The sequence below is a fragment of the Sporomusaceae bacterium genome (genome assembly GCA_031460455.1).
In the GTDB taxonomy this organism is placed as follows: domain Bacteria; phylum Bacillota; class Negativicutes; order Sporomusales; family UBA7701; genus Anaeroselena.
In genome coordinates this window covers 57672-115342 of the sequence record JAVKTQ010000011.1, presented here as the reverse complement: position 1 = coordinate 115342, position 57671 = coordinate 57672, and the positions used below count along the sequence as shown (strand labels likewise).

Here is a 57671-nt window from a genome sequence, read left to right as displayed (position 1 = left end):
GTGATTAATATTACGGTCTTAGCCGTCTTTTTAGTTGTGGCCGAGATGGTGCGGGGCGGGCAGATCGCCGGCGTCTATCTTGGGGCGCTTACCCTGCTTGTCCACGGGGCGGCCGAGGCGGTGCTGCCGCTGACTGCGTCTTTTCGTTACTGGGGCGAAAGCCGGACGGCGGCCGAACGCATTTTTTCCGTGCTTGCGTCCGGACCGGTTGTTGAGAAGCAGGCCAGTGAAGAGCCACCTGTGGCGTATGACCTGGAACTGCGCGACGTCCGTTTCCGTTATCGATCAGACGGCCCTTGGGCGCTCGACAGCCTTTCCCTTTCGTTGCCGGCAGGCAGCCACGTGGCGGTTGTAGGGGTCAGCGGAGCAGGTAAAAGTACGCTGGCTCGTCTGTTGCTGCGCTTTGACGAGCCTGAGAGCGGCAGCATTCTCCTAGGAGGGCGGGAAATATGCGAATATGGGGTGGCGGCCGTGCGGGCAGCGACTGGGGTTATTGAGCAACATAACCATCTTTTCAACGCCAGCGTCGCCGATAATATCCGCCTAGCCGATCCGGCAGCCGGTGAAAAGGAAGTTGCCGCCGCCGCCAGATATGCCGGACTGGGGGCTATTATTGACCAGTGGCCGCAAGGACTGGCGACGCTTGTAGGGGAGAACGGCCACTGCCTGTCAGGCGGTGAGCGTCAGCGAGTGGCGATGGCCCGTGTGTTGCTCAAAAAACCGGCGATCGTCATCCTTGACGAACCGACCGCAGGCCTCGACCCGGCAAACGAACAAGCGCTGATGACCACGCTCCTGGCCAGCATGGCCGGGCGCACAACCATCCTGATAACTCATCGGATGTCAGGACTTGCTGCCGTGGATACAGTCGTCGTTCTCGACCAGGGGCGGGTGGCCGAACAAGGGCATTTCGACGCACTGATGGCCAGAAGAGGCCTGTTTTACGAAATGTGGCGAATGGAACAAGACGTATTCTAAGACGATAAAGGGCGAAGACGTTTAAGTCTTCGCCCTTTTCGTGTCTTCACTTGTCGAAAGCGAGCAGGATGACCGGATTGCCGAATTTTTTCGCCAGCTCGCCCTCGTAGTCTTTGATGGCGGCGAGCTGATCCGACGACAGTTTGGCCAGCGGTGCGTTGAGGTCCATTATTTTCGATATCCCCTTTCCACAAGCTTTTTTGTTCATAACATCTCCCAACAAAGGCGGTCTATACGCAGTTTTGGGAGGGTGTATTTACTAAACGCAAAAAAAAAAAACCGGAACCTTGCGGTTCCGGTTTTTTCTACAGGCGGTTGCTGGCATTGAGGACATTCTTGATTTTATGCTTGACCATATTTTTGATCGCTTCGCGGGCGGGGCGCAGGTAGTCGCGGGGGTCGAACTTGTCGGGATTCACGGCGAGAGCTTCGCGGATGCTCGCGGTCATCGCCAAGCGGAGGTCTGTGTCAATATTGATCTTGCAGACGCCCATGGTGCCGGCCTTTTTGAGCATCTCCTCGGGCACGCCTTGCGCGTCTTTGATCTGTCCGCCGTAAGTGTTGCACTTGGCGACAAATTCGGGCAGGACGGTTGATGCGCCATGGAGGACGATGGGGAAGCCGGGTAAGAGCGCGGCTATTCTGGCGAGACGGTCAAAATCAAGCTGCGGTTCACCTTTGAATTTATAGGCTCCGTGGCTGGTGCCGATTGCGATAGCCAGCGAATCGACCCCGGTGCGGCGGACGAAGTCGGCGGCCTGATCGGGGTCGGTATAGGTGGCATCCTTGGCGCTGACGTTGACGGCATCCTCTACCCCGGCGAGGCGGCCGAGTTCGCCTTCGACGGTGACGCCGCGGGCGTGGGCATATTCGACCACCCTCTTAGTCAGGGTGATATTTTCTTCATAAGGATGCTTGGAGCCGTCGATCATCACGGACGTGAACCCGCCGTCGACGCAGGCTTTGCAGATCTCAAAATCTTCGCCGTGGTCAAGATGCAGGCAGATCGGCAGCCCGGTGTCTTCGACAGCCGCTTCGACTAACTTCATGAGGTAAATATGTTTGGCGTATTTGCGAGCGCCTGCCGATACCTGCAGGATCAGCGGGGCCTGTTCTTCTTTGGCGGCGTCGACGATACCCTGGATAATTTCCATGTTATTGACGTTGAACGCGCCCACGGCGTATTTACCATAGGCTTTTTTGAACATTTCCGCTGACGATACCAACGGCATAGAGATCCCTCCTAGCTTATTGTCCGCGTTAATTATACCACATTTTCCAAATCAGCGAAAAATAGCGCTACAAGATTCCGATCAATATATTCACAAATCAGCGGTCTCGCCGGAGACCGGTCTTGACTGCAGCTCAGCCAACAGATGGTCCATATCCGGAGGCAGGGGGCTGGAGAGCGATACCCGTTGACCGCCGACCGGGTGGGGGAAGGCCAACGCGGCGGCGTGAAGGGCCGGCCGGCCGATAAGGGCGGTGGAACCTCCATAGAGATCGTCGCCGATAATCGGGTGCCCAATGTGGGCAAGGTGGACACGAATCTGGTGCGTCCGGCCCGTAAGCAGGCGCAGGCGGACTAGGCTGTGCGGACCGGCCGCAGCAACGGTTTCGTAGGCGGTGGAGGCAGCTTTTCCGTCGGGGCAGACGGTGCGCTGGATGATGCTGCCGGCAAGGCGGCCTATAGGGGCATCGATTACAGCGGTCGGAGGGTGGGGGTGGCCGGAGACGAGGGCAAGGTAGGTGCGCTCGAGGGGCTTGCCGCCGTCGGCGAAGAGGAGGTGCTGAATATAAGGGTTCTTGGCGATAAGGATCAGTCCGGATGTGTTGCGGTCCAGGCGGTGTGCCGGATGAAAGGCGCCGGCCTCGCCGCGGGTGCGCAGGTGATGGACGACGGCGTTGGCCAGAGTAGGTTCCGGCGGGCCGCTTGCCGGATGAACAAGCAGGCCGGCGGGCTTGTCCGCCACCAGCAGGTGATCGTCTTCGTAGCAGACGGTGAGGGCCAGAGGAATGGGTTCGATATGGCTCTCGTCAGGCCAGGTTATTGTGAGGACATCGCCCGGTGATACGACCGTCTGCCAGGTAACGGGTATGCCGTTAAGGCGGATGGCGTCCGGGCAGCGTTTCAGCTTGCGGCGGAGGGTGAGGGAGAAATTCAGCCTCCGAAGGAGTTTGTTCAGGAACGTGGGCTGTTCGTCGCCGGAGAGAATGAAGGAGAACATGGCTTCAGTCCTTTACAGGTGCTTGTATTAGTATTTCGATTTCCGGCGCCCCGATTCCTGGCGATGACAGCATGCCGGCCAGGGGCTGTGGGAAATGCCGGGACGGGCAAAAAAAAACCTGCCCTCGCAGGCAGTTTTACAGTATATCCTGGATCAGCGCGATTAGCTCGGCCATATGTTCCCGTTCGGCGGTCATGGATTCTTTGAGGTAATCGCCCATCGGATGCCCCCGCCACCCATAAACGTCGGCAAAGCGACGGTGTCGGCGACCCAAGGCTGAAAGAAGGGGCAGAAGAGGCAAACGGCTGCCGCAGTATTCCTGGCCGGTCTCAGTACTGTCGCTGTCACGCAGACTCATGCCGTGTTTGCTTAGGACGGCCGCCATGAGATCGTCATGGAGGGTGATCATATGGAGGACGTCGAGGTAGCCGTTCCAGTGGTCAACGGCCATGTCGTCCAGGGTATCCCGGGCGGTGCCGCTGGCATGGTCGGCGGCTTCCAGGGCGGTGCGCAGCAGATCAAGCTGCTCGCAGGCTTCAAGGTGCAGGCGCCGCAGATGCTCAGCGTCCACCGTCATCGGCCTGCGATCGCGGTTCTTTTTCACGGCAAACCCTCCTAACAGGGTGGTTGATATATCTTATGCCGCCGCGAAATGGATGTGAAGACAGCGCCCGGACCGCCGGTTATTTAAATGGGGCGATAAACCGGATCATTTTGATGGGAATATGCATTGACAGGCAACGATGGCGGACATTTACGTTGACGATGACGAAGTCGCAGCCTACGTAGCAGAGAGTGCCGCAGAAAGATTCCTTGCCGCAGATACGGGCGTCGACGGAGAAGATTACTTCGTCGCCAATCAGGCAAAGGATGCGGTCTTTGAGGCTTTCGCGATGGAAGTCGTACATCTTGTACGGCATGGGCTCGTCGCAGCAGACGTCTTTCATCATGTAGTCGTCGCAGCCGGGCTCCATGTTGTCATCGCCTTGATACCAGTGCGGGTATTTGCAGTCCATAGGCCTTAGTATCCTCCTTTATTATTTTATGGAGAGATGGTATAATTTTTTTGCTGTCTACCTGCTACATCATATGAGAATCTGAAACATAATGTTACTTTTGTCAACATCCGGGAGGTGGGGGTTTGCTGCGTTTTTTAATGCATACCGAGAAAGGTGTCCTCATTATATTGACGCTGACTGCCGTAATGTGGGGTGGTAATGCGGTGACCGCCAAGTACGTCGTGGGCGAACTGCCGCCGGTTACCACCGCTTTTTTTCGTTTTGCCTGGGTCAGCGCCATATTGCTTGCGCTCGTCTGGCGTATGGAAGGGTCGAAGTGTCTGCCTGAACGGCGGCAGTTGCCGGGGATTCTGGCAATGGCTGCGACCGGCATTTTCGGACACAATTTTCTGGTTTACAGCGGGGTCAAATTGTCCACCGCAACCAATATGAGCCTGTTTGCCGCCGTAAACCCGGTTATCACCGCCTGCTTGGCCGCCATATTCCTGCATGAGCGCCTGGCGAGACGGCAGATGCTCGGGGTAGCGCTATCCTTGGCCGGGGTGGTGACAGTTATCACCCGCGGCGACTTAAGTGTGCTCACGGGTCTGAGATTCAACATCGGCGACATATTGCTGGCGGCCGCACCGGTAGCGTGGGCGGTTTATTCCGTCGTCGGCCGCCGCGTGATGAGAGGAATGTCGGCGCTGGCGGCGACGGCGTGGGCAAGTGTGGCCGGGTCGGCATTATTACTGGTCGCCGCCTTGTGGGAAGGGTTTGACGGCAGTATCGTCCTCAGCCCGCTGGGGTGGGCGAGTATGGCGTATATGATTATCGGCAGCGGGGTCATCGCTTTCTACTGGTGGAACCAGGGAGTGACGGTAATCGGTCCCAGCCGGGCGGCCGTCTTTATGAACTTAATCCCCGTGTCCGGCATGTTTTTGGCGGCGGTATTGCTGAATGAAGCCGTATCTGCCGAGCAGTTGATTGGTGCAGTCATGATAATCGGCGGCGTCTGGCTGACGACGCAAAAGACCTGACACCATCCTTTGCGAGCAGGATAAAGTGTCTTCCATCCCGAATAATCACAACACATGTTATTTAGGGAGGACATCATGTCTCCTTCGATTGTGACTTTTTGGGGCGCACTACTCGGCTGGTTACTCATGCCGCGAATTAGAAAAAACCGGAGTATTCGCGCTTTAAGGCCTGTCTGGGCTTACACCTGCGCAATACTTATCGCCTCGGCGGTTATGTACTTTTTCGAATATCATCGCGAGGCATGGCTGTTTGTTCTCGGGATGGTCGTTCAACTCATGGTATTCACATCAGTGGCCTGGATAAGGCGTACGGCGGCCAAAGCCAGCCGCAAATAGCCGACGCGCGGAGGTTAGCATGGAGATTGGTCAAAATGTTAATGTTGTACTGTACGGCTTCCTGGTATGGCTGATAATTGCCCCGCGCCTGAGTGCCGAACGGTACGGAGACGGGTTCCTCGCCTATATGGCAGCCTTGCTGCTCAGCCTGATCGCCAGTTCCGAAATAATGATGGTAAAGCCGGTGGCCTTCTTTTTTACTGTCGGTGGCGTCTTTGCCTTTTGCTATGTGCTGGCCCGCTCGATGGTAATGGTCAAAATAAGAAAATGAAACCGGCCGGCGTAACTGCGGCCGGTTTCACTCATTAAAAATAAAAAATTACTAATAAATAATAATTCTCAAGAAGGAATTTTTGAAACAACGGAGTAATACTATTACTATAAATAGAAAAAATTCGAGGAGGATCCGAAAATGAAAATTGCCGATGTCGTACAAAGCGCAGACTGGAAAACGGAGAAGCACGTCCCGGTAATCGAGGCTCCGGATAGTGCGCAAGCGGGCGGAAAATTCACTGTCCAGGTGTCGGTAGGCAAAGAAATAGCCCATCCCAACACGACCGAGCACCATATTCGCTGGATCAAGCTCTACTTCAAGCCCGAAGGCGGAAAATTCGCCTATGATCTCGGTGGCTACGAGTTTTCCGCCCACGGAGAATCGGTGGAGGGGGCCAACAAAGGTCCCGCCTTTAGCGAGCCCCAAGTGACCGCGGCGATAAAGCTGAGCGCCTCAGGAACCCTTATCGCCGAGAGTTACTGCAATATCCACGGTTTATGGGAAAGCTCAAAAGAGATTAAGATTACTGCTTGAAGTAGATAACCCAAGGTTGGCTAGAAAGCCCTAGATGCACGTCCTGACTACCCTGGCTTTATCAGCGTTCTATGCTGTAGGCGATAATCGCACGTGCAGTGTACGGGGCGTCCTTCAGAGCGCGCTGCGACGACGGCCCTTGGATGGGCCTAGTGCCGGACGCGCCATGGATGGCGCTAGCGTCCGGCCGCGTACTCGTCCGTACGCTAGCAAGCGCTCTAAGGAACAACGCCGCAGATGGGGCTTTATCGCCAACCTGGACCCGGCTAAGGCCGGGTTTCCCTTTTACCTGGCGCATCCATAGCCGCAATATTCTGAATGTGCATTCCCAGGAGGAAATTGTACGCGCTTGGAGAATAATAACTCCTATTGTGCAGCAGAAGGAAGGTAATGGATATGGCGCTAGTTGTAAAAAAGTTCGGCGGCAGCTCAGTTGCGACAACGGAGAAGCTTATGGCGGTAGTCCGGCGCGTCCTCGCCGATAAAAAGCCGGATGACAGGGTGGTCGTAGTAGTATCGGCCATGGGTGACACCACCGACGACCTGATCCAGATGGCCAAAGCGGTGAACGATAAACCCTATGGCCGGGAAATGGACATGCTGCTGGCGACGGGTGAGCAGGTTTCCATCGCTCTCCTGGCGATGGCGTTTGCCTCGCAGGGACAGCCGGCGGTATCGCTCACCGGTTTTCAGGCCGGGATCGCCACCACCGACGCCTATAACAAAGGGAAAATCAAGACCGTTAAGCCGGACAGGGTATTGGCGGAACTCGCGGCGGGGAAAATTGTCATAGTGGCCGGGTTCCAGGGAATAACGGCCGGCGGCGACATCACCACATTAGGGCGCGGCGGCTCAGACACCACCGCAGTGGCGCTGGCCGGCGCCATGCAGGCCGACATCTGCGAAATATATACCGATGTTGACGGCGTGTACTCCGCCGACCCCAGGGTAGTTAAGACAGCCCGGCGGATGAAAGAGATAACTTATAACGAAATGCTGGAGATGGCCAGGCTGGGAGCGGTGGTCATGCAACCGCGCTCGGTCGAGATGGGCAAGCACTACGGAGTACCCATCCATGTCCGCTCGACCTTCAGCCGCGAGCCTGGGACAATTATCAGGGAGGTATACACTGTGGAAGAAAAAGAGTTTATCATCAGAGGCGTAACCCACGACTCCAATGTGGCCAAGGTAGCCATTCTGGGAGTGCCGGATCGTCCGGGCATCGCCTACAAGGTTTTCTCCGCCCTGGCTCAGGCCAATATCGACGTTGACATGATCGTCCAGAGCATCCGCAACGCCGACAAAAATATCAACGACATCGTCTTCACCATAGCTCAGCCGGACCTGCCGATCGCCAGACAGATAATCGATGAGGTTGGTAAAACGATCGGCGTTCTCGGCGTGGTCGTGGACGAAAATGTAGCCAAGGTGTCGGTGGTGGGAGCGGGCATGTACGGCAGCCCGGGTATCGCCGCCGCGATGTTCGGCGCCCTGGCAGACGCCGGCGTCAACATCGAGGTTATCAGCACATCGGAAATCAGCATATCCTGTCTTATCCAGGGCGACAAGGTCAAAGAAGCCGTCGCCGCCATCCATGCCCGTTTTTTCAAGGAAGAGGATAACGGCAAGTAACTCTGCGGATTCTTAAGACAGCGCCGCGACGGCGCTGTCTTTTTTATGCCACAATTCTAACATTATGTAACATGAATAATTTGGATACATTTCCATGTAATTAATTTCAAGCGGGATGACTACATAGACGTGAAGGAATTATGTAAATTAAATAGAATTATGCTTAATATAAAAGGCTTATAATCGCAACCGACGCGAAAAGAGTTAGCGGGGTGACTACTCGGAACCGCGGCGGAAATGCGTTATAGGATAACCGGCGGCAACCCGGAGACGCCTGACTGTGAGGAAACGTGGATACTCACGCTGAGGGCTCTTCAGGAAAGCGGCGGGTTATAGGTAACCATCAACAAACAACACCCGCAAAAAAACTGAGGAGGCAAAAAACCGTGAAAAAGAGACTTCTTTCGGCTGCAATCATGGCTGCTCTTACCATTTCGACCGCTACCGCTTTTGCCGCTCCCGTGATTACCGGCGACGCTCAGACCATGATCCAGACCACCAAAGGCAGCGGCGATTACTCTGACGCCCGTATCCGCCTGAACTTCGATTTCGACATGGGTGAAGGCATGTACGCTCACGCCCGCCTCATGGGTATCGACCAGCAAATGCAGGGCACCGGCCTCAACTATGCCGAAGCCGGCACCGGCTCCAAGGGTTCGGAAGTCAACATGGAGCAAATGTATATCGGCTCGAAGTTCGGCCAAGTTGACGCCAAATTTGGCCGCCAACCGGTTTCCGTAGGTCAAAACATGCTGGCCGACGTTAACGGTATCCAGGGTATCTCGCTGGCCGGCAAAGCCGGTGACTTCAACCTCTACGGTTTCGGCGGCCGCTCCGTGAAAGACGACGTTCTCGCCGCCAGCATCGACACCAAGGTGCAGGCAATCGATATGGGCGCCGGCTACCTGAAGCGCGAAGACAACAAATACTGGTCCGTAAACGCCGGCGGCAAGGTTGCCGAAAACGTGGGCCTGACCGGTATCTATATGAAGAACAACACCGCCAAAGCTGACGGTTACATGATTAAAGCCACCGTTGGCCAAGCCGCCAACAAGGGCGACTTCAGCTACGCAGTATCCTTCCGCGACATCGAGAACAACGCTGTTGACGGTGACTGGGTGACCAACGGCGCGCTCGCCGACTCCAAGGGCGTTCGTCTCGAAGCCAAATACAAGCCTACCAACAACGCCACCCTGTGGGTATACCAGGACATCACCAAGAAATCCAGCGATGCTTCCATCAAACCGAACCAGTTCCGTGCCGAACTCGACTTCAACTTCTAAATCGGTCTTCAAAAGCGGCCCTTTACGGGGCCGCTTCTTTTTGTCCAGTTTTTTCAATGTATGTGAAGGCTCATTTTAGCCATTCTATAAATGGGTACCCCAAAAATCGCAAAGGGAGGTTTTGCTTAATGTCGAGGAGTCGGAAACCTGTCAACCCCCAGGCGCAGAAAGCTCTCGACCAGCTGAAGGTGGAAACCGCTGCCGAACTCGGCTTGCAGAATTACCAGAACACTTACAAGGGTGCCCTGACCTCGGCGGATAACGGCCGCGTCGGTGGCAACATGGTCCGCAAGATGATCGAGTCCCAGGAAAACAAACTGGGCGGCGGCCAAGGCGGCAGCCAACAGGGCAAATCCGGACAGACGCTCACCAGCAAGAACAACATTGGCAACTGACGACCGAAAGGCAGGCCGCAAGGCCTGCTTTCCTTTTGGGGAAGATGGCACTTTTCACGTATGTTTACGTCGGGAGACAGGAAAATAGCGCCAAATAAAGAATCAAACATTATCCATATCTTCAGGAGGGATAAAATGCCGAAAAAGTGGTTAAGCGAAAGTGAGGCGTTCGCGTACCTCGCCGCGAGGACAGAGGGAAGGCTGGCGACGTGCGGCGCCGACGGACAGCCCTATATAACCCCTCTCAATTATATTTTCCATCGCGGCAGCATTTATTTTCACTGCGCCCCCAAAGGGCACAAGCTTGACAACATTGCCGCCAACAACCGCGTTTGCTTTGAAGTCAGCCAGTCCGACAAACTGGTATTTTCCGAAAAGGCCTGTGGCTGCTCGACCCGCTATACCTCAGTTGTCGTATTCGGGAAAGCCCGCATCGTCAACGACGAAGAAGAGATGATCGACGTTCTGAATACGCTGACCGCGCGTTTTGCCGCCGGACGGCCGTTCGCGGCCGTGGACGCCACGATGCTCAAGGGCTGTGTTGCCGTGGCCATCAGCGTGGACAAAATCACCGGCAAGATGAACGTAGATCCGGGTGCCGCGACCTGACGCTGACAAGGTAATAGGAAAATATTTTCAGGTTAGACTAACGATATTGAGGCAAAAGGGGTGGCACCGATTGGCAACGGCACTCATAAAAAATCTTGGCCGCCATGTAGGCGAAACGGTGACTGTCCAGGGCTGGCTGTATAATCTTCGGTCCTCGGGCAAAATCGCTTTTTTGATCGTCCGTGACGGTACCGGCCTTGTGCAGGGGGTAATGGTTAAGAAAGAGGTCGGAGACGACCTATTTGCGCTTGCCGCCACACTTACTCAGGAGAGCGCGCTGAAAGTAAGCGGCGTCGTCAGGGAGGAGCCCCGAGCCGTCGGCGGCTACGAGCTTACCCTCACCGGGCTCGAGATCGTCAGCATCGCCGAGGAATACCCGATAACCCACAAGGAACACGGGGTCGAATTCCTCGCCGAACGTCGCCATCTGTGGCTCAGAACCCCGAAACAGACAGCCGTTATTCGCATCCGCTCCGAAATCGAACAGGCTTTTCGCGATTTCTTTTATCAGCGTGATTTCGTGCTGGCCGACGCGCCGGTGATAACGCCGGCCGCCTGCGAAGGCACCACAACGCTGTTTGAGATCGACTATCACGGCGAAAAAGCCTTCTTGTCCCAGAGCGGTCAGCTTTATAACGAAGCTACCGCAGCCGCCCTCGGGCGCGTATATTGTTTCGGGCCGACTTTCCGGGCCGAAAAATCGAAAACCCGCCGCCACCTGATGGAGTTCTGGATGATCGAGGCCGAAATGGCCTACTTCGACATCGACGACAACATGAAGCTTCAGGAGGAAATGGTCTTCTACGTCGTGCAGAGGGTACTGGAACGCTGCCGGCAGGAACTCAAGACGCTGGAGCGGGACGTTGCCAAGCTGGAGGCCATCAAACTGCCCTTCCCCCGCATAAGCTATACGGAAGCGGTAGAACTGCTGAAAAAGGCGGGTGAGGAATTCGTCTGGGGCGACGATTTCGGCGCTCCTCACGAAACGATCATCGGCAGCAACTTCGACGCTCCCGTATTCGTCCACCGCTATCCCACCGCGATCAAGGCGTTTTACATGAAACCCGACCCCAACGACCCCAAAGTGGTATTGGGAGCTGATCTCATCGCCCCGGAAGGGTACGGCGAAATGATCGGCGGCGGACAGAGGATCGACGACCTCGCTCTGCTTGAACAGCGTCTGGATGAACACAAGCTGCCGCGCGAGGCGTTCGAATGGTACCTAGACCTTCGCCGCTACGGAGCCGTCCCCCATTCAGGGTTTGGCTTGGGCATCGAACGGACGGTGGCCTGGATCTGCGGACTCGACCACATCAGGGAAACAATCCCCTTCCCGCGGATGCTCCATAAGATGTACCCCTGATGTATACTGGATTTTTCTTGACCGATGGCAGGAATAATCGCTAACGTGCCAAACGTTAAGATAATATTGGCAAAAAACATACTGTGACTGATTGAGGAGGAAAATAATATGCCTTACGGTATCGCTGCATCCCACATGGCCGGCAAAGCGGCCACCGACAAAATCTTCGGCGCGGCGGCCGCCGCCAACGCCGCCAAAGCCAAAATCGGCAAAGAGAACGTAGTTGACGCTACAATCGGGGTATTGCTCGACAACAGCGAAAAACTCGTCATCCTGCCCACCGTTGAAAAAGTTTACAAAAGCCTGCCGATGACGGAGCTTGTCCCCTACGCTCCCATCGCCGGTATCCCCGATTTCCTCGACAAGGTCCAGGTGGCCGCATTCGGCGACAATCGCCCCGAAGCTTACACCAAGGCCGTCTCCACTTCCGGCGGCTCGGGCGCCATCCACCACACCATCTGGAACTACTCCGAGGTTGGCGACACCGTTCTCACCACCGACTGGTACTGGGACCCATACAGCGTTCTGTCCGACGCGCTGATGCGCAAACTTGACACCTTCTCCCTGTTCGACGCCGGCAACAAATTCAACGTCAAATCATTCGAAAGCAAAGTTACCGAACTGCTGGCCAAACAGAACAACATCGTCATCCTGCTCAACACCCCGGCCCACAACCCGGTAGGCTACAGCCTCGACAGCGCCGAGTGGGACCAGGTGCTGGCCGTTCTCAAGAACGCCAAGAAAGACAAGAAAATCACCCTATTCGTCGACGCTGCCTATATCGATTTCGCCGGCGAGAAGAACGCGAGCAGGGCCTTTATGAAGAAATTCGGCGGCCTGCCGGAAAATATTCTCGTAATTATCGGTTACAGCATGTCCAAAGGCTACACCGTCTACGGAATGCGGACAGGGGCAATGATCGGCATATCCGCCAGCCAGGACGTCATCAACGAATTTGCCAATGTCAACCAGTACCTCAGCCGGGCCACCTGGTCGAACATCAACCGCGGCGGTCAGCACCTTCTCAGCGCCATCTACAAGGACGACACCCTCCAAGCGGAACTGGAAAAAGAGCGGGCCGCCTATTACCAGATGATCGCCGAGCGGGCAAACCTCTTCACCGCCGAAGCCAAAGAAGCCAAACTCAACATGCTCCCGTACATCGCCGGCTTCTTTCTGTCCATCCCGGCCCAAAACCCGGACGCAGTCTGCACCAGGCTGCACGCCGACAACATCTTCGCCGTACCGCTCGCTAAAGGCGTGCGCATAGCCGTTTGCGCCCTCCCGTCCGGCAAAATCAAGGGTATGCCGACCAAGATCGCGCGGGCCATGCTCGAGGCGGACAAATAAAAACACCCAGGAAGCCGGACGGGCAGTCCGGCTTCCTTTTTTTCCCGCATGAGAGAAGAGGCTGCTTTGGCAATACTATCGCCAAAGGAGGCTGATGATATCCGTGGGACAGTATCACGAAAACTGGATCGACGACACCCCCCTGGAATTTCCGCGGACCGGTTTCTGGATCGTCCACCTTTTCGGTGCGGTGATGCTCTTCATCCTCGGTATGCGCTTCGCCGTCCACCGCGCGCCGCTGTCGATCATGGCCTACCGCTTTATGCGCATGCTCAGGCAACGTTAACAGGGCGGGATGAGGAGGAGTGAACAAGAGTTCACTCCTCCTCACGTAAGGCCGAAAAAAGGAGATTATGCTGCCGTTATCTGGCGTTTTTGGCACTAATCCTATATACTATTTTACAAGGAAAGTATTTATCGGCAGCCGCTTGTGCGCCCAGCCAAGATCCCCGGCGAATAAATAGCGGCAGGATGTATAGAATGGTTATTAGGTTGCAGTTGCAGAATACCGGGCGGTCGGCGAGCGCCTCGTAAAGGCGCGGCCCCGCCTGATCGGAGGGGGACTCATTGGTTACAGTCCAAATTGGCGATACCAGCCGCGAGTACGATGCAGGCATGACGTTGCTGGACGTCAGCCGGGACGTGGCTCACCTTTTTACCTCGCCCATCGTCGCGGCGAATATCGACAACGACGTCAAGGATTTGCAGACCGCCGTCAGGGACGGCGGTCGGGTATCTTTCCTCGACCTAACCAGCGAGGAGGGGATGCGCGTATACCGCCGCAGCCTGTCCTTCGTCCTCGTCGTAGCGGCCCGCGACCTTTTCCCCGCCGCCGAAGTTACCGTTGAACACTCGCTCGGCAAAGGGCTTTACTGCGAACTCCATCTCGACCGCGAATTGACCGCGGAAGATATCGGCCGCCTCCAGGAGCGCATGCGCCGGATCGTCGACGAGAACCGGCCGTTTGTCCGCCAAAGCATGCTGCGCGCCGACGCCATTGCCCTCTTCAAGGCGTCGGGCCAAACCGACAAAGTCAAACTGCTCAGCCAACTGCAACGCGAACTTGTGAGCGTGTACTACTGCGGCGACGAGTATGATTATTTTTACGGGACGATGGTGCCGGGCACCGGTTATCTGAAGATATTCGAGCTGAGATACCATCCGCCCGGTTTTATCCTGCGCTTCCCGGAGAAGGACGCCCCCGCGGTCCTGCCGCCGTACGTCGGGCAGCCTAAACTGTTCAAAGTGTTCCAGGAAGCCGAGCAATGGGGAAAAATCCTCCGCTGCCCATATGTGGCCAATCTCAACGAATACGTCGAACAGGGCCAGGCAGCCGAGATCATCCGCATCGCCGAAGCCCTGCACGAAAAGAAACTCGCCCAAATCGCCGACTACATCAGCTCACACACCAGCGATGTGCGGGTTATCCTGGTCGCCGGGCCTTCCTCGTCCGGCAAAACCACCTTCGCCCAGCGCCTCAACGTGCAGCTGAGGGTCAACGGCGTCAGGCCCGTGCCCATCTCCCTCGACGACTACTTCGTCGACCGCGACCATACGCCCCGGGACGAGAAGGGCGACTACGACTTTGAAGCCATTGAAGCCATTGACCTGGAGCTCTTTAACGAGCATCTTGTAAGGCTCCTGCGGGGCGAACTGGTCAAAATGCCCACTTACAACTTCATGTCCGGCCAGCGGGAGTACCGCGGCCGCCGCATCCAGCTCGAACCCGACCAGCCCCTCATCATCGAGGGCATTCACGGCCTCAATGAGCGCCTGACCCGCGCGGTGCCGCGGGAAAACAAAATAAAAATTTATATCAGTGCCCTCACCCAGCTTTCGATCGACAACCATAACCGCATCCCCACAACCGACACGCGGCTCATCCGCCGGATCGTGCGCGACAGTCAGTTCCGCGCTCACGACGCGCTCAAGACACTGGAAGTATGGCCCTCGGTAAGGCGGGGCGAAGAGCGCAACATATTCCCCTTTCAAGAAGATGCCGACATCATGTTCAACTCGGCCCTGATCTACGAGTTGGGGGTACTGCGCAACTGTGCCGAAGGACTGCTGCAGCAGATCGGCCCCGAAAGCCCGATGTATTCGGAAGCCAAACGGCTCCTGAACTTCCTGCGTTACTTCACCCCCCTGTCGGAAGAAGACATCCCGGCCAATTCGATACTTAGGGAATTCGTCGGCAAAAGCTGCTTCTACAACCCATAACAAAACCCCCTGGCGCCACGGCCAGGGGGTTTTGCTTGTTACTTACTTGCGGTTGGCTTCGAAGAACTTCAGCGCCACGTCCGGGAAGACGGCGTACGACAGCACATCTTCAATCGAGGCATTGGGGTAGCCCTTTTCGGCCAGGGCCTGCTTGAGGCCTTCAAGCTGCGGCGGGATGTCGTCAGCCGGGCGGTGGGTGATGATCTCCTCATTTTGGAGGATGATATCGGCCACCTCCTTGGAGATCGGCGCCGGGGTGCGGCCGTACTTGCCGCGGGCCAGGTCCTTGACCTCGCGGGGCACGTTCTTGTATTTGCCCATGATGACGTTGAAGGCTGCCATCGAGCCGACGATCTGGCTGGTGGGGGTAACGAGGGGCGGGTAGCCGAGATCGGCGCGCACTTTGGGCATCTCCTCGATCAGCTCGGGATACTTGTCGGCCATGCCCATTTCCTTCAACTGGTTGAGCAGGTTCGACATCATGCCGCCGGGGATCTGGAAGGACAGCACCTTTGTGTCGATATCGATGGCGGTGTTGAGCTTGAAAGTCTCGGCCAACTGCTTCTTAACGCCGCGGAAATGGTCGGCGATGGGGTACATGGCTTCCTTCTTGAGGCCGGTGTCGCGTTCGTGACCCTCGAAAGCGGCCACGATCGCCTCGGTGGCCGGCTGGGCAGTGCCGAGAGCAAAGGGGGACAGCGAGCAGTCGACGATGTCGACGCCGGCTTCGGCGGCCTTGAGGTAGGCCATCGATGCCATACCGCTCGTGTAGTGGCTGTGCAGGTGGATGGGGATGCTGATCTGGGCTTTGAGGGCCTTGATCAGTTCGAAGGTAGTGTAAGGCGCCAGCAGGCCGGCCATATCCTTGATACAGATGGAGTCGGCGCCGAGGTCGACAAGGTCTTTGGCCACTTTAACGAAATTGTTGTTGTCGTGGAAGGGGCTTATCGTGTACACGAAGGCCCCTTGGACGTGAGCTCCGGACTGTTTGGCGGCCCGCATCGCCGCTTCCAGATTGCGGACATCGTTAAGCGCGTCGAATATGCGCATGACACCCACGCCGTTGTCGACGGCCCGCTTGACGAATTCCGTTACGACATCGTCGGCGTAGTGGTTGTAGCCGAGAACATTCTGGCCCCTGAGCAGCATCTGCAGGGGAGTCTTCTTCAGGTATTTTTTGATGGTGCGCAGGCGCTCCCAGGGATCCTCGTTTAGGAAACGCAGGCAACTGTCGAACGTTGCGCCGCCCCATGACTCCAGCGAGAAATAGCCAATCTCGTCCAGCTGCTCCAGCGCCGGAATCATATCCGACGTGCGCATGCGGGTGGCGGCCAGCGACTGGTGGCCGTCACGCAAGACTGTTTCGCAGATCTTTAAAGGATTCTTATTAGCCAAAATACTGCCTCCCTTGAAAAAAAGTCCGCAATAAACTAATTCTACCCTATTATTTGCCAGCGTGCAATCGACCGGGCATGTATACATTAAGTGCGGTCGAGCTTGCGCGCCAGCAGAGTAGCGATGGGCCCCTCCCCGGTTAACGAGGGAGTAGCGGTCTCGTGGCTCAACCGCGCGAGGAGGGAATACACCTGGGGATTCTCCGGGGGGATATGGCTGACCGAGGTCTCAGAATAGGCGTTGACATGGCGGGCGCCCTCCTCAGGCGGCAGAATGCGCCCCGGTCCGCCGACACAGCCGCCCTTGCAGGCCATGCCTTCGACAAAGTTAGCCGCGAAATCGCCCCCCTTCAACTCCTCAAGCATTTTTTGGCAGTCGGGGATGCCGTCGACCTGGCGGGCTACGAATTTTTCCGCCCGCCTGGGGATGAGCTTGGCGAGGGTGGCGGCCACGGCAGCGCTTACGCCGCCGGTGCGGCCATAAACCCGGCCGCCCCACGACGCCTGGGCATTCTCTTCGTCAGGCTGGTCGGCGGGGTCGATGCCTGTGGCCTCAAAGATAGCGGTAAGCTCCTGGAAGGTGAGGACGAAGTCGACGGCCCCGCTGAGACCAGGGAGGGCGGCTTCCGATTTCTTGGCGACGCAGGGACCGATAAAGACAACATTGGCGTCTGGCTCGAACGCTTTGATGACCCGCGCTGAGGCCACCATCGGCGAAACGGACGGGGAAATGTGGGCCAGGAGCTCGGGGAACCGGTTTTCGATGAGCTTTATCCACACGGGGCAGCAGCAACTGGTGATGAGAAAGTCCTGTTCCGTCTGCACATGCTCGTCATACTCGAAGCATTCCTTCATCGTGATGAGGTCGGCATAGAGAGCGGTCTCCACCATCTCGGCAAAGCCGATCTTCAGCAGAGCCGACCGCAGCTTGCCGGCGGTGACTGCCGGGCCGAACTGGCCGGCAAAGGCGGGGGCGACCGAAGCGTATACCGGCCTGTCGTTCTGCCGGAGGAGATTGATGAGGGGAACGAAATTGGACTTCTCGGCCAGCGCGCCGAAAGAGCACGCTTCCACGCAATGGCCCTCGCCGAGGCACCGCTCGTGGTCGATCCGCACCCGGTCAAAATCGTCGCGGCTGATGGCGCCTACCGGGCAGACGCGCTGGCAGTTCCGGTCTTCAGCGGCGCAGCTCTGGCAGGCGCCGGGGTTGGCGATGACAAACGGCTCGCTGGCCATGCCCATCAGGGCTTCGGCGTCATGGTCGCCGATGACGGTATCGCTGTCGTGGGGGTCGAGGCCCATGGCGATGCGGATCTGGTTGGCAACCTGGCGGCGGGTGATCCGATCGGAGAACTCGGCGTGAACCATGCGGCAGATATCCTCGCGCCGCTCGAAAAGCTTGCCTTCCCAGGCAGCCTTGGCAACCTGGTAGAGGATGCGGGGTCTGATATTGAGGGCGGTGGAGCTTGTAGGCATTTTAATCACCTCGGCATAAGCGATTTGTAGTATTATTAGTTTATTTATGCCAAGCTTACTCTTTTTCCTGTTTTTTTCCGTGGCTCCGTAGCGGCAATATAAGAGAGGCTCGATTAGTGAAAGCGTGTTGATACCGTTGATATCAACACGCTTTTCCCGTAGCCGTATCAGCTTTCTTTCCTCATGACGCCAAGGATACAAACCTGGAAGGCTGCTGGCCAAACCGAAACGGTTACGGGTCAAGCGAATTGAATAATGTATACGTGTATACAAAAATTATGCCACAGATTCAAATGGAAAGTCAACGAAAATATTCCAAAATTCAGAATACGACACAGATCATCACCTGCCGGCCGGCAAAAAAACAACCGCGGCTTTTATGCGCGGTTGCAGCGTTATTACGGGGCGGCTAGCCGTTGACGAGATGGCAAGCCACGAAATGGTCGCCGCGGGCGAGTAAAGGCGGGACATCGCGCCGGCAGCGGTCGAAGACCCAGGGGCAGCGGGTATGGAATTTGCATCCGGGCGGTGGATTGAGGGGACTGGGGACATCGCCGCCGAGGATGACGCGGCAACGTTTTTTTTCCACCAGCGGGTCGGGGATTGGTATGGCCGACAGGAGCGCCTGGGTATATGGATGCTGCGGGTTGGTATAAAGCTCGTCGACCGGAGCGATCTCCGCCAGCGTGCCGAGGTACATGACGGCTACGCGCCTGCTTATGTGCCTTATCATCGAAAGGTCGTGGGCGACGAAAAGGTAAGTGAGACCGTACTGGGCCTGCAGATCCTGCAGCAGGTTGACAACCTGAGCCTGGATCGACACGTCGAGGGCGGAGATGGGCTCGTCGCAGACAAGAAACTCCGGCCCGGCGGCAAGCGCCCGCGCGATGCCCACCCGTTGGCGCTGACCGCCGCTGAATTCGTGCGGAAAACGGTTGGCATGTTCGGGGCTGAGGCCGACCTGACCGAGCAGGTGCATAATACGCTCCCGGCGTTCGGCGCCGGCGGCAAGGCCGTGGATATCAAGCGGCTCGCCGACGATGTCGCCGACCGTCATGCGGGGGTTAAGCGAGGCGTAGGGATCCTGGAAGATCATCTGGATGCGGCGGCGATATTGGGCGCCTTCCGGGCCTGCCAGGGCGGCGTGAACATCCTGTCCGCGGAAGAGGACCTCGCCGGCGCTGGGAGTATAGAGGCCCACAAGGGTGCGGGCGACAGTCGACTTGCCGCAGCCGGTTTCGCCCACAAGGCCGAGTGTTTCTCCGGCGGCGACAGAGAAGCTGACATCTTCGACTGCCTTGACAGTCGCGCGGGGTTTGCCCAACAGGGTGCGGGCGGTGACAAAAAATTTGCTGAGGTTTTTTACTTCGATCGATGGGGCGCTCATGCGGGCAGAACCTCCTTTACCGCCCTGGCGGGCAGTGTCCGGGGGCATTCGGAGTGGTTGAGCCAGCAGCGGCTAAGGTGATCTGGCCCGGCCGCGATGAGGGGCGGCGCTTCTTCGCAGACCTTCATGGCGAAGCGGCAGCGGGGCGCGAAGGCGCAGCCAGCCGGCGGAGCCAGCAGGTCGGGCGGCTGGCCGTCGATCGACGTGAGGCGCGAGCGGGCGGCGTCAAGCCGGGGCACCGAGTCGAGCAGACCGAGGGTATAAGGGTGGCGGGGCTGGGCGTAGAGCGCGGCGACCGGGGCGGACTCCACGATCTGGCCGGCGTACATGACGAGGACCCGTTCGCAAAGGCCGGCGACCACGCCGAGGTCGTGGGAGATGAGGATGATGGCTGTGCCCAGCTCGCTGTTGAGCTTTTTCATCAGATCGATTATCTGGGCCTGGATGGTGACGTCAAGAGCGGTGGTCGGTTCATCGGCGATCAGGATGCGGGGATTCATGGCCAGAGCCATCGCGATCATGACCCGCTGGCGCATGCCGCCGCTGAGGTGGTGCGGGTACTGGCCCAGCCGCACCTCCGGGGCGGGGATGCCCACCAGCCGGAGCATGGCCACGGATCGCTCGGCGGCCTCTGCGCCGCTCAGCCGCTGATGGGTTGTGAAGCACTCGGCAAGCTGGTTGCCAACGGTCAGCACCGGATTGAGCGAAGTCATCGGATCCTGGAAAATCATGCTGATGGCGTTGCCTCTCAGCTTGCAGAGCGCCTTCTCGTCCATTTCGGCAATGTCTTCGCCGGCAAACAGGATGCGGCCGGCGGTAATCTCCCCTGGCGGCGTCGGGATGAGTCCCAGCAGCGAATTGGCGGTGACGCTCTTGCCGCAGCCCGACTCGCCCACGATGCCGATAATCTCCCCTGCGGACAGGGTGAAGCTGATGTCGCGGACGGCCTGGACGGTGCCGGCGTAAGTATGGAATTTGACGGTCAGGTTTTCAACGCTGAGGAGCGGCTGCATCTTGGCACCTCCGGCATTATTTGCGCATCCGCGGGTCGAGGGCGTCGCGCAGCCCGTCGCCGAGGAAGTTGAAAGCCAGCATGGTCACGCTGATGGCCAGCGCCGGGTAAAGAAGCTGGAAAGGATAGGAGCGCAGGCCGGCGAGGCTTTCCGACGCCAGCACGCCCCAACTGGCCATGGGGGCGGAAACGCCGAGGCCGATGAAACTGAGAAAGGCTTCGGTAAAAATTGCCTCCGGGATGGAGAGGGTAAGGGTGACGATAATCGGCCCCATGCTGTTGGGGACAAGGTGGCGGAGGATTATCCGCCGCGACCCGGCCCCTACCAGGCGGGCGGCCAGCACGTATTCCTGTTCTTTTATCGCCAGCACCTGGCCGCGGACGATGCGGGCCATGCCCAGCCAGTAGACCAGGCCGAGGGCGATGAAGATGTTGGTCAGACCGGGTTTGAGGACGACCATCAGCAAGATAACGAACAGCAGCAGCGGGATGCCGTACAGGATATCGACAAGGCGCATCATCACACTGTCCACCCGGCCGCCGAAGTAGCCGGATACGCCGCCGTAGACGACGCCGATCGTCAGATTGATAAGGCTGGCGACGATGCCGATGGACAGCGAGATGCGGGCGCCGTAAAGCACGCGGGTGAAAAGATCGCGACCGAGGTTGTCGGTGCCGAACCAGTGCTGCGCGGAGGGAGGCTGATTGGCGTCGGCCAGCACCTGATCGGAATAGGAGTAGGGTGAAAAGAGGGGGCCAACGGCGGCCATCAGAGCGATGAACACGATAACGGCAAGGCCGGCCATGGCCAGCTTATTTTTCTGGAGGCGGCGCCAGGCGTCCTGCCAGTAGGTGGTATTCGGACGGGTGGGATCGGCTATGGCCGCGGCGGTGTTCACGGGGGTAAAGTCGGGCGCGGTTGGCACGGCTATTCCCCCTTTCCGCCGCCGAGCTTGATGCGGGGGTCAAGCCAGGCGTAGGCTATGTCCACGAGAAAGTTGAGAATAACGAGCAAGGTGCTGTAAAAAATGGTGATACCGAGAATCACGGTGTAATCGCGGTTATAGATGCTGGTAACGAAATGGCGGCCGAGCCCCGGAATGGCAAAGATCGATTCGATAACGAAGCTGCCGGTCAGAATGGCGGCTATCAGCGGACCGAGATAAGTGACGACCGGGATGAGGGCGTTTTTCAGGGCGTGGCGCCAGACGACGACGAACGAAGTCAGGCCTTTGGCGCGGGCGGTGCGGATAAAATCGAGGCCCAGCACCTCCAGCATGCTCGACCGGGTGAGGCGGGCGATAAAAGCCATCGGGAAAGCGGCCAGGGCCAGCGCCGGCAGGACGACATACTCCGGGCCGCCCCACATGGCGGCGGGGAAGAGTTCGAGCTTAAGGGCGAAGACGTAGATGAAGAGTGTGGCGAGGATAAAGCCGGGCACCGAGATGCCGATGGTGGCGGCGAACATGCACAGGTAATCCGGCCAGCGATTCTGGCGGAGCGCGGCCATTGCCCCCATCGGGATGCCGCAGGCCAGCGCGATAGCCACGGCGGTCAGGCCCAGCTCTGCCGAAACCGGGAAGCTTTCGGCGATTATATCGTTTACGGTCCGGGCTTCATATTTGAAGGAGGGCCCCAGGTCGCCGCGCGCGACATTGGCGAGATAGTCGGTGTACTGTTTGAAGAGGGGATCGTTGAGATGATAGCGCTCATTGAGGTTTTTAAGCACCGCTTCCGGCAGGTTTTTCTCGGCGGTGAAGGGGCCGCCGGGGATGGCATGCATCAACAAGAAGGTGGCGGTGGTGATTATGAACAGCACTAGCAGCATCGACACGAAGCGGCTGACGGTATACTGCAGCAAAGCGGCTGACCTCCTCTTGCAGTTATCTATTACCTTGTTCTCTGTCAGCGCCGATTATCCTCGTGACTGGGCGACATGTATTTTATGTCATACCGCCGGGTCACGAGGGAAAAAAGATGCCACGCCTTTACCGGCGTGGCATCAGTCGGGTCATTTTTATTCCACATAAGCTTCCTTGAAGAAATAGAGGCCGGTGATTGAGCGGACGTACCCTTTGACGTTCGGTTTGACGAGGACGGCGTTGGTGTAGTAGTAAACGGGAGCGATAACGGCTTCATCCATGAAGATTTTCTCCGCCTCATGCATGAGCCGCATCCGAAGCCCCTGGTCGTTCGTCTCCTTGGCCCGCTTGATCAGGTCGTCGAATGCGGGATTTTTGTACTGCGAATCGTTGGTCCCGCTGTCGGAAACAAACATGTCGAGGAAGGTCATCGGGTCGAGATAATCTCCCGTCCAGCCGTGGCGGGCCACTTGATAGTCGCCCTTGGCGCGGGCGTTGATGAACACCTTCCACTCCTGGTTGGCCAGTTGCACGTTGACGCCCAGATTCTTGCGCCACATCTCCTGGACCGACTCCGCAATCGCTTTGTGGCCTTCGCTGGTGTTATAGATGAGCGTCACGGGCGGCAGTCCCTTGCCGTCGGGATAGCCCGCCTCGGCAAGCAGTCGTTTGGCGGCGGCAACATCGTTGTCGGCGAAGAAATCGCCGCCCGCCTTCCGGAAATCGGTCCCCGGCGCGGCGTCGGCCAGGCCGGGCGGGACCCAGGCGAGGGCCGGCTTCTGTCCGCCGCGGGTGACATTCTGAACGATCGCCCCGCGGTCGATAGCAAGGGCGAAAGCCTTGCGGACCTTGACGTTGTCGAACGGCGGCTTTGTGACGTTGAAGCTGAAGAAATAGGTGGCTAGCAGCGGTTCGAACCTGAGCTTGCCCTCCTTGAGCAGACGGGGGATATCGCTGGCAGGCACGTTGCCGCCCAGATCGATCTGGTTGTTTTCAAACATATTCAATTCGGTTGTGGCGCTGTCGGTAAGGACGAACTCCATTTTCGCCATCTTGACCTTGGCCGCGTCCCAATAGTGTTCGTTCTTGGCGAACTCGATCTTGCTGTTGTGAACCCAGCCGGTTACCTTGAATGGGCCGTTGCCGATCAGCGTCTTGGGGTCGCTGGCCCACTTGTCGTTGGCGGCGGCGGTCTTACTGTGAACCGGGTAATAGGTATGGAAGGCGGTAAGGGTCAGGAAGTAGGGGGTGGGCTTCTCCAGCGTAACCCTGAGGGTGCGGTCGTCGAGCGCCTTAACGCCGACGCTGACCGCCTCGGCTTGCCCCTTGTTGTATTTTTCGCCGTTCCTGAGGTAATAGAGCTGATAGGCGTACTTGGCGCCGAAGGAGGGAGCGAGAGTCGATTTCCAGGCATATTCGAAGTCGTGGGCGGTCACAGGGTCGCCGTTCGACCATTTGGCGTTGGTGCGCAGAATGAAGGTATAGGTGAGACCGTCGGGGGACACATCCCACTTCTCGGCCACGGCCGCCGCGGGCGCGTCCTTGGCGTTAAGCACCGTCAGCCCCTCGAAAATTTGCGCCTCGATGATCGCCTCCGGCGAGCCTGTAGACTTGCGGGGATCGATGGTCTCCGGCTCGGTGCCAGCCGAGTAGCGCAGATATTTGCCGCCAGGCTTGGTCGCTGTGGCGCAGCCGGCGACTGCCGCCGCGGCCAGGGCAAGGATTAGTGTCAGGATCATTATCTTGTTGCGCAACTTGATTCCCCCTACCCGGACTTTTCCTCTAGTATTCTCTGGCTGTCGGTTTTTCCCTCCTTGGAAAATACGGCCGCCCCGCGCAAAGGTCGCAGGCTGTAACCCTGCGACCCCAACAACCTTGCGCCTGTATCACACCAGAGGCGTGCTAACCACTTTGTTCCTGCCGCCCTGCTTCGCCTGATAAAGGGCGCTGTCGGCGACGGCGATGAAGCCTGCGGCGTCGGGCGGCGCAGCGTTCACGGCAGGATCGTAGGTCGCCACCCCCAGGCTGGCGGTTATGCGGGCGGTGAAAGTGCCGGCATTGTCGGGGAAGGCGCCTGTCTCAACTGTCCGCCTGATCTTCTCGGCCAGGGCGGTGGCCTCGGTGGCGCAGCATTCCGGCAGGATGACGGAAAATTCCTCGCCGCCGTAACGGGCCGGAAAATCGATCGTCCTGGTATTCTGGCGAAGGATGTCGCCCAACTGGGCCAGCAGCTTGTCGCCGGTAGGGTGGCCGTAAGTGTCGTTGTAGGTCTTGAACTTGTCGAGGTCAAGCATAATGAGGCTCAGAGGCCGTTTCAGGGTGGAGGCCCGCCGCAGTTCGGCGTCCAGGAACATATCGAAGTTACGGCGGTTGGCCAGACCGGTAAGACCGTCAGACAGGGCCATAGCCTTCACCTGGTTATACAGGCTGGCCTTCTCCAGTCCGAGGGCAATTTGTTGCGCCATCAGGGTGGCGAAGGGGCTGCGTTCGAATCTCTCCGTATTGACGCGCCGCCGCCAGCCGAGCAGTATGAGGCCGAGCAGCCGGTTGTTTACCGGCAGGGGCATCACCATGACCGGCCCCGTAGCGTTATCACCGCACAACCCTTTTAGCGGCGGCGAATCTCCCGAGGGCAACATTACCGGGGTCATGGTGGCGACGAGCGTCGCCAGTTCAGGATAAGCGCCCAGATCGATATCTGCCGGCCGGAAGCTCAGCCCCGCGGCTGCTTTAAAGACCAGCGTTTCATTTGTTTGGCCGCCGGCGAGAAAAGCAAGCGCGAAATCGGCGTCGAGAGCCTGGGCGGCGAAGGGCAGGCACTGCTCGAGAATAGTATCCGGATCTACCGTCGTCGCGGACGCCTGCGCAATCCTGTACAGGTATTGTTCCTCATCGAGACGGGTTTTGGTTTGTTCGTGGAGAGTAGCGCCGGCCACCGCCGCGCCGGCGTGATAGCCGAGCGCCTTGAGCAGAAGCACGTCGCGCGGGGTAAAAGCGCCTTTTTCGCTTGAGTAGGCCTCGACAACGCCGATTATCTCGTGATCGTTGACCAGCGGGGCGGCGATGACGGACCGGATGCTGGTAAACACCAACTGCGGCCGGAAAAGCTCGGGCTGGAGCAACAAATCGTCGACGGTGAGGGCGGTCTGCGTTTCGCACACCTGCGCGGCCACACTGTTCTTGAGCGGCAGATAATCCGGCGGCGTGTTCATGCCGTAAGTTGCCGCCACCTTCAGGATCGAGCGGTCCTCGTTGAAGAGGGCGATGGTGCACTGCCGGGCCCGCAACATGCCTGCGACCATATCGGCGATAGCATCGAGAGTCTCGCGCAAATTGAGCTGTGAAGAAATTATCATCCCCACGTTGGCGAGGATATCTTCGAACATATTGCGCTGTTCCTCCGACTCCCGGAACAGCCGGGCGTTGTTCTCCGCCAGCCGTTCCATATCCTCCTTCAACGTCATGGCGTCCGCGAACGGCTGGCGGATAAGGACGACGTGCAAGGTTCGCAGGATGTAGAGATTGGCGAGAGCGGCAAAAAGATGCGCGGCGATATTGAGGCTTTCCGGGGAATGGCCGGCCACCGCGAAGCTCAGATCGGCCAGCGCCCCGAACAGCACTGCGGTATGCGGCAGAACGCCCACATTATTAGTCGGCCTGCTGAGAAGAATAATAAATGTCGCCATGTTCGCTGCGCCGGAGACGTAGGGGCTATAAACCGCCACCGGGTGGTCGGGGCTGTCGATATTGTAGAGGTAGGGCCAGAAGTCGGGGGCGATAAAAATGTCGGCCACTAGGCCGCCGACGGCCACCAGAGTGCCGCACAGGAGAGACCCTCCGGAAGCAAGCTGGCAGGTGATACCGTTGCGGTCGGGCAAAGTGACGGCGGCCAACAGGCCGAAAGACCACACAAGTCTTGAAAACAGCCAGGCTGTCACCCATACGTGGGTAGAATCCACGCCCACAAGCGGCAACCTCGGGTACGCGATCAGGTGGACAAGGGTGAGGATGACCGAACTGAGGACCACCAGACTCACGACGGCCACGCCGATACGAATTGGGCCGTTGCTGTACCAGGCGATGAAAAAAACGACACAGCCGAAGGCGATGCTGCTCACTTCAAGAACGGTGTGCAGCCCGATTACCCGCGGAGCTTCCAGCGTGAGCGACGTCAGTCCCCCGAAGATCAGAAAACCGAACAGTCCTGCGGCGATAAACAAGATGGCCCGTCTGGCGCCGACGGGGCTGGAAGTTTGCATGGCCAATACGATACCCTCCTTTGAAGAAAAAGTTTACGATAATCTCCTTCTGTTATTATGATATGCGGCCAATGATCTCTGGGTTTGGCGGAGGGGGCTCTGAAGTGGAGAAAGTTTGCCCGGTATGTAACGGCCTCACGGAGGTAGCGGCGAGGTGTCCGCGTTGCGGCCGGTCGCTGGCCGACGGCGGGGCGCTGGAAAATTATTTCGGGCCGTACAGTCCCTACATGGATGCGACATCCCTGCAGCAAGGCGCACCGGATACCCAATGCGTGCACCTGATCTACTGTCCGGGATGCGGATACGACGTCCGGACGGCGTGGGAACTGGTGACAGTATGAGCGGATTTTCCCGGCCGGACGTTTTGCGCGACTGATGGATAAAGTCGCTGTCGGCGTCGAAAACTATCAAAAAAGAAAGAGGTGATTTTGTGTCAACAGTCAATCCTCTCGTCAAATGCAGCGTTGATCAGTGCACGCACTGGATGCCGGGCGATCAGTGCATGGCGGCGAAAATCGCCATATACAACGATGAAAGGGGCGGAGCCTCGCGCTCGTCGGCCGAAACCCAGTGCAAATCCTTCCATGCCGGCAAGGGAGTCGGCGACTATGTCGGGGCGCTCCACAACGCCAACGTGGGCGGCACGGTAAAGGCCGCCTTCGTCGAGGGCACGCAGATCACGCCATCGGTAGAATGCTACGTGGACAGCTGCCAACACTGGGATAAGGGCAACTACTGCCACGCGTCCACCATTGAGGTCAATGGCCCGCATGCGGCGAAAACGGTCGACACCGACTGCGAGACATTCAAACCGCGGTGAAAAAGAGCCGGGACATCAGTCCCGGCTCTTTTTAGCCGATTTTCCCACAGTATGTCTTAACTCTGCCGCGACCGCTGGCGATGGCGAAGGTCGGCGGCCACTCTTTCGCGTTTTCGCCCCGGCGGGCATATGATAGAGAAGGGGGGGCGGCTGTGCTCAGTGCTTGTGATGGCAGCCGCAGTCACAGCCCTCAGAGTGGGGGGGCTTGACCGCGTCGTCGAGTGCGGCCTTGACCTGGCCCTTGACGTGATCGATGTAAAGGCGGCGGAGCTTGGCCTGCTCCTCCTTTTCGGGTTCGGTCAGAGTCCCCTCGCGTTGCTTGCGGGCCAACTCGTTGATGCGGGCAATTACTTCCGGAGTAATCACAGCTGTTCACCTCGGTATTACCAAATCATGTCTAATACTAACAAATTCTCGGCTGGCGCGCAAGCCGCAGGCCGAAGCGACACAGGCGGTGAGAGATTATGCGCGATCTGATAATAATCGGCGGCGGACCGGCCGGGATGACAGCCGCGGTGTACGCCGCCCGCAAAATGCTGGACACCCTGCTGCTCACGAAGGATCTCGGCGGACAAATGATGTGGACGCGGGAAATAGAAAATTACCTCGGTTTTCAGTACATCAGCGGGCCGGAACTGATCGGCAAATTCGAAGAACACGTCAAACGCTATCCGGCCAATATCGTATACGAAGAAGTAACCAGGCTGGAGCGGTCAGGCGACGGCGCCTTCCTCGTACGCTGCGGCGACATTGAATATCGGGCCAAAACGGTGATAATCGCCTCCGGCAAGCGTCCCCGGAGGCTCGGCGTGCCGGGAGAGATTGAATACACCGGGCGCGGGGTAGGCTACTGCGCCACCTGTGACGGACCGCTGTACGCCGGCAAGGCGGTAGCGGTGGTGGGGGGCGGCAACTCAGCCCTGCAGGCCGCCATCGAACTTGCCGCGATCGCCAGCGAGGTAGTCCTGGTGGTGCGGGGACGGTTCAAGGCCGACCCGGTCGTCGTCGGGAAACTGGAGGCGAGCAGAAAGGTCGAGGTACTGCGGGGCTATGTCGCGCGTAGCATCTACGGCGGAGATACGGTCGAAAAATTCGTGGTGGCGGCCTGCGACGACGGAAGGGAAAGGGAACTGGCTGTCCAGGGAATCTTTGTCGAGATCGGCCTCGACCCCAATACCGAATTCGCCGCTGGCGTTGCCGACTTAAACGAGTATAAGGAAATCGAGGTGGACTGCCGCACGGCGACCGCCGTGCCGGGCCTATTCGCCGCTGGGGACGTGGCCAGCGGGCCCGACAAACAAATCATCATCGCCGCCGGCGACGGCGCAAAAGCGGCTCTGGTGGCGTACGAATACCTGCTACACAACTATTAACGTAAAAAGCTTAAGACATCCTGACGCGTCCCGCCGGGCGCGTTTTTTCCTTTAAACTGCCCTTGAACAGCAGGATTTTTTTCTCCCGTTTCCGAATACCAATATATTGTATGGACTAACTTCATATCGCACTGTCAATGTTGACATCTTGGGTATACTCACTACAAAATCGCAGCCTTGTTCCGAGGCTGCTTTTTGTGGAAGGTATTGCATAAATATAATTTATTTTGTATATTTATTCTAAAGAAGGTGATGGCATGTTCGAATACCATGAGCCGCAATCGCTGGCCGAGGTCACTTCGCTTCTCGCCGCTCACGGCGAGACGGCTCGCGTGCTGGCCGGCGGGACAGACCTCCTGGTGCAGATGCGCAAGGGTCGCCACCAGCCACGCCACCTGCTGAATATCAAAACCGTTCCCGGACTCGATCAGATAAACGTCGCCGAAGATTGTGTGGAAATCGGCGCGGCGGTGACGCTCAACGACGGGGAAAAGTATCTGTCGGCCTACCCCGAATACGGTGTGCTCTGCCAGGCTATGCACAGCGTGGCCTCCTGCCAGATCCGCAACCGGGCGACCCTGGCCGGCAACGTTTGCAACGCCTCGCCGGCGGCCGACACCGTGCCGGCGCTGGTCGTACTGGGCGCCAATATCAAAATCCACGGCACCCATGGCGACCGCCTCGTGCCGGTGGAACGTTTCCTCACCGGGCCTGGCCGCACCGTTCTCCTCATCGGCGAGGTGGTGAGCGCCATAGTGCTGCCGCGGATGAACGGCGGGGGCGGCAGAGGCGTTTTCCTGCGCAAAGCCCGCCGACCGTCGCTCGATCTGGCGACCGCCAGCGTCGCCGTATACGCCGCGGGCGGCAGCTGTCGCATCGCCCTTGGCGCGGTGGGGCCGACCGTTATCCGCGTCCGCGAGGCCGAGCGCCTGCTCGCAAACAAGGGCTTCACGGCAGCCACCGCGGCCGAAGCAGCCCGCCTTGCCCGGCTGGCGGCCAGGCCGATAACCGATGTGCGCGGTTCGGACGAATACCGCCTCGAACTGGTGTCCGCCCTGACCGAGCAGGCGCTGCTGACACTGACGGAGGAGGTGAGGGCGTGAAGACAGTAACCCTGACAGTTAACGGACAGTCCGAGAAACTCACCCTCGCACCCCACCGCACGCTGCTCGATATACTGCGCGAGGATCTCGGCCTCACAGGCGCCAAGCGCGGCTGCGAAGCCGGGGAGTGCGGCGCCTGCACCGTCATCTTGAACGGCAAGCCGGTCAACTCCTGCCTCGTGCTGGCCGTGGAGCTCGACGGCGCCGAAGTGCTGACCGTTGAAGGCCTCGGCGGTCCGGAAGGGCTCGACCCGCTGCAGCAGGCTTTTGTCGACAACTTCGCCCTCCAGTGCGGCTACTGCACCCCGGGGATGATTCTCATGGGCAAGGCGCTGCTCGCCCAGAATCCCCGCCCCAGCGAGGCCGAGGTCAAGGAATTCATCAGCGGCAACCTCTGCCGCTGCACCGGTTACGAGAATATCGTCAAAGCTATCATGGCCGTTGCCGCGGGAGGTGAGCGCCATGGCTGAGCACCGGGTACTCGGGAAAAGCGTGCCGCGCCAGGACGCGGTCGATAAGGTCACCGGTGCGGCGCGGTTCGTTGACGACATCCAGTTCGGCCCCTCGCTGCTCCACGCCAAAATACTCCGCAGCCCCCACCCGCACGCGCGCATTCTCGCCATCGACACCGCCGAAGCGGCCAAAGTACCGGGCGTCAAGGCCATTGTCACCGGCCGGGACTGCCGGCATTACATCGGGCTCTATCTCGCCGACCGGACAGTCTACGCCACCGACAAAGTCCGCTTCGTCGGCGAGCCGGTCGCGGGCGTAGCCGCCGACAGCATTGAAGCCGCGAACGAAGCGGTAAAACTGATAAAAGTCGAATACGAGCCTCTGCCGGGCGTGTTCGACCCGGTTTCGGGCGCCCTCGGCCGCGATGTCCTGGTGCACGAGACCCCGGCGTCCAGCGACCTGTGGTGGCAGGGCCTGCCCTGCATCACCACCAAAGCGCCCGGGACGCTGCTTCACGAGCACCTCGGCGAGTATACGTGCGCGCCCTTCATCCACCCGGTCCCCGGCACCAATATCTCCAACCACTTCAAACTGCGCAAGGGCGATATAGACAGAGGCTTCGCCGCCGCTGATGTCGTCGTGGAGAACGTCTACACCCTGCCCCATATCCAGCACTCCCAGATAGAGCCCCATGCGGCGGTCGCCCAGGTCGACCGGGCCGGCAAGGTTACGCTGTGGGCTTCCAGCCAGTCGCCCAACGCCGTACGTAAGCTCATCGCCACCGCCTTCGAGTTGCCGATGAGCAAGATCCGCGTCATCACCCCTTACGTCGGCGGCGGCTTCGGCGGCAAGGCCGGGGTGACCTGCGAGGCGCTCGTCGTGCCGCTCGCCATGCGTCTGCCCGGCTATCACGTCAAGCTCACGCTGACCCGCGAGGAGGTCTTCCAGGCCACTTTTGTCCGCCAGGGGCTGGTGGCCAGGCTCAAGACGGGGGCCGACAAGACCGGCCGCCTCGTCGCCCTGGAGGCCGAACTCTTCTGGGACGGCGGCGCATACACCGAGTACGGCGTCAACATCACCCGCAGCGGGGGTTACTGTTCGTCAGGCCCCTACGAGATACCCAATATCAAAACAGATTCCTACTGCGTGTATACCAATCACCCGGTCGGCGGGCCGATGCGCGGCTTCGGCATGCCGGAAATCCACTGGGGGATCGAGCAGCAGATGGATATCCTCGCCGAAAAGCTGGGTATCGATCCGCTGGCTTTCCGGCGCATGAACGCCCTCCGCGAAGGAAGCTTGGGCGCGTTCGGCGGGCCGATGGAAGGGGCGACGCTCGTCGACACCATCGACGCCGTGGCCGCGAAGTGCGGCTGGGGCGGTCCGGTGCCGTCCGCATCCACCGCCCATAAGCTGCGGGGCCGGGGAATAGCCTGCATGTACAAGGCGCCCTCCATGCCGCCCAACGCCCAGTCGTCGGCCATCATCAAGCTCAACGAAGACGGCACCGCCCACGTCCTGACAACCGCCATGGAAATCGGCCAGGGCTCGCTCACCGCCCTCGCCCAGATCGCCGCCGAGGAATTGGGGCTCGCGGCCGACAAAGTTGTCGTTACCCTCCCTGATACCGACTATACTCCCTACGAGTGGCAAACGGTCGCCAGTCGCATCAGCTACTCGGCCGGCAACGCCGTGCTGGCGGCGGCCAGGGACGCCAAGGCCCAATTGCTTGCCGTGGCAGCGCAGGTGCTGGCCATACCGGCGACCGACCTCGTCATCGCAGACGGACAGATATTCCCGCTGGCCAACCCGGCCCGCAAACTGGCGGTCAGCGACATCGCCATGGGTTACCTGCTGCCTGAAGGCGCGATCGGCGGCCCGGTCATCGGCCGGGGGGCGTTCATCCCCGCCGGCATCACCGGCCTCGACAAAGAAACCGGCCAGGGCGACAAACCGGCCGCCTTCTGGACCTACGGCACCCAGGTTGCCGATATCGAGGTCGACGCCAGGACGGGGGAAATAACCGTTCTCAAAGTGACGGCCGCCTATGAGGTCGGCAAAATCATCAACCCTGCCATGTGCAAAGGGCAAGTGCAGGGCGGCATCGTACAGGGCCTGGGGTCGGCGTTGTACGAGCACCTCGTGCTGGTTGACGGAAAGCCCCTCAACAGCGACTTCGTCGATTACAAAATCCCCACCGCCACAGATACCCCGGAAATGGACATCATACTCCTGGAGACGTCGCCCCAGGCCGACGGTCCCTTCGGCGTCAAAGGCATCGCCGAACCGACGATGGTGCCGACCGCCCCGGCCATCGCCAACGCCGTGTATCACGCCACCGGCGTACGCATCTTGGATCTGCCGCTGTCGGCGGAAAAGGTGCTTGCGGCGCTGAAGAAGAAGCAGACACGCGAAAATTGACTTTCGCGTGTTCGCCATGGCCGCCGCCCGGCGGCGGTCAAAAATACATAATAGGAAGGTGCGACTCAAGGTATGGAAAGACGAATCATTCAAGTTGAAGAACGACTGCCCCTCGCCCAGACGATCCCCCTCAGCCTGCAGCACTTATTTGCCATGTTCGGCGCCACCGTCCTCGTCCCGTTCCTATTCAAGGTCGACCCGGCAACCTCCCTGCTGATGAACGGCGTCGGCACCCTCGTCTACCTCTTCTTTTCCAACGGGCGCATCCCGGCCTACCTGGGCTCGAGCTTCGCCTTCATTGCTCCCGTCTTCGCCGTCATGGCGGTGCCCAGCCTGGGAGGATACGCGGCCGCCCAGGGCGGATTCATCATGTTCGGCATATTCTTCGTCATCGTCTCATTCATAATCAGAGTCGCCGGCGTCCGCTGGCTGGACGTCGTCTTCCCGCCGGCCGCCATGGGCGCCATCGTCGCCATCATCGGCCTTGAGCTCGCGCCGGTGGCCACCGAAATGGCCGGCCTCACCGGCAAGCTCATCGAGCAACTCAAGATCCCGTATGCCACCGCCGTCACTGTCTCGATGTTCACCCTCGGCGTCACCATCCTCGGTTCGGTGCTCTTCCGCGGCTTCCTGTCCGTTATCCCCGTTCTCATCGGCGTCATCGCCGGTTATGCCCTGTCGCTGGCGATGGGCATCGTCGACCTCGGCGCGGTCGCGGCAGCTCCCTGGTTCGGCATGCCTACTTTCTACGCCCCGGTATTCAACATCTCCGCCATCCTGATGATCATGCCGGCCTTCCTGGTCGTGCTCGCCGAGCACATCGGCCACCTCGTCGTCACCGGCAACATCGTCGAGCGCGACCTCATAAAAGACCCCGGCCTCCACAAATCGCTCCTCGGCGACGGCATATCCAACATCCTGTCCGGCTTTGCCGGCGCCACCCCCAACACCACCTACGGCGAGAACATCGGCGTCATGGCCATCACCAAGGTCTTCAGCACCTGGGTTATCGCCGGTGCGGCCATCATTGCCATCTGCGTATCCTTCATCGGCAAATTCTCGGCCCTCATCCGCAGCATCCCCGTGCCGGTCATGGGCGGCGTGTGCATCCTGCTGTTCGGCGTCATTGCTGCCGCCGGTATCCGCATGCTCATCGAGAAGAAAGTCGACTACACCAAATCCAAGAACCTTATCCTCACCTCGGTCGTCCTCGTCAGCGGCATAAGCGGCGCCGCCGTCAAATTCGGCACCGTCGAACTCAAGGGCATGGCTCTCGGCACCGTCGTCGCCATCGTCATCAGCCTGGTGTTCGCGCTCTTCGACCAGCTGGGCATATCCAACGACAGCGAGCCGAGCGCACCCACCATTCACGTAGTGGACGAGAAAAACAAGGACTGAATGGCAGCGGCAACTATGAAATCGCGGCTGCTTATTAGCGCTTAAGGGATACAAACAGACGGGCACATTATAACAGCCGTAGAACGCCCGCCTATGCGGGCGTTTCACTCTTGGGAGGCTGAAGTCCTTGCTGGAAGCATTGTCAGTGGACGCGGCGGCCAGAGACGCCCTGTTCGGGCGGCCTTTCCGCGGACGCGTGCACAGCGTATTCGCGAAAGCGGTCAATTTCACCGGCCCCCGTGACAGGCTCTACTCCTTTGTGGCCGAAAATCTCGACGACGCGCCGGGGACGGTAAGGGTCCGGGTTTCGGCGGCAAGATCGCTGGACAACCTAGGCGTAAAGCCGGGTGACGCGGTGGCGACCATTGATGGCGGTCTGGCCTGCGGTCCGGTACCGGTTATTGCCGGGAGGGTGCGGGCCTGGTCGGCGGCTCTGCCGGCTTTCCCGTCCATGCCGGCCGCAAGGCGCTGCCTGGCAGCCAGTCTCGAAATCCTTAAAAACGAGATTATCGCTTCCGGACGGGACGGCGGTCTGAAGGCCTTTATAGCCGGAGATGCCCGCACCATTATGGAACAGCGGCTGGCCGAGCGGGCCGCGGCGTTGGCTGGCGCTCTCGCCGCCGGGCAACTCGACGACGCGCTGGCCGCCGGCAATAGACTGATCGGCTTGGGTACGGGCCTTACACCCTCCGGCGACGACTTCCTCGCCGGAATGATGGTAACTTTCAATATGCCGGCCGGCCCCTTCGGCCGCCGCCACAGGAAAGTCGCCGCCGTCCTGGCGGCCGGCGCGGCAACGGGGACGGTGAGCCGGGCAATGCTGCGGCACGCCGCTCGCGGCCGCACCCGGGCGGGGGTCGTGGCGCTGCTTGAGGCAATGACCGGCCCCGCGTCGCACGACATCGCCGCCGCCGCGCGGCCGGTGCTGCTCAGCGGCGCCGCCTCGGGAACCGACCTTGCGGCAGGTATCGCCGCCGGCCTGGCGGTAGGGCTGGAACTGGCCGGCGAAAGGGAGGAATGACATGACTGTTCACGTTGAGATAAGGAAAAATACCTACTATGACTCGGTCACGCTGATGGCGCTGACCCAAAAGATGGCCGCCCTGCCCGGTGTGGCCGAGGCGGTGGCCGTGATGGCCACCCCGATGAATAAAGACCTGCTGGCCGGAGTCGGCCTGCTGACTGAGGCTGCGAACGCCGGCGGCGCCGACGATCTGATCGTGGCCATCAGAGCCGAAAGCGAAGCGGCTTGCGAAGCGGCGCTGGCGCTCTTTGCCGGGGCTGCGGCCAGACGGGCCGAGGATAAAAAAGCGGCCGTCGCCTTCGCTTCCCTCGACACCGCGGTGCGCCACCTGCCGGACGCCAACCTCGCCGTCATCTCCGTGCCGGGCGAGTACGCGGCCCGTGAAGCCAGAGCCGCCCTTCGCAACGGTCTCCACGTCATGCTGTTCAGCGACAACGTCTCACTGGCCGACGAAATCGCATTGAAAACAACGGCCCACGAAAAGGGCCTGCTGGTAATGGGACCGGACTGCGGCACCGCCATCGTAAACGGCGTCGCCCTGTGTTTCGCCAACGCGGTGCGGCGGGGGAATATCGGCATCGTCGGCGCGTCGGGCACGGGTACGCAGGAAGTGACCGTGCATATCGACCGGCTGGGCGGCGGCGTCTCGCAGGTCCTCGGTACCGGCGGGCGCGACCTCGGCGCTGCGGTGGGCGGCATCATGATGCTCGATTGCCTGGCGGCCCTCAGCCAAGACGAAGCCACAGCCGTCATCGTTCTCATCTCCAAGCCGCCGGCTTCCGCGGTGGCCGACAAGATCGTGGCCGCGATCAAGACCTGTCCCAAACCCGTGGTCGTCTGTTTCCTCGGCGGCATGAACGCAGCCGACGCCGGAGACGCTTACTTCGCAGCCACCCTTGAAGAAGCCGCCCGCGCGGCTGTCACACTCGCCGCGGGTCAAAAACCTGCGCCGCCCTCCTGTTGTCACGAAAAACTGGCGTCAATGGCGGCGGTGGCAAGGGCAAAGCTGGTCCCGGAGCAGAAAACCATCCGCGGCCTCTACTGCGGCGGCACCCTCTGTCAGGAGGCCACCAAAATGGCGCAGAATGAAGGGAACGTCTTCATAGACCTGGGGGACGACGCCTATACCATGGGCAAACCCCACCCGATGATCGAGCCCTCGCTGCGCCTGCCCCATATCTTGGAGGCCGCCCGCGATCCGTCGGTGGCCGTCATCCTTCTCGACATCGTCCTGGGCTACGGCGCCCACCCCGACCCTGCGGGCGTAACCGCCCCGGCCATCGTTGAGGCCCGCGAGATCGCGCGCGCCGCCGGCCGCCACCTCGAAGTCATCGCCTATGTCTGCGGGACGGACGCCGATCCCCAGGGCAAGGCCGGCCAGGAAAGCAAACTGGCCGCGGCCGGGGCGACATTGGCAAAAAGCAACGCGCGCGGCGCATACCTCGCAGCCGCCGTCGTTTCCCGGGAGGTGTGAACGTGTCGCCGATAAATGATCTGTTCGCTAAAAAGCTTTCCGTAATAAACATCGGTGCGCCGGTGTTCAAAGACGATCTCGCCGCCCAGCATGTCGCGGTCACCCAGCTCGACTGGCGGCCGCCGGCCGGCGGCCGGCCCGAGCTAATCGCCGCCCTCAGTTGTCTCGAAGCCCGGCCGGAAACCGACGCGGCCAACGCCGCCGCCGTGGCCGCCATCCTTGCCGCGCGGCCGGTGCTTACCGACGTAGCCCTTGCCGCCCTGGACGCCGTTCCCGGCATGACGCCCACCACCATCCTCCACGCTGGGCCGCCGATCACCTGGGAGGCGATGGCCGGGCCGATGCGCGGCGCAGTAATCGGCGCCCTCATCTACGAGGGGCTGGCCGTCGACGAAGAAGAGGCCGCCCGCCTCGCCGCCTCGGGCAAGATCACCTTCGCCCCTTGCCACGAGCATGGCGCGGTCGGCCCCATGGCCGGCATAATATCGCCCTCCATGCCTGTCTGGGTGATCGAGAACGCCACCCACGGCAACCGCAGCTACTGCACCCTCAACGAAGGGCTGGGCAAGGTGCTGCGTTTCGGCGCTTTCAGCGCCGAGGTCATCGACCGCCTGCGCTGGATGCAGGGCGAACTGGCCCCGGCCCTCAAAGCCGCCCTCGCCTGTACCGGCGGCATCGACCTCAGGATGATGATTGCCCAGGCTCTTCACATGGGCGACGAATGCCACAACCGCAACAAGGCAGGCACCAGCCTCTTCATCCGCACCATCGCCCCCGGCCTGGCCCAAGCCGGCCTGGCTGCGGGAATTGTCGCCAGGGTGCTGGCGTTCATGCATTCCAACGACCACTTCTTCCTCAACCTCTCCATGCCGGCGGCCAAGGCCGCTCTTGACGCGGCCCACGGCATCGAAGGCGCCAGCGTCGTCACCACCATGTGCCGCAACGGCGTCGAATTTGGCATAAGGGTGAGCGGCTGTCCGGGCAACACCTGGTTTACCGGACCGGCCCAGATGGTCCAGGGCCTGTTTTTCCCGGGGTACACCGTCGCCGACGCCAACCCCGACCTCGGCGACAGCGCCATCACCGAAACCTACGGCATCGGCGGTTTCGCCATGGGCGGAGCGCCGGCCATCGTCCAGTTCGTTGGCGGCACCCCCGCCGACGCGCTGGAATACACCACCAAGATGTACGAGATCACTCTCGCCGAGAACACCAGCTACACCATCCCCAACCTTAACTTCCGCGGCACCCCCACCGCCATCGACCTGCGCCGGGTGGCGGCAACCGGTCTGCTGCCGGTCATCAACACCGGCATGGCCCATCGCGAGCCCGGCATCGGCCAGGTCGGCGCCGGCGTAGTCCGCCCGCCGCGCGAATGCTTCGACAAGGCGCTGCTGGCGCTGGCCGGACGTGTCGGAAAAAATCAGGTCCGGAACTAATAAACAGAAAAGAGAGGGAAGCTTTATGGTCAAGAACTGGGACAAAGTCAAAATGTACGACCTCACGCAGAAACTCAGCCACCTCACTCCTCCATGGCCGACCTACGAGCCGCTGCAGATCAAATTCTTCAAGCGCCTGACCTCCAACGGCGCCAACGGCCAGGTCATCACCACCTCCAACCACGTCGGCACCCATCTGGACGGCTCGCTCCATTTCTGCACCCACGGCCGCGACATCGCCGCCATCCCCCTCACCGACCTCATCGGCCCCGGCGTAGTCGTCGACGTCAGCGACATCGCAGAAGACTACGGCATTTACACCTCCAAAGACATCATGGAACGGGCCGATGTCCGCGAGGGCGACATCCTCCTCATCTACACCGGCTACCACAAATACTCCTGGGATCAGCCGGCCGCCGACGAAGTCCGCTACATGGTCAAACACCCCGGCCCGACCCGCGAATTCGCGCAGTGGTGCCGCAAGATGAAATTCAAATGGCTGGGCGTCGACGCCGGGTCGGCCGACCACCCCATGAACACCAAAATCCGTGAATGGTGTCCGCGGCAGGCGGCCGAGTGTGAGCAGTATTTCCGGGCAAAGTACGGCAAGGGCATCGACGACGTCTTCCCGCCCGATCATTACCAGCTTATGCACATCGACCTCTTCCCCTACGACATCATCCATGCCGAAAATGTCGGCGGCGAAATCGAGAAGGTGCTCGGCAAGCGCCTGATAATCGGCTGCTACCCCTGGCGGTTCGAAGGCGGCGAATCATCGATCTGCCGCATCGTCGCCTATGACGAAGAATAACGGCGGCCTGCACCCGGTCTGGCGCGAGCTTCTCGCTTCGCTGCCTTCCCCCGGCCTGGTCACCCTTATCGGCGGCGGCGGCAAAACCAGCCTCATGTACTACCTCGTAGCCGGCCTCAAGGCCGCCGGTACTGCCGCCTTCGCCGCCGCCACCGCCAAGCTCTTCATGCCCGAGGGAGCCGGCCACCGGGCAATACTGGTCAGCTCCCTGGCGGAATTCCGCCGGGTCGTCGAAGAGCTGCGCCACAGTCCGGCGCTGGTGACTGTGGCCCGCGGGATAGCGGACGGCGCCGAACGCAAGCTGGCCGGTCTTGAGCCGGAATGGCTGGACGCGCTGGCGGCAGAGTACCCCTCAGTCAGATTCATCGTCGAAGGCGACGGCTCGGCCGGCCTGCCCCTAAAGGGCCATCTCCCCCACGATCCGGTTGTGCCGGCCGCCACCCGCCTCCTCGTCCCGGTCATCGGCGCCGAGGCTATCGGCCGGCCGCTCACCGCCGACTGCATCCACCGGCCGGCGCGGGCCGCAGAGCTCCTCGGCGTGGCCGAAGGGGAAACCATAACAACGGCAATGATCGTCACAATCCTTCTCCACCCGCAAGGCTATCTCCACAACTGCCCGCCTGGGGCGCGCGTCGTCCCCTTCATCAACAAGGCCGAAGGCGAGGCGATGCGCCCAGCGGAAGAGTTGGCGGCCGTCGTGCTGTCGGCCGGTCATCCAGCCGTCGGCGGCGTTGTTATCGGCAGCATGCGACGGCAAGAATTTTCCTTTATCAGAAAATAGAAATATCAGCCAAGCCCCTTGGTTTTTTGCCGAAAAAAGGTATAATATTAGTCAATACCATAACCGCCAGACAAAAGTTTTTGCCTGGCGGACTATTATTTGAGCGGGTGGAGCGTGGTTTAATGAAAGTCGTCATAACCATCATCGGCCAGGACAGAGTGGGCATAGTAGCCATGGTCAGCACAACGCTGGCGGCCAACAGCGTCAACATCCTCGACATCAATCAGAACATCGTCAACGGCTTCTTCAACATGGTCATGATCGCCGACATGAGCGGGGCGACGATAAGCCTCAAAGATTTGCAGCAGCTTCTCAAGGAGAAGGGACAGGCCATGGGCCTCGAAATCAAGGTGCAGCATGAGGATATATTCAAAGCCATGCACCGCATTTAACGTCGGCTGTTGATAAACTTCGCCTAGCTGCGTACCCGCAAGGGGCAGGCCGCAGTTCTAAGCGCTTCCGCGCTAAGAACTTGCGCACTTGCTCCTCAGAGCGCTTGCTAACGTACGTTCCGAGTACGCGTCGCGGCGCGCTCTTCCGGTGCGCCTTGCTATGCTCGTTTCTGAACAGCCTCTAGTCTTGGTAATAATTCGGCTCACGGCGAAGGAGGCGGCCTATGCTATCTGTTCAGGATATCCTCGAAACCAACCGGATGATCGAGGAAAACAAACTTGACGTGCGCACGATTACCCTCGGGATCAGCCTGCGCGACTGCAGCCATCCCGATATCAAGGTCTTTTGCGCCAATATCTACGACAAAATCACCAAGACGGCCGAACGGCTGGTGCAGACCGGCGAAGACATCGAAGCCGAGTACGGCATCCCCATCATCAACAAGCGCATCTCAGTAACGCCGATAGCCATCGCGGCCGAGAGCTGCCGCACCGACAGCTACCTGCCGGTGGCCGAGGCCATGGATGCTGCCGCCAAAGCTGTCGGCGTCAATTTCATCGGCGGCTTTTCGGCCCTCGTGGAAAAAGGCTACACCAAAGGGGACCGCATCCTCATCCGCTCCATCCCGGCAGCGCTGGCTACGACCGAGCGGGTGTGCTCCTCGGTGAACCTGGCATCCACCAAGGCCGGTATCAACATGGACTGTGTGCGGGAAATGGGCCAGATCATCAAACAAACGGCCGAGCTGACCCGCGACCGCGACGCCCTCGGCTGCGCCAAACTCGTCGTCTTCGCCAACGTCCCGGAGGACAACCCCTTCATGGCCGGCGCCTTCCACGGCGTGGGCGAAGCCGAAACGGCCGTCAACGTTGGCGTAAGCGGACCCGGCGTCGTCAAACGGGCGCTGGAGGAAGCGCGCGGCAAGGACTTCGGCGCGGTCGCCGAGACGATCAAGCGCACCGCCTTCAAAATCACCCGCGTAGGGCAGCTGGTGGCCCAGGAGGCTTCGCGGCGCCTCGGCGTGCCCTTCGGCATCATCGACCTCTCGCTCGCGCCCACCCCGGCGGTCGGCGACAGCGTCGCCCACATCCTTGAGGAAATGGGTCTGGAGAGCTGCGGCGCACCAGGCACCACGGCCGCCCTGGCGCTCCTTAACGACGCCGTCAAAAAAGGCGGCATCATGGCCTCCTCCTACGTTGGCGGCCTGAGCGGCGCCTTCATCCCCGTCAGCGAGGACGCCGGCATGATCGCCGCCGTCGAGTGCGGCAGCCTAACCCTTGAAAAACTTGAGGCCATGACCTGCGTCTGTTCTGTCGGACTCGACATGATCGCCGTGCCGGGCGACACCTCGGCGGCCACCATCGCCGCCATCATCGCCGACGAGGCGGCCATCGGCATGATCAACAACAAAACCACGGCGGTGCGGATCATCCCCGTGCCGGGCAAGAAAGTCGGCGACAGGGTGGAATTCGGCGGCCTTCTCGGCCACAGCCCGATAATTCCCGTCAACTCCTTCAAAGCCGACGACTTCATCGCCCGCGGCGGGCGCATCCCCGCCCCCGTGCGCAGCATGACCAACTAACCGCCCTTTACTTTCCCCCGGCTCTATCCTATAATTTACCTAAGACAGGCAAAGTTAAGGCCGTTTTCTGTCGAAAACGGCCTTTTTGCTACTAAATATGCAGGGAGTGGGCATGATGGCCATCAAAAAAGTGCGGGTGGAGGAAGCGGTCGGGATGGTGCTTGGGCATGATATAACCAAAATAGTGCCTGGCGAATACAAAGGACCGGCCTTCAAAAAAGGCCACATCATCAGGGCCGAGGACATCTCCCACCTGAAAGATATCGGCAAAGAGCACATCTACCTCATCGAACTCACCGCCGGCCAGGTGCACGAAAACGAGGCCGTTACCCGCATCGCCCGGGCGGTGGCCGGGGCGGGAATCACGCTGGCTGAGCCGTCCGAAGGCAAGGTCAACCTCAAAGCCGCCGCCGACGGCCTGCTCAAGGTCAACAGGGAGCTGGTGACGGCCATTAACGGTGTCGAACACGCCGTGCTTTCCACCCTCCACAGCAACCTTCCCGTCAAAGCCGGCGATCTGCTGGCCTCCGTCAAAGTTGTGCCGCTGGTCGTAGAGGCCGCCACGGTGGAAACGGTGGAGAAAATCGCCGCCGGCGCAAACATCGTTTCCGTCATGCCGATGCGCAACCTCAAGGTAGCTGCCGTCATCACCGGCAACGAAGTCTTCCACGGGCGCATCGACGATCGCTTCGCCCCGGTATTTGCGGCCAAAACGGCCCAGTACGGAGCGACCATGCTCGGCGCCACCTTCAGACCCGACGACCCCGAACTAATCAAAGAAGCCATCCTTGCCTATAAAGACCAGGGAGCCGATGTAATCGTCGCTTCCGGCGGCATGTCGGTCGACCCCGACGACGTGACCCCCGACGCCATCCGCGCCACCGGGGCCGAAGTGGTCAGCTACGGTACCCCGGTCCTTCCCGGCGCCATGTTCATGCTCGCCTATCTCGGCGACGTCGCCGTCATGGGCATGCCGGCCTGCGGAATGTACTCCAAAACAACCGTGTTCGATCTCATCCTCCCGCGGGTGCTGGCCGGAGAGCGTCTGCGCAAGGACGACATCGCAGCTTTAGGCTACGGTGGACTGTGTCTGTCCTGCCGGGAATGCACTCACCCCCACTGCCCCTTCGGCAAAGCGTGATCGCCGCCGTCGTCCTGGCCGCCGGCGCGGCCCGGCGGATGGGCCGCCCCAAACAGCTCCTGCCGCTCGCCGGCCGGCCGCTGGTGTGGCACGTTGCCGCCACCGCCTGCCGGTCGGTCGTCGACGAAGTGATAGTAGTCACCGGTGCCAAGCGGGCGGCCGTCGCGGCAGCCGTCGCCGGCCTGCCGGCCAGATTGGCTCACAATCCCCGCTGGCAGTCGGGGCAGGCAAGCTCGCTGCAGGCCGGGCTGAATGCCGTCAGCCCCGGTACTGGCGCCATTATCTTCCTGCTCGCCGACCAGCCGCTTGTCACCCCTGCGCTGCTTGATTCGCTGGCGGCTGCCTATCACGCCGGCGGCGGGTCAATCGTCGCCCCGGTCGCCGGCGGGCGGCGCGGCAATCCGGTACTGTTCGACATCGGGCGCTGGCGGCAGCAGCTCCTGGCCCTCACCGGCGACGCCGGCGCCAGGGCGATCATCGCCGCCCACCCCGATCAGGTCACAGCTGTGCCCGTTGCCGATGGAACAGTGTTTTTCGACGTCGATACCCCTGCCGAATACGACGAAATACAGCGCCTTTACGCGACAATACATCCAGGAGGCTAATCTTGCGTACAAGCAAAACGACGCGCGACCGCATCCTCGCCATCCTCGCAGCCACCTACGGCGGCGCCGCCACCGCCCTCGAATACGGCTCGCCCTTCGAACTGCTCGTCGCGGTTGTCCTCTCCGCCCAGTGCACCGACACGCGGGTCAACATCATAACCGCCCGCCTCTTCCCCGCCTACGACACCCCCGCCAAAATGCTCGCCCTCGGCGAAGACGGCCTGGCGGAGCGTATCCGCGACTGCGGGCTCTTTCGGGGCAAAGCGCGCAACCTGATCGCCGCCTGTGGCATGCTGATAAACGATTACGGCGGCGAGGTGCCCGGCACGTTCGCGGACCTGACGCGCCTCCCCGGCGTGGGGCGCAAGACCGCCAACGTCCTCCTCAGCCAGCTGTTCGCCGTACCCGCCATCGCCGTCGACACCCACGTATTTCGGGTGGCCAACCGGCTGGGTCTGGCGAACGGCAAAACACCCGAGCAGGTCGAAGAGGGACTGATGAAGGTCGTGCCGCGCCGCGACTGGGGCGACGCCCACCACTGGCTCATCTGGCACGGGCGTAAAATCTGCAAGGCCCGCCGCCCGGATTGCGGGCAGTGTCCGCTCAAAGAGCTATGTCCCAGCGCCTTCAAGTGAGACAAAAAGCCACCGCCTTCCGGCGGTGGCTTCCGAATTCAATTTTTCAGCATTCCGTCAGCTTCAGCACCGAGGCCTGCAGCTTGTCACTGATCTCGCGGATGCCTGACAAAGCCTTGGCGATGTCGGCGACCGCGCGGCTTTCCTCGGCGGCTGTCTCGGCAATTTTGGCGATCTGGCGCTGATTGGCGCTCATCTCCGTCGAAAGGGCGCCAAGCGTCGGCGTGATTTTGCCGACCATCGACTGCACCTCGTTAACCGACTTACGGATGGTATCGGTCGAGCCGCGGGTTTCCTCGGCCAGCTTGCGCACCTCCTGGGCGACGACCGCGAAACCGCGGCCGTGCTCGCCGACCCTGGCCGCCTCGATTGCGGCGTTGAGCGCCAGCAGGTTTGTCTGGTCGGCGACATTCTTGATCGTCTCGGCGATGCCGCCAATGCTGCGGGTGGAAGCTACCAGCGCCTCGGACTGGCGGCTGGTTTCGTCGACCCGGGCCAGTTCGACTTTCATTTGGGCGTCCACGTCGTTGATTGTCGACGAGTTGGCGGTGATCGAGCGCGATACCTCGGCGGCCGCTGCCGCGAACTCCTGCAATTGGCCGTTAAGGGTGCTTGTCAGGGCGGCGACCTCGTTCGCCACGCGCTTGTGGTTATAAAGGGTAATCCAGCGCATCAGCGCGCAGACCGAATCGGTTGTGGCGATGCGGGTAGCGCCGATGACGGTCGCGTCGGGCCTCATGTAGGCGCCGTATTTTGCCGGCAGGACACCGCCGGCGCCGACGATGCGCTCCGCGCCGATTATGTAACGCGCCGTCTCAAGCTTGGCGCCGAGCTCTTCCTGCGGTAGTTCGCTGTACGGCAGGTAATTGTAGTTGATGTGGGTAACGCCGTGCTGCTGACAGTATTTCGCTATTGCTTCCGCCTGAGCCGTATTATTGTTGAAAACGGATACCTGGCTGCCGACAGGCAGCATCGCAACTTTTACATAAAAAAAGGCATCGGGGATAAGCTCAAGGGAGACAATCTTGTCGCGGGGGATCTTCTTGGCCGCCTCTTCTACCCGCGTAGGCAGGCAGATGAAAAGATCCGCAATGTTATGGTCGCTTACGTCGCCGATGGCATAGCCTCGGCCGCCGAGCTCCTTCCCGAGCAGATGGTGGGCGGCATCGAGCAATTCATCAGCGACAATCTGCGAGCTGCCGACGGTAGCCAGGCGAATTTGGGCATCCAATTAAAACAACACCTTCCTTCAGAAATCAGCAAAACATCAAACACTTTGTCTAAATTTTAACATAATACCGGCTGTGATTCTATCAGTAACGGGCCACGTGCCACAAAAATTAGTTATAGCTGCATAAGCAAAATCCAACAACAAAAATATATTGAATAATTATTAAAGTGTTAGTATAATTATACGAAGAGGGGAGATGACAACCGCTATGATTTACCGCAAGCCTACTTTCAAAGATGTCGAGGCTATTCATAAACTGGTCAACGATTATGCCGAAAAAGGCCTTATGCTGGCCCGGTCGCGCAACGTCCTATACGAGACTCTCAGAGATATGATCGTCGCCGAAGAGGACGGCCGGATCGTCGGCATCGGCGCGCTCCATCTGGTCTGGGACGAACTAGCCGAAGTACGGGCCCTGGCCGTTGCCCCGGAAGTTGTCAGGAAAGGCGTCGGTCGCGTTCTGGTCGCCAAGTTGACGGAAGAAGCCATAGAACTGGGCGTAAAAACGCTCTTCGCTCTCACATACCAACCGGAATTCTTTGCCAAACAGGGCTTCTCCGAAGCCAACAAAGACAAACTCCCTCACAAGGTCTGGAAAGAATGTATCAACTGCCCCAAATTCCCCAACTGTGATGAAATAGCTGTGATTAAGGAACTGGCGTAGCACAAGGGTTTGAGGGCATTTGAGGTATAATCTTTACAGCTTGTGTGGGGATGTATCAAAATTGTCTGTTGTGGGGAGTATTGAAAGTGCCTCTTGTCTGACCGACAGGAGGTATTTTTATGTCCAAAACCGTTAGAAAAATGCAAAACAAGCTGAAGGTGCAGGATTTAATCGGTGAATTCGTTAATGAAAAAAGATTGGAGGGGTTAGGCAAATTTGCAATTGAAGCTATTGAATTTACTTTATACAAGTTCTTTCAGTACTATAAACGTGGATTTGATGAGGGGGAGGAACTAGGCAAAGCAGTACGGACATTCCTAACCGACGGTAAGGGCAATGAGTACTATAATAAACAATTGTCCATTCTATCCCGGTTTTTTAAACATTGCATTGCGATGGAGCTACTTAAAGAGAACCCTTGCCAGGGATTGAAGTATAAAAAGCATACAAGGCGAATAGTTGACCTAGATAAAACAGTGATAAAAGAGCTTTTAAAACTCCCGGATCAGAAGACCTTTGCCGGGTTTCGTAATTGGGTATTGATGATTCTGATATTGGATACTGGCATAAGGCCGTACGAAGCCCTACAACTGCGTATAAGCGATTTTAGGGAGACTCTTATATGGATTCGGCCGGAGATCAGTAAAACCCGCCAGGAACGGTTTTTGCCGTTATCAAAAGGCACAATAAGTGCTATTAAAAAATTGATTGCGGTCCGACATGATGAATGGGAAAAGAATGGGTATATATTCTGCGGTTTTGAGGGTGAGCAATTATCCCACAAAACTATGCAGTATCAATTCCGTCAATATTCCAAGCGATTAGGAACAAAGGTTACTCTCTATGATTTGAGACATACTTTTGCTCTTTGGTATATCAGAAATAATGGTAACGCATTCAGCTTACAGGCTATTTTGGGCCATACTACGATGGAAATGACACGAGTATATGTGCAACTTGTTGAGGCTGATATAAGCAATAATCACGCCCAAGCAAGCCCAATCAATACGCTGTTATCCGAACAACATAGGTTAAATAAAATAAAAAGATGAAAAGCCAATCAGATTAAACCGCGAAGGTATTGCCCTTTCGCGGTTCTGTTTTTAAACTAGCTAATTCACATAAGAATAAAATCTTGGTTATATTTGGTTATATTAATAAAACCTGTAAACCCGCAATTTGCCTTATAATATTCTCGGTAAAAATTGCCATATAACTAGCATATTCACTTTGGTTATATATAATTATCCATAACCGCGAATTTGGTAAATAAAATTAGAAAAATATGGTTTTCGAAATTATTATATTAATGGTATGGTTTAATCGAGAATCTAGAGGGGAGGGATCGGTTGATTAAAATCATCGACTCGATTATGGGGAGTGGTAAGACAAGCTGGGCGATTCAGAAGATGAATGACAACCCATATTTACGGTATATCTACATTACTCCCTTTCTTGAAGAGGTCGAGAGGATTAAGCAAAGTTGTCCAGGGCTGCATTTCTATGAACCGCAAAACATGGGAGGAGGGAAGAGGGGGAACCTGCTCAAGCTATTGAAGGACGGCAAAAACATTGTAAGTACACATGCGCTATTTCAGATGAGTACTGCTGAAACAATCCAGCTATTAAACAAATGGGATTATTCATTAATATTGGACGAGGTATTCAATGTACTGGAAGAAGTAAAACTCAAGAAAGGTGAATTAAAAAATGTAATATTAAAACATTTTGCAGATATTGATGAAAACAATCAATTAATATGGCGTGACATTGATTGTGACAGTAGATACAACGACATAAAGCAAATGGCATTGGATGGTAACTTAATAGCCTGCGGAGATTACGCACTCGTATGGACTTTTCCGCATGCCGTATTTGAATGCTTCAAAGAAGTATATATCCTCACATACATGTTCAAATATCAAGAGCAGCGATATTACTTCGATCAGTTCAAAATCAAATATAAATATTTTAAATTGTGGAGGGCTGAAGATAAAGATAATAAATATCATTTGATTGAACATGATGGGCAGCAATATGATACAAGTCAAGTAAAGCCACTCATAAATATTTACCAAGGTCATTTAAACAGTATGGGTGACAAAAGTAATTTTGTATTGAGTAAAAGTTGGTATCGGAAAAACAAAAAGACTAATGTAATAGTAATAAAGAACAATACTCGAAACTACTTCGGGAATATTGTAAAAGGTAAATCTGATCAAAATCTTTGGACGGTATTTAATGAGTTCAGTACGCTAGTGAAAGGAGAAGGATATAGTAAAGGGTTCTTGGCATGTAATGCACGCAGTACCAATAAATACTCGCATAAAACCAATATTGCTTATCTGATAAACTTATTTATAAATCCGGTCATAGCAAAATACTTTCAGCAGTTCAACATTAAAATAAATGATCGTGGTATTGCACTATCATACCTACTTCAATTCTTATTTCGATCCGCTATCAGGGAGGGTAAACCTATTAATCTTTATATACCTTCTCGAAGAATGCGGCTCATGTTAATGCGATGGCTAGGTTATAAAAACAAAGAAATATTTTAGGTGAAAAAATCTGCTAAGCGAGTCGTACAACCAGCGTTAATGCTCACTTTGTTGAATAATTTGTTAAAGTAAATATAATTACGTCTTTAACTCTTACGCAAAAAAAATGCGGCGTAGCCGCATCCTGCGAGCGTAGCGAGCAGGAGAGGTCAACGCTACAAAACTTTATAAACTTTATCGCCTGCACTTGTTTTAAGCTTTAGAAGGCTCTAACACGCAAGTTTGTGACTATAACGATACAATTCATCGCGAATCCTGAAAAATTCAAGGGAGAAAATTAAATGTTAAATTGTGAAGAGTTTGAGAAAATAGATGAGATTTACCCGATCCTAATTAAAGAAGAATTGTTTTTAAAATTAATAGAGAACTTAAACAATAATGCTTTTATAACATTTATCTATTGCCTAGTGCATGCAAGTCCAGAGACTAAAATGCTTTATGAAAGAACAATTAATCGTGGAGAGCTTTATGGCGAATATGATAGACTCTTAAGAGATTTTCAAGTTAGTAAGGCAACTTTGTTAAGAAGGCTTGATTGGTTACAAAAAAACGGTTATATCTATGTAAACCGTGACAAAAATGGAGTATTAGTAAAAATACAAGGGTATGATGATTATCAAAGAAGTGATATAGATTAAGTGGTATATCATTATTTAACCTGGATAGTATTATGCATACTTATCTTTTATACCATGCATTAGAGGTTTTATATTGAGAATTCAGAGAATATTACTTAACCGGGGACTAGTCCCCCCAGTGTCAGGTAATGTAACATAAACGCATTTTGTTACATTAAGAGAAACCTGCGGATGCAGTAAGTATAAGGGTTCTCGGATTACCAGGAAAAAATGATCCAATATGCCATAGGGTATAATGTAACTTATTATGGGATATTACTATAGTAAGTTACATTGTGTTAGGGGTGAATGTTATGGAATACGTAGAGCCTATTCGGAGTGACAAGCAGATTAAGGGGATGGCATATTATCTTAAGGGAAACAATATAAGGGACTATGCTCTATTCATACTCGGCATAAATAGTGGTTTACGCATTTCTGACCTTCTGGCTTTACGCGTTGAGGATGTTAAGGGTAAGGATCGTATCACGATTCGGGAAAAGAAGACGGGGAAGACTAAGGACTTCCCCCTGTCAGATATCTGTAAAAAAGTTATCAATGAGTATCTACAGGCTTTAGGATTGTCTGTAGGGCCTTTGTTTCCTAGCCGTAAGGGTGGGGCACCTATATCCCGGATACAGGCTTACAGGGTGCTTAACGATGCTGCAAGGCACGTGGGCATTAAGGATTGCATCGGTACACACTCACTTAGGAAGACCTTTGGATATTGGGCCCATCAGCAAGGAGTAGATATTACACGGATACAGAAGCTGCTGAATCACTCCGCACCTTCAATAACACTTGCGTACATTGGGATAACGAAGGAAGAGTTAGATAATGTTTATATTAATTTAAATCTGGGGAAATAGAGGTCAATAAAACGACGTTAGTATTTAAGATGAAATTCCACGAATATAGTATATGTGATACTATGCAAAATGGAGAGAAATAAAGTGGCGACGATGAAGGTATTGACAACGAAATTGATTCGGGGTAATACATTTCCATTCGATAATTTTTTCTTAAAATGTAGAGGCTTAAAAGTGTCCAAGATTATAAGTTCAGTCGTGTTTTTAATATGTTTTTGGGGGGTGGTATTAGGTTATGCGGAAATTAGATGGTATACAATATACAATGACGAAGAATATATGATTAGTATTGATACACAACACTTTTATAGTACTTTAGATACTGGGGAAATATATAAAGCAAACTTTTGGACTCGTCGTGTTTTAAAAAATAACCCGGCTATCGTGATGCTATTTCACGAAGAAATGTGCCAAAATCCAAAAACGAACGAAATACAAACACGACTCTTAAGAATGATAACCTATACCAATGGAAAGTTAACCAGGGATAATAGAATATTCGAGGAATGGGAAGATGTAATACCGAATTCAATAGGTGAAATCGTATTTTGGAATATTGTTGAATATGACCTAAAAAAGCACGAAGAAAAAGATAAATAACAGGAATTGATGAATTAAACATTACCGGAAATGATGTTGATAGTATTATCGTTTGGGAATTGAAGTACATCGCGTAAAATAGACAAACAGGGCAGGAGCATTAGTGGCCTGCTCTTTTTTAATCTTGCATTATAGGTGCTGGGTATCTTTGTTATTCCCGTACCGGAGACCTTTTTCAATGGCCGGACGGATTATTAAGACACGGTTTATTTAAGATATAAGCCAAGTTCAACATGGAAATAACATTTTTTATCTCAAAACCTATGTTGTATCTATGGCTTTGGACAACAAAAATATTTATTAAGGTAAATGTATTAACCCGAATATAAAATACTTATAAACGCATTTATATGTAGTGTTTTTAAATAAAATTGTAATGTGGGTTCTTATAACATAACCTTGCAGATCAGGGATACTTCAGTAAGGAAGTCGCGAATCGGGGGAAGGTTTTACTCTTCTCCTTCTTTTTGTTGCGGATTTAACAACTGCTTTACTAAGTCCTCCGCTGGGTGGTATGCAATTGCTCAATCTGCCCAATAAGTATGAAAAAAGTTCACTGTTAACTCCCCCCAATGCAGGAATTCATAATATTTGTTTAATATAGTAAATAAAACCAACTTATCATAAAGAGGAAAAAATGGGATTTACATTTTCGAGCATACCCAAATTATTAAAAGATAGCGCTGCACTAGGCTCCGCTATCTTAGCTATTATCGCAACATTTATGCAGGTTGCTGGGTTTTCCATTGACAACATTATCTGTAACCAGAAATGGTGGAGTCGCTTGTTAATAATTCTTGCAACATACGCGTTTCTTGTTGTTTTTTTTGTGATAATATTGCGTTTGGCCGTTCAAAATGGTTTTACAACAAAAATTCGCGGAATTTCTGTAACTATTAAACAGGGCGATATTTTTACAGCCGACGGATGGAAGGTGATTCCATTCAATGAGTATTTTGATACTACTGTTGACGATGTGATAATATCAAGCACAACTCTCAATGGAATCTTCATCAATGAATATATTGATGATATTAATAAATTGCAGGAAGCAATAATTACAGCTAACGAGAGTTATACATCTTTTAAAAAATATGAAAAAGGTAATCGTTCAGCATATCCTCTTGGGCGAATTATAACCTATGGAAACTATATGTTATTAGCTTTTACGCACTTCAACGAGCAAAATGTAGCACATATTACCAAACCGGAATATGAGAAATGCTTATTGACAATGTGGAAAGAAATACGCCGCACATATGCCAATAAACCTATTTATCTCCCGTTATTAGGTTCTGGAATAACAAGCTTTGACGATATTCCGGAAAAATCAAACCTTGACTTGTTAAAATGTATGATCTGTACTTTGCGAGCAAGCGGTGAAAACATTAATCAGCCAATAACTATCCTCTTAACAAAGGAAGTTATGCATGAATTAAATATTTATGAAGTGAAAGGAGTGATTTAATTATGAGGAGAACTAAGACTTATATTGCAGGAGATTGGACAGGCGATAAAGGCGCAGTTGACAAACTGCATCAGTGGAACGACAGTAATTATTGGAGTTTATCGTTTGTTGATGCCCACGAATTAACACAAGCACGGGACGGAAGTCTAAACTGCAGTATTAAGGCTTCGCTCGGGACAAGACTTGACGCATCTAATACCTTTGTGTTGATTGTCGGAAACAACACAAAGACTGTAAGGAGTGGAAGTTGCCAATATTGTAATAGTTATAACAGTTGGACAAGTAGCTGCGCACGTGGATATTACGTGGATTATCGCAGCTATATAGAGTACGAGTGCGAAAAAGCAGTTCGGGATGGATTAAAAATTGTTGTATTGTACAACGCAGCAATAGTTGATAAAGCCAAGTGCCCGGATGCTGTAAAAAACACTGGAACTCATGCCGCTATGTGTTACCGCCAAAACGGCCAGCTTTACTGGGATTATCAAGCTGTAAGAAACGCAATAAATTAACATAAAAATATAAGATTTAATTTGATTTCTTATCCAAGCATGCTTGCCCCTGTTTCAATTGCCGCTAGGACAGTACCTCTTCATAGTGAGGAAAAGTCGTTTTCGTAAACAGCCAGAAAAATGCTGAGACTTACCCAAGCTAAGGGCGTAAGACCTTCGGCTATTGGGCCTACAGTCAAGGCGTAGATATTACACGGATCAAAAGCTATTGAATCACTCTGACCTTCAACTATATTGGCCTACATAGGAATAACGAAGGAAGAGTTAGATAACGTTTAGATCAATCTGAATTTAGGGAAATGAGAAAGAGCAGGTGTGACCTGCTCTTTCCGCTTCAAGCTGGTTAGAATATGACTAGGTATCTCTCAAATTCCAGTCTAGGAGACCGTTTTCAAGTGGCCGAACGAATTATTAAGGCGCGGTTTTTTTGAGATGCTTCAGAAGATGAGTTGGAACTAGCTAAAAAGCCTTGCCTATAATGTGGTTACATTCGGCGCTAAAGCTAGTAGTTCACATAAATAATTAGTGTCCATTGCCATTTGTCTCTAACGGGTTAATTAGGTTATCAAGAATGACTGTTTTATTTACATTTCGCATGAAAAAATAAAACGTTGAGTCTATTATTTTTAGTACTCTAGAATCGCGATTGTAATCAAAAATAGGAGGACGAATGTCTTTCTCAAGCTGTAATAAAGCAAAATTATGGAGAAGGTTACTCATATCGCCAGGGCGTACATCAGCGGGACGGTGGTGCAACTTTTTAATCTCTGCTTCCAAGAGCTCTCTACGAATTCCCCGTAAAATAGAATCAAATTCTATTGTTAAAATAGCTTTCACTGAATAGTAGGGTAAACAAAGCGGCTCTAGGCCGTTTTTAGTAGAAGTTGGTTTACGACCTTCAGCTATCATTTCTAATGCACGTACATGCCTCGCCGCATATTCAGCCGACTTGCGGCGAATTGCTTTCTTTAGTAGTTCTTGGTCGTTAATAGCTTTAGTCTCTTTTTGAGTTTCAGATATTCTGCTTTGTTCACAAACAGATCGCAGCAGCTCCTGTACTACCCCGATGCTATCAAAGGCATTTGCTAATAATTCGTCATAGACCTCATATGAGAACTTAATATTTAATGCTGCTTCACCCTTATGTATTACCTCTAAAAACTCTTCTTTTAACCATGGTTCTACCGGAACTTCTATAATGCGATCTAGTAAATCGCCGTTATATTGAGCAAGCCGATTCTTTTCTCTCCATACGCCTAAAACAATAAATCTTATGCCCATTTCTTGAAATGTCCTTAAGTCAAAAGCAAGTTGCTTTTGGACTTCAGAACTTAAATAATGAAAGTCTTCTAAAATTATAAATTTCCCTTTTACGGCGACCTTAATTAATTCGGAGATATCTTGGGCTAATGAAAGATTAAATTCGACACTGACAACTTCTTCGGACTTTTCAGTGGTAGCTGAAATATCAGACTTAACTGAAGACTCCCCTGAAATTGGAAACAGTATTGCTTTTATCTTAGCGACTGCGCCTATATTATAGCGAGAGCCACTTTTGGCTACTTTTGAAGTTGAAATTTCAATACCTAATTGGCGCAAAATAGACTTGTATATGTCCTCAATATCAGCTTTAGGCGAGCAACTAACCTTAATATTTTGATCATAAGGTGTATACTTAGTAACTAGAGCAGTCTTTCCCTGTTTGGAAGATCCATACACAACTATCTGCTTGTTAGAGTTTAGCGCAGATAAAAATAACCCATCAACCTTTTCGCGTACTAAATAACTACTAAGTTGCTCAGTACTTACACCGAACACTTGATCAAGTTTTACCTTGCGCATAAATTCTCCCTTCAACAAAAACAATGACAATTTTTTTCAATTACCTCTAAAAAATACCATAAAGATACCAAAGTTGCAATAATATGTTTTGCCTTAAACTGGAAGGTGTGCTTATATATCGTTTTGCACATAAGAATTGTATTCTAGCAACACTGCTCCTGGGGTTAAAGCAGTTGCCCCTTCGATACCTCCAAAATAAAAACCCCTCCAAGGAGAGGCCAGATTGATTAATTATTCGTAATTCCGATATGCTATAATATTAGTTAAGAGTGGCTGTTGTGGGGAGTAATAAAGCCACTAAAACTAAACATGGTCAATACAAGAGGGCTTACGAACCCTGCAATATCAATGCTTCTGGCTTTGTCGAGGCCAACAAAGACAAGCTCCCCCACAAGGTCTGGAAAGAATGCATCAACTGCCCCAAATTCCCCAATTGCGACGAAATCGCCGTGATCAAGGAAATTTGAATCAGCCGACAAAAGCTGGCCCGCGCCGATGGCGCGGGTCTTGCTTTTGTTGCAGGACAATGGCGTTGCCGACGCCAATATATAAGGCAACTACTACGGGAGGGTCGCCATGCACACTCTCTTCTGCACGCCGCTCGGCGAAACGATGCGCGATCGATTCGCCGCCGAGCTGGCCAGGGCCGTTAATCAGGGGCACGGCCGCGAACAAGCCTTTCTCCTGCCCAGCGCCCACCTGCTCGGCGTCGTCCGCCGCGGCCTGCGGGCGCAGGGCCCGCCGGGTTACGAACAGCCTAGCCTGCTGGCCTTCGACGACCTTGTCGGCGAGATCGTAGCCCTCGCCGGTTGTCCCCATCGTCTGATGGATCGGATGACGCAGGAACTGGTGGTCGCCGATGTTCTCGACAGCCTTGTCAAAAAGCAGTCTTTGCCCTACTTCAGCGCTATCGCCTCCTTCCCCGGCTACATCGGCACGGTCACCAGCCTTCTGGCCGAAATCAAACGCACTGCCGCCCCGCCTGAGGAGTTCCCCATCGGCGCCAGCGGCAGCTACGACAAGGACGCCGAGGTCCACGCCATCTACGCGGCGTACCAGGAGGCGCTGACGGCGCGCGGGCTTGCCGACCTCGAGGAGTTGTATTTCCTGGCGATAAATGCCCTCAGCGAAGGGCTGGCTTTGCCTTACAAGAAAATTTATATAAGCGAATTTTATATCCTCACGCCGCTGCAGCTAGCCCTCGTCAAAGAGCTAAAGCGGGTGGCGGCGATCGACATCGGCATCGTCTACGAGCATAACCGCCCGGAAGTGTACGCCGCCGCCGAACAGACCTACACCGACTTAGTCGGCATGGGATTCAAGCCCGTTTTTTCCACCGTAAAAAGGCAGACGTCAGCCGCTCTCGCCCACATTCGCCGCAGCCTGTTCGCCGCCAAACCGCAAGTTCTCGCCGCCGCGCCCGGCGTCGCCGTCGTCAGCAGCCCCACCCGGGCCAAAGAGATGACGGTGGCGGCGGCCCGCATCAAAAAGCTGCTGCTGTCCGGAGCCTGCCGGCCGGCGGAGATTGCCGTCGTGGTGCGCGATACCGGAGCATGGACCGAGTTCCGCGATATATGCGGCGAGTTCGGCCTGCCGGTCAGCCTGGCCCGCGAGGAACGTCTGGCCGACCAGCCTCCCGCCCGCCTGCTGGTGAACGCTCTTGCCGCCAAAACCGACGGCGGCGCGCGGCCCACCGTCCTCAACCTGATCAAGTCGCCGCTCGTCGCCGACGCCCTCGGCATCGACGCCGATGCCGCCGAACAGGCGGCCCTGGGCCGCGTCATCCGCTCCTGGCCGGACTGGTTCGGCGTCTTCAAAGGCGAAAATGCCCCGGAAAGCATCATCCTGTCCCGGCGGGGCTTCGACAAGCTCGGCCGCCTGGTGACGACCCTGCCCCGGCAGGGGACATGCGCGGCGTTCGCGGCCGCGCTCAAAACCGTCCTCGACACCCTCGGCATCCCGGCGACGCTGGGGAAAGCCTACAGGGACGGCCGCATGCCTATGCCCGTCCTTCAGGCCGGTCTGCTGGCCTGGCAAAAATGCGGCGAAACGCTCGACGCCATGGCGGAAGGCTTCGCCCTTGCCGGGCAGGAGGGCAGACCGCTGGCCGCCGCCGATTTCCTGCGCTTCTTCCGCCAGGCGCTGGCCGGGCAGACGGTCAGGCTGGAAGGCCACAACGAGCACGCGGTGCAAGTGGTAAGTCCGGCCCGAGTAAGGGGCGTCAGCTTCCGGGCCGTCTTCGTTCTCGGCCTGACCGACGGCGAATTCCCCTTGCGGGAGCGGGAGAACTGGCTCTACGACGACCGCGAACGGGATTGCCTGAAAAAAGATGGTGGCCTGTATCTAGCCACCTTAGCTGACAAAATCAAAGAAGAAAAACTATTCTTCGCCGTCGCCGCCGCCCTGGCCCAAGAAATGCTCACCATCAGCAGCCGCGAGGACGCCGAGACACTGCCCTCCCCCTACATCGCCGAAGTTGTCCGCCTCTTCGCGCCTGACGCCGTAACCACCGACAAATACAGCGCCGGCGAATTTTTCCCCGCCGCTTACGACGAGACATTTTCGGCCCGCGAGCTGACCGGCAAAGCCCTGCTCGACACCAGGGGCGCCGCCGGCCCCGAAGCCTGTGCCGCCGCCGGCTACGTCCTCGCCAACCTCACCGACGGCGACTTCGCCCGGCGGGTGGCGGCCGAAAAAGACCGCGGCCGCGGCCCCGGCCCGTACGACGGGCTGGTGGGCACCGATGGCGGTGAGGAGCACGGACCGCCCGTGTTCAGCATCACCGCCCTCGAAGATTACGCCCAGTGCCCGTTCCGCTACTTCGCCACCCGCAGCCTCAAGCTCAAGGAGTGGGAGGAAAAGGAGGAAGAGGCCGGCTACGACGTCATCGGCAATATCTACCACGAAGTGCTCGCCGCCTTCCTGCGTCGCCACCGCGGCGAACGCCTCAATCCCGCCGCAGCAGAAGCTTACCGCGCCGAACTGACCGCCGCCCTCGACAGCGTGTGCCGCCGTCTCGCCGCGGAGGACAAATCCTTCGGCGCCAAAGCGTGGGACTACCGGCGGCGTCGTCTCGAAGCGACGCTCCGCCGCTGGCTGGAGTTCGAAATAGCCGAACAGAACGGCGACGGCCTCGCCTTCAGCCCCGCCTACCTCGAATGGGGGTTCGGCCTGCCGCTTGACGAAGGGATGGACCCCGCATCCGTGCCCGAGCCGCTGGAAAT

55 protein-coding genes and 1 pseudogene (2 of these 56 cut by a window edge) are annotated in these 57671 nt (G+C 56.6%); 40 read left to right on the top strand and 16 right to left on the bottom strand.

Annotated elements, in window-relative coordinates; all coding sequences use genetic code 11:
* On the top strand, positions 1-978 hold the 3' portion of the coding sequence (cydC, locus tag RIN56_15415) for a thiol reductant ABC exporter subunit CydC (GenBank protein ID MDR7868185.1). 747 nt of this gene lie to the left of the window's left edge; 978 of the gene's 1725 nt are visible here — the last part of the coding sequence; the start codon falls outside the window, past its left edge; its stop codon occupies positions 976-978.
* A 46-nt stretch (positions 979-1024) separates the two neighbouring features.
* Here the strand turns inward: cydC and RIN56_15410 are convergent, their stop codons facing one another.
* The 5 genes from RIN56_15410 to RIN56_15390 all read right to left on the bottom strand — a co-directional run bounded on the left by RIN56_15410 (position 1025) and on the right by RIN56_15390 (position 4222).
* Positions 1025-1147, bottom strand: a complete 123-nt coding sequence (locus tag RIN56_15410) for a hypothetical protein (GenBank protein MDR7868184.1) — start codon at positions 1145-1147, stop codon at positions 1025-1027.
* A gap of 136 nt (positions 1148-1283) precedes the next feature.
* Entirely contained in the window at positions 1284-2210 is a 927-nt protein-coding gene (gene fba, locus RIN56_15405; protein ID MDR7868183.1) for a class II fructose-1,6-bisphosphate aldolase, read from the bottom strand.
* 90 nt (positions 2211-2300) lie between these two features.
* Complete coding sequence (locus RIN56_15400) at positions 2301-3206, bottom strand: RluA family pseudouridine synthase (GenBank protein ID MDR7868182.1); 906 nt, start codon at positions 3204-3206, stop codon at positions 2301-2303.
* A 136-nt stretch (positions 3207-3342) separates the two neighbouring features.
* On the bottom strand, positions 3343-3810 hold the full coding sequence (locus RIN56_15395) for a hypothetical protein (GenBank protein MDR7868181.1): 468 nt from the start codon (positions 3808-3810) through the stop codon (positions 3343-3345).
* Between the two features lie 79 nt (positions 3811-3889).
* On the bottom strand, positions 3890-4222 hold the full coding sequence (locus RIN56_15390) for a hypothetical protein (GenBank protein ID MDR7868180.1): 333 nt from the start codon (positions 4220-4222) through the stop codon (positions 3890-3892).
* Positions 4223-4347: 125 nt separating this feature from the next.
* Here RIN56_15390 and RIN56_15385 point away from each other — a divergent pair, with 125 nt between their 5' ends.
* From RIN56_15385 to RIN56_15330, 12 genes are all read left to right on the top strand, one after another.
* A complete protein-coding gene (locus RIN56_15385; protein ID MDR7868179.1) occupies positions 4348-5244 on the top strand; it encodes a DMT family transporter in 897 nt (298 codons plus the stop codon).
* A 213-nt stretch (positions 5245-5457) separates the two neighbouring features.
* Positions 5458-5580: a hypothetical protein gene (locus RIN56_15380; GenBank protein ID MDR7868178.1), complete on the top strand. Its 123-nt coding sequence runs from the start codon at positions 5458-5460 to the stop codon at positions 5578-5580.
* 19 nt (positions 5581-5599) lie between these two features.
* Positions 5600-5851 carry a hypothetical protein gene (locus RIN56_15375; GenBank protein ID MDR7868177.1) on the top strand — a complete coding sequence of 84 codons (252 nt, stop codon included), beginning with the start codon at positions 5600-5602 and terminating at the stop codon, positions 5849-5851.
* A 141-nt stretch (positions 5852-5992) separates the two neighbouring features.
* A complete protein-coding gene (locus RIN56_15370) occupies positions 5993-6388 on the top strand; it encodes a class II SORL domain-containing protein (GenBank protein MDR7868176.1) in 396 nt (131 codons plus the stop codon).
* 396 nt (positions 6389-6784) lie between these two features.
* Entirely contained in the window at positions 6785-8020 is a 1236-nt protein-coding gene (locus tag RIN56_15365) for an aspartate kinase (protein MDR7868175.1), read from the top strand.
* A gap of 386 nt (positions 8021-8406) precedes the next feature.
* Positions 8407-9303: a hypothetical protein gene (locus RIN56_15360; GenBank protein ID MDR7868174.1), complete on the top strand. Its 897-nt coding sequence runs from the start codon at positions 8407-8409 to the stop codon at positions 9301-9303.
* 128 nt (positions 9304-9431) lie between these two features.
* A complete protein-coding gene (locus RIN56_15355; GenBank protein ID MDR7868173.1) occupies positions 9432-9698 on the top strand; it encodes an alpha/beta-type small acid-soluble spore protein in 267 nt (88 codons plus the stop codon).
* Between the two features lie 135 nt (positions 9699-9833).
* Complete coding sequence (locus RIN56_15350; protein ID MDR7868172.1) at positions 9834-10307, top strand: pyridoxamine 5'-phosphate oxidase family protein; 474 nt, start codon at positions 9834-9836, stop codon at positions 10305-10307.
* Between the two features lie 70 nt (positions 10308-10377).
* Positions 10378-11670: an asparagine--tRNA ligase gene (gene asnS, locus RIN56_15345; protein ID MDR7868171.1), complete on the top strand. Its 1293-nt coding sequence runs from the start codon at positions 10378-10380 to the stop codon at positions 11668-11670.
* A gap of 108 nt (positions 11671-11778) precedes the next feature.
* Positions 11779-13020 (top strand): aminotransferase class I/II-fold pyridoxal phosphate-dependent enzyme, encoded by a 1242-nt coding sequence (locus RIN56_15340; protein ID MDR7868170.1) that lies wholly within the window; start codon positions 11779-11781, stop codon positions 13018-13020.
* A 94-nt stretch (positions 13021-13114) separates the two neighbouring features.
* Complete coding sequence (locus tag RIN56_15335) at positions 13115-13306, top strand: hypothetical protein (GenBank protein ID MDR7868169.1); 192 nt, start codon at positions 13115-13117, stop codon at positions 13304-13306.
* Positions 13307-13635: 329 nt separating this feature from the next.
* A complete protein-coding gene (locus RIN56_15330) occupies positions 13636-15240 on the top strand; it encodes a nucleoside kinase (GenBank protein MDR7868168.1) in 1605 nt (534 codons plus the stop codon).
* Positions 15241-15282: 42 nt separating this feature from the next.
* Here the strand turns inward: RIN56_15330 and RIN56_15325 are convergent, their stop codons facing one another.
* The 8 genes from RIN56_15325 to RIN56_15290 form a co-directional block, all read right to left on the bottom strand.
* Positions 15283-16635: a pyruvate carboxylase subunit B gene (locus RIN56_15325; GenBank protein ID MDR7868167.1), complete on the bottom strand. Its 1353-nt coding sequence runs from the start codon at positions 16633-16635 to the stop codon at positions 15283-15285.
* An 86-nt stretch (positions 16636-16721) separates the two neighbouring features.
* Entirely contained in the window at positions 16722-18110 is a 1389-nt protein-coding gene (locus RIN56_15320; GenBank protein ID MDR7868166.1) for a [Fe-Fe] hydrogenase large subunit C-terminal domain-containing protein, read from the bottom strand.
* 409 nt (positions 18111-18519) lie between these two features.
* Positions 18520-19497 carry an ATP-binding cassette domain-containing protein gene (locus RIN56_15315; protein ID MDR7868165.1) on the bottom strand — a complete coding sequence of 326 codons (978 nt, stop codon included), beginning with the start codon at positions 19495-19497 and terminating at the stop codon, positions 18520-18522.
* Positions 19494-20510, bottom strand: coding sequence for an ABC transporter ATP-binding protein (locus RIN56_15310; GenBank protein ID MDR7868164.1), 1017 nt, complete (start codon positions 20508-20510; stop codon positions 19494-19496). The genes RIN56_15315 and RIN56_15310 overlap by 4 nt, the downstream gene beginning before the upstream one ends.
* Before the next feature lie 16 nt (positions 20511-20526).
* Complete coding sequence (locus tag RIN56_15305) at positions 20527-21435, bottom strand: ABC transporter permease (GenBank protein ID MDR7868163.1); 909 nt, start codon at positions 21433-21435, stop codon at positions 20527-20529.
* A 2-nt stretch (positions 21436-21437) separates the two neighbouring features.
* On the bottom strand, positions 21438-22370 hold the full coding sequence (locus RIN56_15300; protein MDR7868162.1) for an ABC transporter permease: 933 nt from the start codon (positions 22368-22370) through the stop codon (positions 21438-21440).
* 156 nt (positions 22371-22526) lie between these two features.
* Positions 22527-24125: a peptide ABC transporter substrate-binding protein gene (locus tag RIN56_15295; GenBank protein MDR7868161.1), complete on the bottom strand. Its 1599-nt coding sequence runs from the start codon at positions 24123-24125 to the stop codon at positions 22527-22529.
* A 132-nt stretch (positions 24126-24257) separates the two neighbouring features.
* Positions 24258-26630 carry a diguanylate cyclase gene (locus tag RIN56_15290; GenBank protein ID MDR7868160.1) on the bottom strand — a complete coding sequence of 791 codons (2373 nt, stop codon included), beginning with the start codon at positions 26628-26630 and terminating at the stop codon, positions 24258-24260.
* A 104-nt stretch (positions 26631-26734) separates the two neighbouring features.
* Between RIN56_15290 and RIN56_15285 the strand changes: the two genes are divergently transcribed.
* Positions 26735-26971 carry a hypothetical protein gene (locus RIN56_15285; protein MDR7868159.1) on the top strand — a complete coding sequence of 79 codons (237 nt, stop codon included), beginning with the start codon at positions 26735-26737 and terminating at the stop codon, positions 26969-26971.
* A gap of 89 nt (positions 26972-27060) precedes the next feature.
* Positions 27061-27450, top strand: a complete 390-nt coding sequence (locus RIN56_15280) for a DUF1540 domain-containing protein (GenBank protein MDR7868158.1) — start codon at positions 27061-27063, stop codon at positions 27448-27450.
* 156 nt (positions 27451-27606) lie between these two features.
* Here RIN56_15280 and RIN56_15275 read toward each other — a convergent pair whose 3' ends face one another.
* Positions 27607-27816: a DUF896 domain-containing protein gene (locus RIN56_15275; protein ID MDR7868157.1), complete on the bottom strand. Its 210-nt coding sequence runs from the start codon at positions 27814-27816 to the stop codon at positions 27607-27609.
* 98 nt (positions 27817-27914) lie between these two features.
* Here RIN56_15275 and RIN56_15270 point away from each other — a divergent pair, with 98 nt between their 5' ends.
* The 15 genes from RIN56_15270 to nth all read left to right on the top strand — a co-directional run bounded on the left by RIN56_15270 (position 27915) and on the right by nth (position 44083).
* Positions 27915-28823 carry an FAD-dependent oxidoreductase gene (locus RIN56_15270; protein ID MDR7868156.1) on the top strand — a complete coding sequence of 303 codons (909 nt, stop codon included), beginning with the start codon at positions 27915-27917 and terminating at the stop codon, positions 28821-28823.
* A gap of 257 nt (positions 28824-29080) precedes the next feature.
* A complete protein-coding gene (locus RIN56_15265) occupies positions 29081-29926 on the top strand; it encodes a xanthine dehydrogenase family protein subunit M (protein ID MDR7868155.1) in 846 nt (281 codons plus the stop codon).
* Positions 29923-30396, top strand: a complete 474-nt coding sequence (locus RIN56_15260; protein MDR7868154.1) for a (2Fe-2S)-binding protein — start codon at positions 29923-29925, stop codon at positions 30394-30396. Before RIN56_15265 ends, RIN56_15260 begins: the two co-directional genes overlap by 4 nt.
* On the top strand, positions 30389-32800 hold the full coding sequence (locus RIN56_15255; protein ID MDR7868153.1) for a xanthine dehydrogenase family protein molybdopterin-binding subunit: 2412 nt from the start codon (positions 30389-30391) through the stop codon (positions 32798-32800). The genes RIN56_15260 and RIN56_15255 overlap by 8 nt, the downstream gene beginning before the upstream one ends.
* A gap of 72 nt (positions 32801-32872) precedes the next feature.
* The gene (uraA, locus tag RIN56_15250; GenBank protein MDR7868152.1) at positions 32873-34198 is read left to right on the top strand and encodes a uracil permease; all 1326 of its coding nucleotides are present in this window, start codon (positions 32873-32875) and stop codon (positions 34196-34198) included.
* 127 nt (positions 34199-34325) lie between these two features.
* Positions 34326-35219, top strand: a complete 894-nt coding sequence (locus RIN56_15245) for a DUF2877 domain-containing protein (protein MDR7868151.1) — start codon at positions 34326-34328, stop codon at positions 35217-35219.
* A 1-nt stretch (position 35220) separates the two neighbouring features.
* The gene (fdrA, locus tag RIN56_15240; GenBank protein ID MDR7868150.1) at positions 35221-36696 is read left to right on the top strand and encodes an acyl-CoA synthetase FdrA; all 1476 of its coding nucleotides are present in this window, start codon (positions 35221-35223) and stop codon (positions 36694-36696) included.
* 2 nt (positions 36697-36698) lie between these two features.
* Positions 36699-38135: a DUF1116 domain-containing protein gene (locus RIN56_15235; protein MDR7868149.1), complete on the top strand. Its 1437-nt coding sequence runs from the start codon at positions 36699-36701 to the stop codon at positions 38133-38135.
* Positions 38136-38160: 25 nt separating this feature from the next.
* Positions 38161-38946: a cyclase family protein gene (locus tag RIN56_15230; GenBank protein ID MDR7868148.1), complete on the top strand. Its 786-nt coding sequence runs from the start codon at positions 38161-38163 to the stop codon at positions 38944-38946.
* Complete coding sequence (yqeC, locus tag RIN56_15225; protein ID MDR7868147.1) at positions 38933-39727, top strand: selenium cofactor biosynthesis protein YqeC; 795 nt, start codon at positions 38933-38935, stop codon at positions 39725-39727. Before RIN56_15230 ends, yqeC begins: the two co-directional genes overlap by 14 nt.
* A gap of 122 nt (positions 39728-39849) precedes the next feature.
* Entirely contained in the window at positions 39850-40119 is a 270-nt protein-coding gene (locus RIN56_15220) for an ACT domain-containing protein (protein ID MDR7868146.1), read from the top strand.
* A 224-nt stretch (positions 40120-40343) separates the two neighbouring features.
* Positions 40344-41702 carry a PFL family protein gene (locus RIN56_15215; GenBank protein ID MDR7868145.1) on the top strand — a complete coding sequence of 453 codons (1359 nt, stop codon included), beginning with the start codon at positions 40344-40346 and terminating at the stop codon, positions 41700-41702.
* Between the two features lie 97 nt (positions 41703-41799).
* A complete protein-coding gene (locus tag RIN56_15210; GenBank protein ID MDR7868144.1) occupies positions 41800-42843 on the top strand; it encodes a molybdopterin-binding protein in 1044 nt (347 codons plus the stop codon).
* The gene (locus tag RIN56_15205) at positions 42840-43448 is read left to right on the top strand and encodes a nucleotidyltransferase family protein (GenBank protein ID MDR7868143.1); all 609 of its coding nucleotides are present in this window, start codon (positions 42840-42842) and stop codon (positions 43446-43448) included. The genes RIN56_15210 and RIN56_15205 overlap by 4 nt, the downstream gene beginning before the upstream one ends.
* Before the next feature lie 2 nt (positions 43449-43450).
* Complete coding sequence (gene nth / locus RIN56_15200; protein ID MDR7868142.1) at positions 43451-44083, top strand: endonuclease III; 633 nt, start codon at positions 43451-43453, stop codon at positions 44081-44083.
* Between the two features lie 46 nt (positions 44084-44129).
* Here nth and RIN56_15195 read toward each other — a convergent pair whose 3' ends face one another.
* Positions 44130-45314, bottom strand: coding sequence for a methyl-accepting chemotaxis protein (locus RIN56_15195; GenBank protein ID MDR7868141.1), 1185 nt, complete (start codon positions 45312-45314; stop codon positions 44130-44132).
* 208 nt (positions 45315-45522) lie between these two features.
* Between RIN56_15195 and RIN56_15190 the strand changes: the two genes are divergently transcribed.
* The 8 genes from RIN56_15190 (at position 45523) to RIN56_15155 (ending at position 52605) form a co-directional block, all read left to right on the top strand.
* A complete protein-coding gene (locus tag RIN56_15190; GenBank protein ID MDR7868140.1) occupies positions 45523-45978 on the top strand; it encodes an N-acetyltransferase in 456 nt (151 codons plus the stop codon).
* Positions 45979-46097: 119 nt separating this feature from the next.
* The gene (locus RIN56_15185) at positions 46098-47030 is read left to right on the top strand and encodes a site-specific integrase (GenBank protein MDR7868139.1); all 933 of its coding nucleotides are present in this window, start codon (positions 46098-46100) and stop codon (positions 47028-47030) included.
* A gap of 297 nt (positions 47031-47327) precedes the next feature.
* A complete protein-coding gene (locus tag RIN56_15180; GenBank protein MDR7868138.1) occupies positions 47328-48539 on the top strand; it encodes a DEAD/DEAH box helicase family protein in 1212 nt (403 codons plus the stop codon).
* Between the two features lie 281 nt (positions 48540-48820).
* On the top strand, positions 48821-49177 hold the full coding sequence (locus tag RIN56_15175) for a hypothetical protein (protein MDR7868137.1): 357 nt from the start codon (positions 48821-48823) through the stop codon (positions 49175-49177).
* Positions 49178-49470: 293 nt separating this feature from the next.
* Positions 49471-50025 carry a site-specific integrase gene (locus RIN56_15170; protein MDR7868136.1) on the top strand — a complete coding sequence of 185 codons (555 nt, stop codon included), beginning with the start codon at positions 49471-49473 and terminating at the stop codon, positions 50023-50025.
* A gap of 84 nt (positions 50026-50109) precedes the next feature.
* Positions 50110-50625, top strand: a complete 516-nt coding sequence (locus tag RIN56_15165; GenBank protein MDR7868135.1) for a hypothetical protein — start codon at positions 50110-50112, stop codon at positions 50623-50625.
* A 637-nt stretch (positions 50626-51262) separates the two neighbouring features.
* On the top strand, positions 51263-52093 hold the full coding sequence (locus RIN56_15160) for a DUF6430 domain-containing protein (protein MDR7868134.1): 831 nt from the start codon (positions 51263-51265) through the stop codon (positions 52091-52093).
* Between the two features lie 2 nt (positions 52094-52095).
* The gene (locus tag RIN56_15155; protein MDR7868133.1) at positions 52096-52605 is read left to right on the top strand and encodes a hypothetical protein; all 510 of its coding nucleotides are present in this window, start codon (positions 52096-52098) and stop codon (positions 52603-52605) included.
* Positions 52606-53127: 522 nt separating this feature from the next.
* Here RIN56_15155 and RIN56_15150 read toward each other — a convergent pair.
* Entirely contained in the window at positions 53128-54447 is a 1320-nt protein-coding gene (locus RIN56_15150) for a hypothetical protein (GenBank protein MDR7868132.1), read from the bottom strand.
* A 356-nt stretch (positions 54448-54803) separates the two neighbouring features.
* Between RIN56_15150 and RIN56_15145 the strand changes: the two are divergent.
* Both RIN56_15145 and RIN56_15140 read left to right on the top strand, forming a co-directional pair.
* Positions 54804-54914: pseudogene (locus tag RIN56_15145) on the top strand (GNAT family N-acetyltransferase).
* Positions 54915-55023: 109 nt separating this feature from the next.
* Positions 55024-57671, top strand: partial view of a PD-(D/E)XK nuclease family protein gene (locus RIN56_15140; GenBank protein ID MDR7868131.1) — the 5' portion only. Its footprint extends 496 nt past the window's final position; the window shows 2648 of its 3144 coding nt (coding positions 1-2648); its start codon is at positions 55024-55026; the stop codon falls past the right edge of the window.

Excerpts from the sequence above, each read along its gene's own strand:
- RIN56_15400 (MDR7868182.1), bottom strand. The coding sequence starts at position 3,206 with ATGTTCTCCTTCATTCTCTCCGGCGACGAACAGCCCACGTTCCTGAAC.
- RIN56_15370 (MDR7868176.1), top strand. The coding sequence starts at position 5,993 with ATGAAAATTGCCGATGTCGTACAAAGCGCAGACTGGAAAACGGAGAAG.
- RIN56_15270 (MDR7868156.1), top strand. The coding sequence starts at position 27,915 with ATGCGCGATCTGATAATAATCGGCGGCGGACCGGCCGGGATGACAGCC.
- RIN56_15190 (MDR7868140.1), top strand. The coding sequence starts at position 45,523 with ATGATTTACCGCAAGCCTACTTTCAAAGATGTCGAGGCTATTCATAAA.
- RIN56_15220 (MDR7868146.1), top strand. The coding sequence starts at position 39,850 with ATGAAAGTCGTCATAACCATCATCGGCCAGGACAGAGTGGGCATAGTA.
- RIN56_15155 (MDR7868133.1), top strand. The coding sequence starts at position 52,096 with ATGAGGAGAACTAAGACTTATATTGCAGGAGATTGGACAGGCGATAAA.
- RIN56_15340 (MDR7868170.1), top strand. The coding sequence starts at position 11,779 with ATGCCTTACGGTATCGCTGCATCCCACATGGCCGGCAAAGCGGCCACC.
- RIN56_15160 (MDR7868134.1), top strand. The coding sequence starts at position 51,263 with ATGGGATTTACATTTTCGAGCATACCCAAATTATTAAAAGATAGCGCT.
- RIN56_15185 (MDR7868139.1), top strand. The coding sequence starts at position 46,098 with ATGTCCAAAACCGTTAGAAAAATGCAAAACAAGCTGAAGGTGCAGGAT.
- RIN56_15215 (MDR7868145.1), top strand. The coding sequence starts at position 40,344 with ATGCTATCTGTTCAGGATATCCTCGAAACCAACCGGATGATCGAGGAA.
- RIN56_15330 (MDR7868168.1), top strand. The coding sequence starts at position 13,636 with ATGACGTTGCTGGACGTCAGCCGGGACGTGGCTCACCTTTTTACCTCG.
- RIN56_15265 (MDR7868155.1), top strand. The coding sequence starts at position 29,081 with ATGTTCGAATACCATGAGCCGCAATCGCTGGCCGAGGTCACTTCGCTT.
- RIN56_15350 (MDR7868172.1), top strand. The coding sequence starts at position 9,834 with ATGCCGAAAAAGTGGTTAAGCGAAAGTGAGGCGTTCGCGTACCTCGCC.
- fdrA (MDR7868150.1), top strand. The coding sequence starts at position 35,221 with ATGACTGTTCACGTTGAGATAAGGAAAAATACCTACTATGACTCGGTC.
- RIN56_15410 (MDR7868184.1), bottom strand. The coding sequence starts at position 1,147 with ATGGACCTCAACGCACCGCTGGCCAAACTGTCGTCGGATCAGCTCGCC.
- RIN56_15310 (MDR7868164.1), bottom strand. The coding sequence starts at position 20,510 with ATGCAGCCGCTCCTCAGCGTTGAAAACCTGACCGTCAAATTCCATACT.
- RIN56_15290 (MDR7868160.1), bottom strand. The coding sequence starts at position 26,630 with ATGCAAACTTCCAGCCCCGTCGGCGCCAGACGGGCCATCTTGTTTATC.
- RIN56_15375 (MDR7868177.1), top strand. The coding sequence starts at position 5,600 with ATGGAGATTGGTCAAAATGTTAATGTTGTACTGTACGGCTTCCTGGTA.
- RIN56_15150 (MDR7868132.1), bottom strand. The coding sequence starts at position 54,447 with ATGCGCAAGGTAAAACTTGATCAAGTGTTCGGTGTAAGTACTGAGCAA.
- RIN56_15335 (MDR7868169.1), top strand. The coding sequence starts at position 13,115 with ATGATATCCGTGGGACAGTATCACGAAAACTGGATCGACGACACCCCC.
- fba (MDR7868183.1), bottom strand. The coding sequence starts at position 2,210 with ATGCCGTTGGTATCGTCAGCGGAAATGTTCAAAAAAGCCTATGGTAAA.
- uraA (MDR7868152.1), top strand. The coding sequence starts at position 32,873 with ATGGAAAGACGAATCATTCAAGTTGAAGAACGACTGCCCCTCGCCCAG.
- RIN56_15390 (MDR7868180.1), bottom strand. The coding sequence starts at position 4,222 with ATGGACTGCAAATACCCGCACTGGTATCAAGGCGATGACAACATGGAG.
- RIN56_15380 (MDR7868178.1), top strand. The coding sequence starts at position 5,458 with ATGTACTTTTTCGAATATCATCGCGAGGCATGGCTGTTTGTTCTCGGG.
- RIN56_15320 (MDR7868166.1), bottom strand. The coding sequence starts at position 18,110 with ATGCCTACAAGCTCCACCGCCCTCAATATCAGACCCCGCATCCTCTAC.
- RIN56_15210 (MDR7868144.1), top strand. The coding sequence starts at position 41,800 with ATGCAGGGAGTGGGCATGATGGCCATCAAAAAAGTGCGGGTGGAGGAA.
- RIN56_15170 (MDR7868136.1), top strand. The coding sequence starts at position 49,471 with ATGGAATACGTAGAGCCTATTCGGAGTGACAAGCAGATTAAGGGGATG.
- RIN56_15255 (MDR7868153.1), top strand. The coding sequence starts at position 30,389 with ATGGCTGAGCACCGGGTACTCGGGAAAAGCGTGCCGCGCCAGGACGCG.
- yqeC (MDR7868147.1), top strand. The coding sequence starts at position 38,933 with ATGACGAAGAATAACGGCGGCCTGCACCCGGTCTGGCGCGAGCTTCTC.
- RIN56_15175 (MDR7868137.1), top strand. The coding sequence starts at position 48,821 with ATGTTAAATTGTGAAGAGTTTGAGAAAATAGATGAGATTTACCCGATC.
- RIN56_15365 (MDR7868175.1), top strand. The coding sequence starts at position 6,785 with ATGGCGCTAGTTGTAAAAAAGTTCGGCGGCAGCTCAGTTGCGACAACG.
- RIN56_15230 (MDR7868148.1), top strand. The coding sequence starts at position 38,161 with ATGGTCAAGAACTGGGACAAAGTCAAAATGTACGACCTCACGCAGAAA.
- RIN56_15355 (MDR7868173.1), top strand. The coding sequence starts at position 9,432 with ATGTCGAGGAGTCGGAAACCTGTCAACCCCCAGGCGCAGAAAGCTCTC.
- RIN56_15315 (MDR7868165.1), bottom strand. The coding sequence starts at position 19,497 with ATGAGCGCCCCATCGATCGAAGTAAAAAACCTCAGCAAATTTTTTGTC.